Genomic DNA, 57,671 nt, shown 5'->3' with positions numbered 1-57,671 from the left:
ATTTATTCATTTAGTTATGCGATTTTGTTTTGTTCGTGAAGACGTAGGCCGTACAACCGTTCGCGGTTGTACGCCGATACACCGTGCTTCGCCGTCAGCGCCGAGGCCGAGCTGAAACCAGGGTCAATCGGCGTATAACGCGGAGCGTTATACGCCCTACGCCAGGATCGGCCGTCGTGCAGAGTCAGATGACGTGGGACTGGTGCAGCTCGGTCAGCGCTTCGCCGCGCAGGTAGGCCAGTTCCACCGCGCGGCGGTCGCGCGGGCGTTGCAGAGGCACGGGGAATTCGCGGCGCAGGCGGCTGGGGCTGCCGCCCAGCAGCAGGACGCGGTCGCTGAGGTAGAAGGCTTCGTCGAGGTCGTGGGTGACCAGCAGGATGCTGATGTCGTACTCCAGCGCCAGATCCTGGATCAGGTCCTGCAGGCGGATGCGGGTGAAGGCGTCCACCGCGCTGAAGGGTTCGTCCAGCAGCAGCACCTGCGGGCGGCCATAGAGGCCTCGGGCAATGGCCGCACGCTGGGCCATGCCGCCGGAGAGTTGCTTGGGCAGCAGGTCGCCCTTGCCCTCCAGCCCCACGTCGCGCAGCAGGTGAGCGATGCGGTGATCGTCGGCCAGCCAGCCGTCGGCGAAGCCGATGTTCTGCGCCACCGTCAGCCAGGGCAGCAGGCGCGGCTCCTGGAACACCACGCCGATGCCACCGCCGCCACGTCCGCTGTCGCCATCCGGGCCGAAGCCCAGCAGCGGGTTGCGCTCCAGTACACCGGAGAACTCATCGTCCAGCCCGGAGGCGATGCGTAGCAAGGTGCTCTTTCCGCAGCCGCTGGGGCCGAGCAGGCTGACCACCTCGCCCGGCGCAAGGCTGAGGCTGACGTCGTCCAGCACCTTCACACCGAAGAAGCTCTTGCGGATGTCCCGCAGTTCCAGCAAGGCACTCATCAGGCGTCTCCATTACCCAGGAAGGTGTCGCGCCAGGCCAGCGCGCGCTGTTCCAGCGCCTTGAGCAGGCTGTCGCTGAGCTTGCCGAGTACCGCCAGCACCAGGATGGCGGCGATGACGATGTCCGGCCGGGAGGTCTCCCGGCCGTCGCTGAGCAGGTAGCCCAGGCCGCGGGTGGCGGCAATCAGCTCGGCGGCGACGAGGAACATCCAGCTCAGGCTCAGCGCGCCGCGCAAGCCGGTGAACAGGCTCGGCAGCGCCGCCGGCAGGAGGATGCGCCGCACCAGGGCGAAGGGCGACAGGTGATAGAGCCGCCCCAGCTCCACCCACTTGCGGTCGACATTGCGCACGCCGGCCACCAGCGAGAGGTAGACGGGGAAGAACGCGCCGAGGGCGATCAGCACGATCTTCGGGGTTTCGTCGATGCCCAACCAGAGCAGCAGCAAGGGCACCCAGGCGAGGCTGGGGATGGCCCGCAACGCCTGGAAGGTCGGCTCCAGATAAGCCTCGGCACGCTGGCTGAGGCCGACCCAAGTGCCGGTCAGGATGGCCGCTGCCGCACCAATGGAGAAACCGGCGGCGACCCGCGCAAGGCTGGCCGCCACGTGTTTCCACAGCTCGCCCTGAGCCAATTGCCAGAGGGTCAGCGCGACGCTGCTGGGTGCCGGCATCTGGTGCTCGGCGAGCCAGCCGACGCGCACCGCCAGCTCCAGTGCCGCGCACAGCAGCAGCGGCAGCAGCCAGGCACGCCAACTCGGCCGTGGCCAGCGCAGCCTGGGCAAGCGGCGCTGACGGGCGAGGCGCAGGCTCTGGGTCGGCATGGATTACGGCTCCGCCTTGGCGACGGCGGGCTTGCCGATCACTTCGCCGGCCAGTTGCGGAGCGATCAGTTGATCCACCACGGCGGTGACGTCGGTCCCCGGACGCACCAGCTGTTCATCCAGCAGGATCGGTGCGGCGGCCTTCAGCGCGGCGATCTGCTCGGCGCCCGGCAGCGGGTGGCTGAAGTCGGTGCGCGAGAGCTGCAGCCTGGCCACTTCCAGCGGCAGCTTGGCTTCCTCGGCGAGCAGCTTGGCGGTCTCTTCCGGATGGGCGATGGCCCACTCTCTCGCCTCCTCGTAGGCGGCGATGACCTGCTTGATCAGCGCCGGCTGCTCCTGCTCGAACTTCTCGGTGACGCTGAGCACGCCGTAGCTGTTGAAGTCGAGGTTGCGGTACAGCAGGCGCGAACCGGCCTGCAGTTCGCTGGCGGCCATGTGCGGATCCAGGCCGGCCCAGGCATCCACCCTGCCCTGCTCCAGCGCGGTGCGGCCGTCCGGGTGCTGCAGGTGGACGATCTCCACGTCGTTCTTGTCCAGCCCGGCCTGCTGCAGGCTGCGCAGGAGGAACAGGTAGGGGTCGGTGCCCTTGGTGGCGGCGATCTTCTTGCCCTTCAGATCGGCGACGGACTTGAGCGGCGAATCCTTGGGCACCACCAACGCGGTCCATTCCGGGCGGCTGGCGATGTAGACGGTCTTCAACGGGCTGCCATTGGCGCGGCTGAGCACGGCGGCGAGCCCAGCGGTGGAGGCAAAGTCGGTGCTGCCGGCGTTGAGGTATTCCAGCGAGCGGTTGCTGCCCTGGCTGAATACCCAGCGCACCTCGGTGCCCTGCGGCTTGAGGGATTTCTCCAGCCAGCCGAAGTGCTTGAGCACCAGGCTGGTGGGCGCGTAGTAGGCGTAGTCCAGGCGCACCTCCTTGGGTGCGTCGGCGGCGTGGGCGGAACTGTTGCAGGCGCCGATCGGCAGGCTCGCGAGAAGAGCGACGGCCAGGCTGCGGCGCCAGGTGGAATGACCCATGGTCGTTCTCCTTGGCGTGGGCTGACGTCTTCTCCCCGTGTGGCGGGCGAGTCAGAGCTGGATAGAGAGCAGAACTGGAAGAAAAAAGCGCGGCGTGGTCCGCGCGTGAAAGCTGAAAAAAATGGGCCGGCGAACCGGCCCTATTACCCTGCTCGAGGTTTAAACACTGAGTGATTCCCCGGATGGGGAGCGGGGAATCACTTGTTCGGTTGCGGCGTCAGGCGCAGGTACGGCCTGACCGCGCGGTAGCCTTTGGGGAAGCGCTGCTTGATCTCGTCCTCGTCCTTGAGCGAGGGCACGATCACCACGTCGTCGCCGTCCTGCCAGTTACCCGGCGTGGCCACCTTGTGGTTGTCGGTCAGTTGCAGCGAGTCGATCACCCGCAGGATTTCATTGAAGTTGCGTCCGGTGCTCGCCGGGTAGGTGATGGTCAGGCGCACCTTTCTGTTCGGGTCGATGACGAACAGCGAACGCACGGTCAGGGTGTCGTTGGCATTCGGGTGGATCAGGTCATACAGCTCGGACACCTTGCGGTCGGCGTCGGCGATGATCGGGAAGTTGACCACGGTGTTCTGGGTCTCGTTGATGTCGTCGATCCACTTCACATGGGAGTCCACCGGGTCGACGGACAGCGCGATCGCTTTCACGCCCCTGGCGGCGAACTGCTCCTTGAGCTTGGCGGTCAGGCCCAGCTCGGTGGTGCACACCGGGGTGAAGTCGGCCGGGTGGGAGAACAGCACGCCCCAGCTGCCACCCAGCCACTCGTGGAAACGAATGCGGCCTTCGCTGGATTCCTGTTCGAAGTCGGGGGCGATGTCGCCAAGTCGCAAGCTCATGGGTCTCTCCTTGTTCATGTTGGAGCCAACTATGCACAAGGTCTTTTCGCATTAAAAAGAATATATTTTGATTTTCTTATAACAAAATTAATTACCCCAACTCAGTCCAAGCGGGCTTCGTCGCCGGCACCTCGGTAGAGTCAGGAGCGCTCGCCACCTCCCCATCAGCCTGTTTCGACGCTGACATGAAATACTGCCGTTCGTCGCAAGCGCCGTGGCGTGCAGGCTGGCCTGCATAAACTCCTAGGTAATTGATCCTTTTGTGCAGGAGGCGACTTCATGGTCGGCCAACGGTCCAACGATGCCCACGCGGCAACCCACTACCGCAGCGACCGGATCACCTCGGTCAACGGCCAGTATTTCTTCTCCACCCGGGAAGGAACTCTGGAAGGACCGTACTTCACCCGCTTCGATGCCGAACGCGAGGTAGGGAAGTACGTCGAGCGCATGAAGAAAGCCGCCGGCCTGTTCTTGCGTGCAGCGCGCTGATCCGGCGTAGCGGAAGAGGAATCACCAGGGGTTTGCCCTTGCATCCGCGCAGGCGCTTCGTTTAGCTGGAATTCGCTGTTCGCGAGCAAGCTCGCTCCTGCAGACCAACGTCGCCCGCCTCCAGATCAGTCGGCAGATGACTCCACGCGACTCTTCGCGCTGCCGGAATCCCTGCCCCACCCTCCCGAAATAAGAAAGCCCTCGGTGCATGCACCGAGGGCTTTTTCGTCGCTACAGGCCCGCTTGCGTGGAGCGGGCCGGAGGAGCGCGGTATCGACGGTGGCTCAGCGCACCGCTTCGAACAGCCCCGTGGCACCCATGCCACCGCCCACGCACATGGTGACGATGCCGTAGCGCAGGTTGCGGCGCTGCAGCTCGCGCACCAGGTGGCCGACCTGGCGCGAGCCGGTCATGCCGAAGGGGTGGCCGATGGAGATGGAGCCGCCGTTGACGTTGTACTTCTCGTTGTCGATGCCCAGGCGATCACGGGCATAGAGGCACTGGGAGGCGAAGGCTTCATTGAGCTCCCACAGGTCGATGTCGTCGATCTGCAGACCCTTGGCCTTGAGCAGCTTGGGTACCGAGAACACCGGGCCGATGCCCATTTCATCCGGCGAGCAACCGGCGACAGTGAAGCCACGGAAGAAAGCCCTGGGCTTGAGGCCCAGCTCCAGCGCCTTCTCCAGGCTCATCACCAGGGTCATGGAGGCACCGTCGGAGAGCTGCGAGGCGTTGCCGGCGGTGACCGAGCCGTCCTCGGCGAACACCGGCTTGAGGGAGTTCAGGCCTTCGAGCGTGGTGTCCGGGCGGTTGCAGTCATCGCGGTCGACCACGCCGTCGAGCACTTTCTTCTCGCCGGTGGCCTTGTCTTCCACGAGGTACTTCACGCTCATCGGCGCGATTTCGTCGTTGAACAGGCCTTCGGCCTGGGCGCGGGCGGTGCGCTGCTGGCTCTGCAGGGCGTACAGGTCCTGCGCCTCGCGGGTGACGTTGTAGCGGCGGGCGACGATCTCGGCGGTCTGGCCCATGGGGTAGTAGATGCCGGGGAAGTCCGACTCCAGGCGCGGGTTGACGAAGTTGTCGCGGTTCATCTTGCCCGCGGTCATGCTGATGGACTCGACGCCGCCGGCCACCAGGATATCGCTGCAGCCCGAGGCCACCTGGTTGGCGGCGATGGCGATGGCTTGCAGGCCCGAGGAGCAGTAGCGGTTCAGGGTCATGCCGGCGACGTGGATACCCAGGCGCGACAGCACCGCGGCGTTACGGCCGATGTTGTGGCCCTGGGCGCCTTCGTTGGAGCCGGCGCCAACCACGCAGTCGTCCACCAGCAGCGGATCGAGGTTGTTGCGCGCCAGCAGCGCGTCGATGCAATGGGCGACCATGTCGTCCGGACGGGTCATGTTGAATTTGCCCCGGAAGGACTTGGCCAGGCCGGTACGGACGCTGTCGACGATCACCACTTCGCGCATGGGAAACCTCGTTTCTGGTTGTTCGTTGGGGAGGATGTTGTGGTCCCGAGCATAGGCGGCAGTGAGGACGCACCGCGACAATCATTCACCAGCCGTATAGGCCTGCCCCCACCCTCGTTGGGCGGGCACGAACGAAACCGCCGCCCGGAGGCGGCGGTTTCACAGCACGGCGACAGCGGTCAGACGGTGTCGGTCTTGATCACGTGGTCGCCGAGCAGGCCGTTGAGCACCTGCTGGGTATCGCCCGCCGAGAGCACGCCATTGCCCGCGTGGCCGGCGTACTTGGCGGACAGGTCGACGTTGGCCAGGTCGATGGTCTGGGTCACCGGGCCGGTGCCAGTGGGCATGACGCCGATGCTGGTGGTGCCGGAGGTCACCGTGAAGTTCAGGTAGTGCGCCAAGGACGAAGCCGTGGCGGTCTCTCCCTGCAACAGGTCGGCCAGGTTCAGCGTGTCGCCTTCGGCGATGCTGAAGTCCTTGATCACATCGTGGCCGGTGTCGCCCGCCTTCCAGATGAACTCATCCGCGCCGGTACCGCCGAACATGATGTCGTCGCCGGGGCCGCCGATCAGCTTGTCGTTGCCGCCCTGGCCGAACATCAGGTCATTGCCGGCGCCCCCTTCGAGGATGTCATTGCCGCCACGGGGATCGCCGGCGACGTTGAGCTCCTGGGCATGGGCGGCGATGTAGTTGAGCAGTTGCCCGGTGGAGGGCGCCGTTCCGCCGTTGGTGGCGGTCAGATAATCCACCAGTCCCTGGAGGCCAGCACCGTTGTGCGTGCCCGCGGCATGGCCCTGCCAGCTCAGGTTGTCGGTGTTGATGGAGTCGCCGAAGATGATGTCGTTGCCGGCACCACCCACCAGGTGGTCATTCCCCACCGGCTGCGCAACTCCGCCCTTGTCCCCCACCAGCACATCGCTGCCATTGCCGCCCACGATATCGCCGCTCTTGTCGGCATCGGTCGGGTTCGGAATGGTGTGCTGGGTCGCCGAGGCGCCGCTATCGTCGGCGTTGCTACCCACCACCAGCAAGGTCGGGGTGTTCATCTCCAGGCCGAGATTCAGGTTGGCATGATCGCCATCGCCGTCAGTGACGCCAACGCCGAAGTTGAGCGCCAGATCGGGCGGCAGTACGGCACGGTCGGCGGAAACGGTCAGGACCCGGTAATCGCCACCGCTGCTGCCCAAAACCACCGTGCTGAAGCCGCTCTCGGCCAGTTGGGCAGCCGAGCCCGTGAGGAAATGCCCGTCGGTCAGCAGGTGCCAGGTCGTGCTAGCGCTCTCACCGGTCCCATTTGGCGGCACGAAGGTGCCGGTAGCCAGCACCGCCCCAGCCGAGCTCAGTACGCTCCAGGTGAGGGTGTCCTTGTCGGAAAGCTTCTGAACCTTGAAGCTCGCGGCGTAGACGGTATCGCTGAAGGCGATGTTGAGGCGCTCACCGGTATCGATCGTGTTGTTGCCGCCGACCCCCATGCCGTTGGTTGACGGGTTCACCTGGCCGTCGGGACTGGTGAAGGTTGCGTTGAGTCCGGCCGAAGTCAGGGTGAACGAGGGTTGCGGCCCGCTGGCAGAGATCGTGGTCAGGTCGTAACCCACCTCGGCAGTCGGCCGCGAGTTGACCACGTCGAAGCTGTAGCTGCCATTGGCATTGACCTGGAGCGTGAAGAACGGCTGGTTGTTCGCGTCCAGGGCAGTCAGCAGGGAGCCACCACCCGCCAGGCTGGTGACCACATAGTGCAGCCCGCTGGGCGCGGTGTTGCCGCTGAGGTCGAAGCTCCCGGGACCGTCGGCGCCGAAGTTGACGCCCAGGATGCCCTCCAGGTGGAAGCCCTTGGCATCGAAGACGTTCTGGGTGAGCGGCTGGTTCACCACCGGGCCGTCGTCCAGGAAGGTCAGCTTGCCGCCCAGATCGAGGCTGATGCTCTTCGCATCGAGATCGCCGTCGGTCACCGTGGCTGTCAGCGAGAGCGCCTTGCTGGCCAGGCTGACCGGGTCGTTCGGGTCACTGGTGTCGCCATGCCGGAGTGCCATCTGCTGGTCGAGCGTCAGGCTGCCCGTCGCCGCATCGAGGGTCACGACGAAGGCGGTCGCCCCGCTGGAATTGCCAACCCGGCCTTCCACCTGGGTGTCGCTGATCTTGACCAGGACGATGGCCGTACCATTGGTGATCGACAGGCCGCTGGGGGCGCCGTTGGTGACGGTCAGGCTGTAGCTCACGCTACCGCCGTCATTGCCGGTCGTGGCACTGAAGGCCGTGCTGAAGCTGGCCGTGGCGTTGGTCGCGAGCGCGGTTTCATCCACGGTCAGTTGGCCGTTGAAGCCAGCCGCCAGGCTGATGCTCGGACCGTCGTCGAGGAAGGTGATCTTGCTGCCCAGGTCGAGGCTGATGCTCTTCGCATCGAGATCGCCGTCGGTCACGGTGGCGGTCAGCGAGAGCACGCCATTACCCAGGTGCACCGCATCGTTCGGATCGCTGGCATTGCCATGCTTGAGCGCCATCTGCTGGTCGAGCGTCAGCTCGCCGGTCGCGGCATTGAGCGTCAGGGTGAAGGCAACCGGCCCACCGGTAGTGCCAACCCGGCCGTCGACCTGCGTGGCGCTGACCCTCACCAGCACGATGTCGGTGCCGTTGGTGGTCTGCACCCCGCTGAGATCGCCCGTGGTTGCCGTCAGGCTGTAGCTCACGCTGCCGCCGTCGGCGCCGGTCTGGGCGCTGAAGGCCGTGCTGAAATTCACCGTGGCATCGGTGCCAAAGTTGGTCTCATCCACGGTCAGTTGACCCGCGAAGCCGCCTGCCAGACTGATGCTCGGACCGTCGTCGAGGAAGGTGATCTTGCTGCCCAGGTCGAGGCTGATGCTCTTCGCATCGAGGTCACCGTCGGTCACGGTGCCGGTCAGCGAAATCACACCGCTATTCAGGTGCAGCGCATCGTTCGGATCGCTGGCATTGCCATGCTTGAGCGTCACCTGCTGGTCGAGCTTCAGCTCACCGGTCGCGGCATTGAGCGTCAGGGTGAAGGCAACCGGCCCACCGGCAGTGCCAACCCGGCCGTCGACCTGCGTGGCGCTGACCCGCACCAGCACGATGTCGGTGCCGTTGGTGGTCTGCACACCGCTGAGGTCGCCGGTGTTCGCCGTCAGGCTGTAGCTCACGCTGCCGCCGTCATTGCCGGTCGTGGCGTTGAAGGCCGTGCTGAAGTTGGCAGTATCGTCGGTAGCGAGGGTGGTTTCGTCCACGACCAGTTGGCCATTGAAGCCCGCCGCCAGGCTGATGCTCGGACCATCGTCGTAAATGACCAGTTTGCTGCCCAGGTCGACCTGGGCGCTGTCCGAGTCACCGTCACGGTCGGTGATGGTGGCGGTCAGGGTGATCTTGCCGGCGGCCAGGCTGAGCGTTTCGTCCGGGTTGGTCGGGTCCGGATGGTAGAGCGCCAGGCGCTGGTCCAGTTCCAGTGCTCCATTATCCTCCCGGACGACGAAGGCGATGGCATTGCTGCCCTCGACGCGACCGACCACGCTGCCAGCTTCGTTGAACAGGAAGATGCGGTGGCCCGTGGCACCGTCGCGCACGCCGCTGTCGGTACCGTCCACGGTGCTCACCGCGTAGGTGATCGTGCCCGCGCCATCGGCGCCGAAGTGGGGAGTGAACAGCTGGGATACCAGGCTGGCCTCGACGCGGGCGTTGTTGTCCAGGTTGGTCTCGTCCACGACCAGCCGGATGTCGGCCCGGCTGTCCACCACGATGCTCGGACCATCGTCATCGAAGGTCACCTTGCCGCCCAGGTCGAGGCTCGTGGTGGAAGTGGCCTTGTCGCCGTCGAAGTCGGTGATGCTCGCCGTGCCTTGCAGGCTCACCAGGTTGCTGCCCAGGGAGATCTGCTGGTCATTGCCCGGCTGCGGATGGTCGAGCTCGACGTACTGCGTCAGGGTCACCTTGCCGCTGCCGTCGACGCTCAGGCCGAATACGGTGTTGCTGGCATCCACCGCGCCTTGAGTGCTGGCAGTGCTGCCCACGACCTGGTTGCCGATCTGGTACAGGAAGATGGCCTGGCCGGCGCTGGACAGCCCCGAAGCACTGCCGCCGGGAACATCCAGGTGCATGGCGTAGCTCCAGCTCACTGCCGAGGCCGGGGCGTCGGCACCGGAACTTTGCTGGATGATGCTGAAGGCCCCGGAGAAGTCGACCGTATCGCTGTCGGAAGCGTTGCCGATGGTCAGGGCGTCATGGGTTTCCAATGCATCGATCTGGGCGTTGCTCAGACCAATGCTGATGCTCGGGCCATCGTCGTCGAAGGTGACCTTGCCACCCAGATCGAGGCTCTGCGTGGAGCTGGCCTTGTCGCCGTCGAAGTCGGTGATGCTCGCCGTGCCCTGCAGGCTCACCAGGTTGCTTCCCAGGGAGATCTGCTGGTCATTGCCCGGCTGCGGATGATCGAGTTCGGCGTACTGGGTCAGGATGACCTTGCCGCTGCCGTCGACGCTCAGACCAAATACGGTATTGCTGGTATCCACTGCATCCTGGGTGCTGGCAGTGCTACCCACGACCTGATTACCAATCTGGTACAGGAAGATGGTCTGGCCACCGCTGCTCAGGCCCGAGGCAGTCCCCGCATTCACATCCAGGTGTACGGCGTAGCTCCAGCTCACGGCCGAAGCCGGAGTGTCGGCACCGGCATTTTGCTGGATGACGGTGAAGGCCCCTGAGAAGTCGGCCGAATCGTGGTCGCTGTTGGCACCAATGGTCAGGGCGTCGTGGGTTTCCAGTGCATCGATCTGAGCATTGCTGAGACCAACGCTGATGCTCGGACCATCGTCGTCGAAGGTCACCTTGTCGCCGAGGTCGAGGCTCGCGGTGGAAGTCGCCTTGTCGCCGTCGAAGTCAGTGATGCTGGCCGTGCCTTGCAGGCTCACCAGCCCGCTGCCCAGGGAGATCTGCTGGTCACTGCCCGGCTGCGGATGGTCGAGTTCGGCATACTGCGTCAGGGTCACCTTGCCGCTGCCGTCGACGCTCAAGCCGAACACGGTATTGCTGGTATCCACCGCATCCTGAGTGCTGGCAGTGCTGCCCACGACCTGATTACCGATCTGGTACAGGAAGATGGTCTGGCCGCCACTGCTCAGGCCCGAGGAAGTCCCCGCACTGACATCCAGGTGTACGGCGTAGGTCCAGCTCACCGCCGAAGCCGGAGTGTCGGCACCGGCATTTTGCTGGGTAACGGTAAAGGCCCCGGAGAAGTCGCCCGTATCATGGTCGCTGTTGGCGCCTATGGTCAGGGCATCATGGGTTTCCAGCGCATCGATCTGGGCGTTGCTCAGGCCAACGCTGATGCTCGGACCATCGTCGTCGAAGGTGACCTTGCCACCCAGATCGAGGCTCTGCGTGGAGCTGGCCTTGTCGCCGTCGAAGTCGGTGATGCTCGCCGTGCCCTGCAGGCTCACCAGGTTGCTTCCCAGGGAGATCTGCTGGTCATTGCCCGGCTGCGGATGATCGAGTTCGGCGTACTGGGTCAGGGTGACCTTGCCGCTGCCGTCGACGCTCAGGCCGAATACCGTGTTGCTGGCATCCACACCGCCCAGGGTGCTGGCAGTGCTGCCCACCACCTGATTACCGATCTGGTACAGGAAGATGGCCTGGCCGCCGCTGGACAGCCCCGAAGCACTGCCGCCGGGAACGTCCAGGTGCACGGCATAGCTCCAGCTCACCGCCGAAGCCGGGGTGTCGGCACCCGCGTTCTGCTGGGTAACGGTGAAGGCACTGGAGAAGTCGACCGAATCGCTGTCGGAAGCGTTGCCGATGGTCAGGGCGTCATGGGTTTCCAATGCATCGATCTGAGCATTGCTGAGACCGGCGCTGATGCTCGGGCCGTCGTCGTCGAAGGTGACCTTGCCACCCAGATCGAGGCTCTGCGTGGAGCTGGCCTTGTCGCCGTCGAAATCGGTGATGCTCGCGGTGCCCTGCAGGCTCACCAGGCCGCTGCCCAGGGATATCTGCTGGTCACTGCCCGGTTGCGGATGGTCGAGCTCGGCGTACTGGGTCAGGGTCACCTTGCCGCTGCCGTCGACGCTCAGGCCGAATACCGTGTTGCTGGCATCCACCGCGTCCTGGCTGCTGGCGGTGCTGCCCACGACCTGGCCGCCGATCTGGTACAGGAAGATGGTCTGGCCACCACTGCTCAGGCCCGAGGCAGTCCCCGCATCCACATCCAGGTGCACGGCGTAGCTCCAGCTCACCGCCGACGCCGGGGTGTCGGCACCCGCACTCTGCTGGGTGACGGTGAAGGCACTGGAGAAGTCGACCGTATCGTGGTCGGAATTGGCACCGATGGTCAGGGCGTCATGGGTTTCCAGCGCATCGATCTGGGCGTTGCTCAGACCAACGCTGATGCTCGGACCATCGTCATCGAAGGTCACCTTGCCGCCGAGGTCGAGACTCGCGGTGGCGGTGGCCTTGTCGCCGTCGAAATCGGTGATGCTGGCGGTGCCCTGCAGGCTCACCAGGTTGCTGTCCAGGGATATCTGCTGGTCACTGCCCGGCTGCGGATGGTCGAGCTCGGCGTACTGGGTCAGGGTGACCTTGCCGCCGCCATCGACGCTCAGGCCGAACACGGTATTGCTGGCGTCCACACCGCCCAGGGTGCTGGCGGTGCTGCCCACGACCTGATTACCGATCTGGTACAGGTAGATGGCCTGGCCACCGCTGGTGAGACCCGAGGAGGTCCCCGCGTCCACATCCAGATGCACGGCGTAGCTCCAGCTCACCGCCGAGGCCGGAGTGTCGGCACCGGCAATTTGCTGGGTGATGACGAAAGCGCCGGAGAAGTCGACCGTATCGCTGTCGGACGCATCGCCAATGGTCAGGGCGTCGTGGGTTTCCAGGCTGCGTACCTGGGCATCGCCGAGGGTGATGCTGCTGCTCGGAGTGTCGTCGTCGAAAGTGACCTTGCCACCGAGGTCGAGGCTTGCGGTGGAAGTGGCCTTGTCACCGTCGAAGTCGGTGATGCTGGCCGTGCCTTGCAGGCTCACCAGGCCGCTGCCCAGGGAAATCTGCTGGTCATGGGCGGGCTGGGTATGGTCGAGTGCGGCGTACTGGGTCAGGGTCACCTTGCCGCTGCCGTCGACGCTCAGGCCGAATACGGTGTTGCTGGCGTCCACACCGCCCAGGGTGCTGGCAGTGCTGCCCACCACCTGGTTGCCGATCTGGTACAGGAAGATGGCCTGGCCGGCGCTGGACAGCCCCGAAGCGCTGCCGCCGGGAACATCCAGATGCACGCTGTAGCTCCAGCTCACCGCCGAAGCCGGGGTGTCGGCGCCGGTGCTCTGCTGGGTGATGCTGAAGGCGCCGGAGAAGTCGGTCGTGGAAGTGTCGGAGGCGTCGCCAATGGTCAGGTGGTCGTGGGTTTCCAGAGTGCCTACCTCGGCGCCACTGAGACTGACGCTGATGCTCGGGCCATCGTCGTCGAAGGTCACCTTGCCGCCCAAGTCGAGGCTTGCGGTGGAGGTGGCCTTGTCGCCGTCGAAGTCGGTGATGCTGGCGGTGCCTTGCAGGCTCACCAGATTGCTGCCCAGGGAGATCTGCTGGTCACTGCCCGGCTGCGGATGGTCGAGTTCGGCGTACTGGGTCAAGGTCACCTTGCCGCTGCCGTCTACGCTCAGACCGAACACGGTGTTGCTGGCATCCACCGCACCCTGGGTGCTGGCAGTGCTACCAATGACCTGATTACCGATCTGGTACAGGTAGATTGTCTGGCCGGCGCTGGTCAAACCGGAAGCCGTCCCCCCACCTACATCCAGGTGCACGCTGTAGCTCCAGCTCACCGCCGAAGCCGGGGTGTCGGCGCCGGAGCTCTGCTGGGTAATGCTGAAGGCACCGGAGAAATCGGCCGTGGAGCTGTCGGAGGCCTCGCCGATGGTCAGGGCGTCATGGGTTTCCAGGCTACCCACCTGGGCGCCACTCAGGCCCACGGCAATGCTCGGACCATCGTCGTCGAAGGTCACCTTGCCGCCCAGGTCGAGGCTTGCCGATGAGGTCGCCTTGTCGCCGTCGAAGTCGATGAGGGTAGCGGTGCCCTGCAGGCTCACCAGACCGCTCTCCAGGGAGACCTGCTGGTCATGACCCGGCTGGGCGTGGTCGAGTTCGGCGAACTGGGTCAGGGTGACCTTGCCGCTGCCGTCGACGCTCAGGCCGAACACAGTGTTGCCGGCGTTCACTGCACCCAGGGTGCTGGCCGTGCTGCCAATGACCTGGTTGCCCACCTGGTACAGGAAGATGGCCTGACCACCGCTGGACAACCCGGAAGCGCTGCCACCGGGAACGTCCAGGTGCACGCTGTAGCTCCAGCTCACCGCCGATGCCGGGGTGTCGGCACCGGTGCTCTGCTGGGTAATGCTGAAGGCGCCGGAGAAGTCCGTCGTGGCGCTGTCGGCGTTGGCACCGATGGTCAGGGCGTCATGGGTTTCCAGGCTGCCCACCTGCCCCTCGCCCAGGCCGATCGTGATGCTCGGACCGTCATCGGTAAAGCTGACACGGCCACCCAGATCCAGCGTGCTGGAAGAGGTCGCGGTATCGCCGTCGCGGTCGGTGACCACCAAGGTGCCCTGCAATTGCACCAGGCCCAGATCGAGCACGCTTTGCTGGCCGGCGAAGTTGGAGTCGCTGCCCGGTAGCGCATGGTCGATCGCGCTGAACTGGGTCAGGGTGACTACGCCGGTGCTGCCGTTCACCGACAGCGAGAAGATGGTGTTCTCCGCGGTGACGCCGGCCACGCTGGCGGCGGTGGAGCCAACGATGACGCCACCCATGTTGTGCAGGAAGATGGCTGCTCCGCCGCTGGTCAATCCGGAGTTGCTGCCATCGGCGCCGACCAGATGGAGGCTGTAGCTCAGCACGGTGCTGCCGGCGCCGTCGGCGCCGTAGTTGGCGTTGACCTGGAAGGCCGAGCTGAAGTCGACGCTGTTGCTATCGGAGGCAGCGCCCAGGGTAGCCGCGTCATGGGTCTGCAACGCACCGTCCACACCGCCGCTGGCGGAAAGCGCGGCACTCGGCAGGGAGTCGACGATGCCGACCGCCAGGTTGCTGGTGCTGGTGCCCCCGGTGCCGTCCGTGATGGTGTAGGGCACGTTGAGGGTCAGGCTGTCCTGGCCCGCACCCGGATGGTCCACCGGCTGCAGCAGGGTGAGTTCGAAGGTGCCGGTGTTGATGTTGGTCAGCGTCAGGGTGAACACCGGAGTGCCGTTGGCGCTGGCGGTGAGCGTGTGGCCGTCGGCGCTGACGGTGTAGGTCAGCGGCACGCCGCCGGACGTCAGGCTGGGCAGGCCGGCCGTGCCCCAGGTGAAGCTGCCGACGCCATGGGTGCCGAAATCGTAGTTCAGGCTACTGCCCAGGGTCGCGCCAGCAGGGCCGCCCAGGGCGTTTTCACCGATGCTGATGGCACCGGGGCCGGAACTGGCCGCCTCATCGAGCGGCGCGGCAACGCGTTCTTGCGGGAACCACGGTCCCGAGGTGAGCGGGCCGGTGGGGAAACCGATCTCCGGACCGACATGCCCACCAACCTCAGTCAAAAGTACGAAGGAGTGCCCGCCACCCGGTTTGCCATTGGCACCGCCAGCGGTACCGGCGCTCGGGCCGGCAGCGGTAGCTTCGGCCGCCTTGGTCGGGTCCACACCGGCGGCGATTGCCGCTTGCAGGGCCTTAACGTCAGTGACGTCCTGCTTGCTCGGTGTTGCGGGCTGCTGAGCGACGGCCTGCTGTTGGCCGTCCTGTGCGTGGTGAGCGGCAGACTGCAGCTGCGCGGTCATGGGGAGGGAGCTGTCGCGCCCGAGGGTGATTTCGCCGCCGCCGGCTATTTTCAGCACCACCGAGCCATGGGCACCGGTGACCAGCTGTTCACCGACGAACACCTTGTCTCCCTGGCTCAACGGACGACGCGATCCATCAGCGGCTACCGCAAACACTTCGCCGACCACTTTACTGACGACACCCATCAACGTAGCCATGAGTCCTTCCTCCGCTCAACTGCCAACACCGGTTCCACCGGCATGCAGCTATCCGAAACAGGCCAAGGCACGCTTGTGTATTCGGATGTTGCGAAGAAAGTTGCGAAGGTGGCGAAAAGGACTAGTAGCGCCTCAGCATCAAAAAGCCAGCGACATTTTTTTGTCACTCTGACGACGCTTTTTCCTGTCCTTCTGCTGTAGTCCCCGCCCTAACTGCTCCAAACCGTACCTGGCTTCTATTACAAGCACCGTCCTCGCCCATACCCGGGAAATACCGGGGCTTGCAGGCTTAAACAATGTGCTGCTTTTCAGAGGCGTCATAAGACTTTTTCCGAATAAGCCTTGTGAAAAATTCTTCTGAGCTGTCTGGAAAGTTGTTCTTAGCTGTGATGTTACAGGCATGAAACGCTTGATAAGAGAAAAAAGCCAATAAATTGGCGCACGAAGAGCATCACAGGTAAGAGAACGCTAGGAGCAAAGCCATGCGCAGTCGTAACGCGGCACTATGGAGCGGTGTATTTATGGCAGCGTCATGCGCCCATGGGCAGGCCATGACGCTGACTGAGGCCATACAAAGCACACTGCAATACCACCCGGAAATCAGCCAGAGCGTGAACAGCCGCCTGACCGCGGACGAGGAACTCAAGTTTGCCAGGGGCGGCTATCTGCCAACCGTCGACCTTCTGCTCGGCTACGGCCGGGAGAATACCGACAGCCCCTCCACCCGCGCCCAGGGCGATCACCATGACGAAACCCTGAACCGCGGCGAGTCCGAAATCCGTCTGCGGCAGATGCTGTTCGACGGCTTCGGCACCCCCAACGAGGTCAAGCGCAACGAGGCCAACGTCAACTCCAAGGCCTTCCGTATCCTCGGCACCTCGGAAAACGCCGCCCTGCGCACTGTGGAGGTCTACCTCGACGTGCTCAAGCGCCGCGAGATGGTGGCCCTGGCGAAGAACAACCTGCAGGCCCACGAACGCATTGGCGACCAGATCCGCCTGCGCAGCGAGCGCGGCGTCGGCAGCACCGCCGACAACGACCAGGCCATCGCCCGTCTGGCCCTGGCACAGAACAACCTCTACACCGAAGAAGTGAACCTGGCCGACGCCGAAGCCAGCTTCTATAGCGCCACCGGACGGATGCCGGACCAGCTGGAGTCCCCCTCCACCGTCAAGGCGGAGGTACCCCCGGACCTGCTGGAAGCACGGCAAAACATGCTCAGCGACAACCCGCTGCTCAAATCCGCCCAGGCCGACGTGAACGCCGCCGAAGCCCAGTACGAGGCCGCCAAGGCGCCCTTCTATCCGCGCTTTGACGCCGAACTGGCCAAGAGCGCCAACAACAACATCGACGGTGAGGAAGGCCACTACAACCAGTGGCAAGCCCAGGTCGTGATGCGCTACAACCTGTTCAACGGCATGCGCGACAAGGCCCACCTGAATGCCACCTCCCACGAAATCAACGAGGCCCAGGATGTCCGCAACAACGCCCTGCGCCTGATCAACGAGAACCTCTCGCTGGCCTGGGACGCGATGGAGAACGCCAAGAAGCAGACCCAGCCGGCCCGCGAATACGCCGACTACACCCGCAAGGTGCGCGAGGCGTATCAGCAACAGTTCACCCTCGGCCAGCGCACCCTGCTCGACCTGCTGGACAGCGAGAACGAACTGTTCACCGCCAACCGCCGCTACACCGAGGTCCGCTACACCGAGGAGTTCTCGATGTACCGCGTGCTCGCCAGCATGGGCTACCTGCTCAAGTCCCAGCACGTGGTGGCGCCACACGAGTCTGTGGCCATCTCGGATGTGAAGAACGAGGCACGCCTGCCTGATCTGAAATAAGAAAGTCGCACACGGCCGTCCTCCGTACCCCGTGCCATCCGGCCACGGGGTGGCGGTCGTAAGGCGATACGACAGTGGGCACGGAACCGTCGTACGGCGACATGCCGGGCCCCCGCGGGGAGTGGCCGGCGATGACCCGGCCCGGGAGGAAGTAGCGTGACCATGATCATCCAGGAACGCGGCAGCCCCGCGCCCGGCGACCCACGCCTGAGCCATGACGACCCCCTGCTCGACGGCCTGTTGATCCTCTGCCGCCTGCACGGCTGCACGGTCAGCCGCAATACCCTCTCGGCCGGCCTGCCCCTGCCCGACCAGCGCCTGTCCGCCAGCCTGCTGCCCCGCGCGGCGGCCCGCGCCGGGCTGCAGGGACGCCTGCTGCGCCGCGAGCTGAAGAGCATCTCCAACCTCAACCTACCGGTGCTGCTGCTGCTCAACGACGGCCGCAGCGCGGTGCTCCGCCAATGGCGCGACGACGGCCAGGCGCTGATCCTGCCCTGCGAGACCGAAGGCGGCGAGCAGTCCGTCAGCGTCGACGAACTGGCCGCCCAATACAGCGGCCAGGCCCTGTTCGCCCGCCCGCGCCACGAACTGGAAGCCGCGCGCAAACCGCTGGTGCCCCGGGTGGAGGCCTGGTTCCGCGACACCCTCAGCCTGTCGCGCTGGCTGTATACCGACGCACTGGTGGCCAGCCTGCTGATCAACCTGCTGGGCATGCTGGTGCCGCTGTTCGTCATGCAGACCTACGACCGCGTGGTGCCCAACCAGGCGCTCTCGACGCTCTGGGTACTGGCCGCCGGCCTGCTGCTGGGGACGATGTTCGAACTGCTGCTGCGGGTGCTGCGCTCCAACCTGCTGGACATGGCCGGCAAGAAGACCGACGTGGTGCTCTCGGCGACCCTGTTCGAACGCATCACCGGCATGTCGATGGTCGCCAAGCCGGAAACCATCGGCGGCTTCGCCCAGAGCATCCACGACTTCCAGGGCCTGCGCGAATTCCTCACCGCCCTGACCCTGACCAGCCTGATCGACCTGCCCTTCTCCCTCCTGATGATCCTGGTCATCGGCCTGCTCGGCGGCTGGCTCATCGCGATTCCGCTGCTGGCCTTCCCGATCACCATCGTCTTCGCCCTGATCATCCAGAGCCGCCTGCGCGACACGGTGCAGAAGAGCCTGGCCCTGGGCGCCGAGCGCCAGGCCCTGCTGATCGAAACCCTCGGCGGCCTGGAAACCCTCAAGGCCTGCGGCGCCGAGAGCGAGCGCCAGTACCGCTGGGAAAGCACCCACGGCGCCCTCGCCCGCCTGGACAACCACGCCCGCTTCCTCTCCGCGCTGGCCACCAACGGCACCCTGTTCCTGCAGCAGTTCGCCGGCATGGCGATGATCTGCGCCGGGGTCTACAGCATCCTCGACGGCAACCTCAGCGTCGGTGCGCTGGTCGCCAGCTACATGCTCAACAGCCGCGTGCTCGCCCCGCTCGGGCAGATCGCCGGGCTGATCACCCGTTACCAGCAGGCGCGCCTGACCATGACCAGCACCGACGCGCTGATGGCCCTGCCGCAGGAGCGCCAGCCGCGCCAACGCCCGCTGGAACGCACACAACTGCATGGTGCCCTGGAAGTCCGCCAGCTCAACTTCAGCTACATGGGCCAGAACACCCCGGCGTTGAACCACGTCGGCCTGCGCCTGGCTCCGGGCGAGAAGGTCGGGATCATCGGCAAGAGCGGCTCCGGCAAGAGCACCTTCGGCCGGCTGCTGATGGGCTTCTACCAACCCGACGAAGGGCAGATCCTGCTCGACGGCCTGGACCTACGGCAGATCGACGTCGCCGACCTGCGCCAGCAAATCGGCTATGTGGCCCATGACCTGCCGCTGCTGGCCGGCAGTCTGCGTGACAACCTGACCCTCGGCGCGCGCTACATCAGCGACGCGCGGATGCTGGAAGTGGCCGACCTGACCGGCGTCAGCGAACTGGCCCGGCAACACCCACTGGGCTTCGACCGCCCGGTGGGCGAGCGCGGCCAACTGCTCTCCGGCGGCCAGCGCCAGGCCGTGCTGATGGCCCGCGCGATGCTGCTCGACCCACCGATCCTGCTGCTCGACGAACCCACCAGCGCCATGGACAACAGCAGCGAGGAAATCCTCCGCAAGCGCCTGCACGAGGCCTGCCGCGACAAGACCCTGCTGCTGGTCACCCACCGCACCTCGATGCTCAGCCTGGTCGACCGCCTGCTGGTCTTCGACAGCGGCCGCATCGTCGCTGACGGCCCGAAAGACGCGGTCATCGAAGCATTGCGCAAGGGCCACGTCGGCCCGGCAGCGGGGTAATCGCCATGCAGTTCTCCCAATCGATCCGCGACTACCTGGGTGGCAACGGTGCCCGCGACACCGAGTTCATGCCGGAGGTCCAGGGCACCCTGCTGGAAGACTCGCCCAACGCCACCCGCATCACCCTCTGGGCGGCGTTCGCCCTGCTGGTGGTAGCCATCGTCTGGGCCTACTTCGCCGATATCGAGGAAGTAACCAAGGGCGAAGGCAAGGCCATCCCCTCCTCCAAGGTGCAGACCATCCAGAACCTGGAAGGCGGCATCGTCTCGGAGATCTTCGTCCGCGAAGGCCAGGTGGTGAACAAAGGCCAGTCGTTGCTGCGTCTGGACGACACCCGTTTCGCCTCCAACAAGGGCGAGACCGAGGCCGACCGCAATTCCCTGGAAGCCCGCGTTGAGCGGCTGAGCGCGGAAGCCGAAGGCCGCGAACCGGTGTTCACCGATGCACTGAAGAAAGATGCGCCGCAGGTGGTGGAAGACCAGATGGCCCTCTACCAGACCCGCCAGCAGCGGCAGAACAGCGAGCAGAACATCCTCCAGGAACAGCTGCGGCAGAAGACCCAGGAGCTCCAGGAGTTCCGCGCCAAGGTGCAGCAATACCGCTCAAGCCTCGGCCTGGTGCAGCAGGAGATCAACATGTCCGAGCCGCTGGTGAAGAGCGGCGCCGTCTCCCCGGTGGAACTGCTGCGCCTGCGCCGCAGCGCCGTGGAAATCGGCGGCGACCTCAACGCCACCAGCCTGGCGATTCCCCGCGCCGAAGCGGCGGTGAACGAAATCCAGCGCAAGATCGAGGAGTCGAAACTCGGCTTTCGCAGCGACGCACTGAAAGAGCTCAACGAGGTACGCACCGACTTCAACAAACTCACCGCCACCAGCCGCGCCATCGACGACAAGGTCAACCGCACCCTGGTGGTCTCGCCCATGCGCGGCATCGTCAAGCAGCTCAAGGTCAACACCATCGGCGGCGTGGTGCAGCCGGGCAGCGACATGGTGGAAATCGTCCCGCTGGAGGACAACCTGCTGGTGGAGGCGCGGGTGCGCCCGCAGGACATCGCCTTCCTCCACCCGGGCCAGCAGGCGACCGTGAAGTTCACCGCCTACGACTACACCATCTACGGCGGGCTCAAGGCCAAGCTGGAACTGATCAGCGCCGACACCATCACCGACGACAAGGGCAACAGCTTCTATCTGATCCAGGTACGCACCGACAAGAACCACCTGGGCACCGACGCCAAGCCGCTGCTGATCATCCCCGGCATGGTGGCGACGGTGGACATCATCACCGGCGAGAAGAGCGTGCTGGATTACATCCTCAAGCCGGTGTTGAAGGCGCGGTGGGAGGCGTTGCGGGAGCGGTGAGTTCTGGGACGTTCAATGCTCGGGCCTTCCCCTCACCCCAACCCTCTCCCTGGGGGAGAGGGGGCAGTACGTGCCGACTGGAAAGGTGACGCTCCCTGCACCCATGGAGCCAGGCGAACTCAGTAGAAGCGCTTGACTCAGGGCGGTCCCCTCTCCCCTTGGGAGACGACTGCATGGATGCAGGAGGTAGGGCGACGCAGGATGCCCAAGCCGAGGGTTAGGGTGAGGGGCTCTTAACTCTACCGCCTCACTCCGCATCCCCCCGCCAATGCGCCCCCGGCCCCTCCTCCGCCAACCTGTCCCCCGGATTACGCAACGGGCACGCCTCCATCGACAAGCAACCACACCCAATGCAGCCATCCAGCTGATCGCGCAACAACAGCAGCTTCTCGATCCGCTCGTTCAGGTCATCCCGCCAGCGCGCCGACAAGCGCGCCCAGTCCGCCGCCGTCGGGTTGTGCCCGGTGGGCAGCGAACCCAGTGCCTCGGCGATCTCGCCCAGGGGGATGCCAACTCTTTGCGCGACCTTGATCACCGCCACCCGCCGCAGCGTATCGCGTGAATAACGGCGCTGGTTGCCGGCACTGCGCGTGCTGGCGATCAGCCCCTTGGCTTCATAAAAGTGCAGCGCGGAAACGGCCACGCCAGCGCGCTTGGCCAGCTCACCAACGCTCAGGTCGCGGTGCATCGAACAAGGAGAAGATTTCTTCATGGGCTATTGACCTCAACTTAAGTTGAGGTTTTACCCTCGCCTGGCATTCGGTTCAAGACAGGAGCCAAGAACCATGACCCAGCCCAGCCCGACCAACGCCCAGGCCTGCGTCGACAATCCGCACTTCGTCCTGCAGATCGAGATCGGCGTGACGCCGCAGCAGCGCGCGCACATCGCCGCGAAACTGGGTGATTACCTGGAGCACCTCCAGCAACTGTTCCACCTGCGCCCCGGCTACCTCGCCAGCGAACTGCACACCGAAGACGAACCGCAACGCCTGGTCGGCCGCCTGCACTGGCGCCGCCGGGAGGACTGGGAAGCCGCCTGGGATTGCCGCAGCACCGCCAGCGACCTGTTCGCCGACAGCCTGCTCAAGCTCGGTGCGCGAAGCATTCGTTTCGGCAGTGGTGACACCGGACTTTGAGCGCCACGTAGGGCGTACAACCGTTCGCGGTTGTACGCCGATACACCGCGCTCCATCGCCATCGCCGAGGCCTGCCCCGGAGTGCGCGGAGACCAAAGCCAATCGGCGTATAACGCGGAGCGTTATACGCCCTACGCCTGCACGATTCGCTCCGAAGAGCCGCTTATGCCTCGTCCGGCAGGCTCATATGCAGCAATGGGAACGGCCGTCCTTCACCGTCGGTGGGCGAACGCCCGGTCTGGACGAAACCGTAGTGCAGGTAGAACCCCACCGCCTGCGGATTCTGCTCGTTGACGTCGACGCTCAGGGAGTCGCGGGACTCACGCGCGAAGTCGAGCAGCCGGGAACCAATTCCATGCCCCCGCAACTCGGGATCGATGAAGAGCATTTCCACATGGTTCTCGTTGAGCCCGATGAACCCCAGCGGATGATCGTCGTTATCCACCGCCACCCAGACCTCGACGGCGGGCAGGTACAGGTCGCGGACCTGAGGCAGCAGATCGTCGATGTCGGACGCCTGGAGGAAGTGGTGGGTAGCGCGTACGGCGCGCAACCAGATGTCGAGCAGACGCAGATTGTCCGCGGCGATGCGTTGGCGAATGAGCATGAAATCGTCCTGATTCAGCTGATCAATAGGCAATGGCACGCCAGCCAAGGGCGGCCGTTGGAGCGTCGGCAGCGTGAATGACCGCTTCGCGAATCAACGCCTGGGCGGTACACGGCAGAGGCAGCCGGGAAGGAAGGGAAGTCGATCCTAGCCAGCCACGCCCGGCGGGTAAAGCCCTCACTCGCGGTACCAGCGCCAGGCGTCGTCCACGCACTCCAGGCGAGCCTCCAGCTCCAGCCGGGCAAGGAAGGCGTCGTCGTGGGACACCACCAGCAACGCGCCCCGATACTGCCGCAGCAGCGCCTCCAGTGCCTCGCGGGACGGCAGGTCGAGATGGTTGTCCGGCTCGTCCAGCAACAGCAGCTGCGCCGGCTGCTCCGCGTAGATCTCGCAAGCCAGCGCCGCCTTCAACCGCTCGCCGCCGCTGAGCAACCCAGTGGGCTGATCGACCCGCGCCGCCGACAGGCCCAGCTGCGCCAGCCGGGTACGCAGCACGGACTGATCCACCGCCCGATTGCGCGCCTGCAGCAACTCCAGCACCGAGCACTCCGGGACGAGCGCTCCCAGATGCTGATCCAGGTAGGCGCTGTGAACCTTCACCTCGCACAGGCCCGAAGCCGGGCTCAGCTCGCCTGCGATGACCTTGAGCAAGGTCGACTTGCCGCTGCCATTGCGACCGGTCACCGCCACTCGGCGCGGCCCTGCCAGTTGCAGATCGAGCGGCGCGGCATTGCCATAGGGCAGGCGCACACCGTCCAGCAACAGCACGCCGCGTTGCTCCGGCAGCTCGCAGTCCGGCGCGGTGAGCGTCACCTCAAGCTCCTCGCGCAATTGGCCGAAAGCCTCCCGCACCTCGCGCGCCAGCTGCTCGCGACGATCGCCGTGCTGGGTGCTCAAGCGAGCGATGCTGGTCTGGCTGCGCTCCTTCTGCCGGTCGACGAGGATCTTTGCCTGGTTGGCTTCGCGGGCGTCCTTCCGCCCTTTCGCCTGACGATGTTCCTGGCGCTCGCGCTGCTCCTGCATGGCCCGCTGCTGACGGTCGCGCTCCAGCTTGCGGCGCTGCAATTCGCGCTGCGCATTGTCCTGCTCCTGCTGGCGGAGGTCCTGGTAGGCACCGTAGCCGCCGGCGTAGCTGCGCAGCCCGGCGCAGGACAGTTCGGCGATCCGCTGCATATCGTCCAGCAGCAGGCGGTCGTGGCTGATCAGGACCAGCCCGCCGCGCCAGCGCTGCAATTGCTCGCGCAGCCCTTCGCGTCCGGCGCGGTCGAGATGGTTGCTCGGCTCGTCAAGGATCAGCCAGTCCGCCGCGCAGAGCCAGGCGCCGAGCAGCGCCACCCGAGTGCATTCGCCCCCACTCAGCTGTGCGGTCGGCGTGTCGGGCGTCAGGTGCCCGAGCCCGCTGGCAGCCAGTTCAGCGTCCAGGCGCGCATGAATATCCCACTGGCCGTCGAGGCGCTCGAAGTCGGCGGGATCGACGCTTCCCGCCTCGACTCGCGCCAGCGCATCCAGCAACGGCTGCACGCCAGCGAGGTCTGCCACGCTGCGGAACGCCTGCGGCTCGATGCGCTGCGGCAGGTAATGCGCCGGCCCGGAACGCAGGCAGCGCCCGGCGCTGGGCAGCAACTGACCGGCCATGATCCGCGCCAGCACGGACTTGCCCACGCCATTTCGCCCGACCAGCGCGGTCCGACGGTCATCGAAGGTTTCGTTGAGATCGCTCAACAGCGGCTCGCCGCTGGGCAATTGGAAAGAGACGCCTTGCAGCGCCAGGGTGAAGGGGCTCGTCATATGCCATCCAGATTGATGCCGGAAATCCCCCAGGCGAAACCTGGGACGGAAACGGGCCGTGAAACCACGGCGGCATCAGTTGCGCATCGGACGAACACCTCGCGAAGGGGAATGAGGGGCGCAGTATAACGCGCGTGCCGTCGCCCCTACGAGAGAGTTCGTGCTCGGGTCAGCCCTCACCCTAACCCACTCCCAGGGGGAGAGGAGACTGTTCGGTGCAGGATGAAGCGCTGGCGTCAGCCGGCACGAGCGGCTACCTCTCCCTATGGGAGAGGGCTGGGGTGAGGGGAATGCATTGGCACGGACTTGCCTGCAGCAGGCAGTTACTCCTAATAAAAGCGGATCAGCGGCGCGGCCCGTGGTTCCGCTGGAAGGTCTCCTCCCCCATCGCGGCTATCTGCCCCTCGATCAGCGCCTCGAACGGCCGCAGCAGCTGTGCGTGGGACTGCGGCGCATCCAGCGCGTCGAGGGCATGCACTACCGCCTCGATGGTCGACAACGCGCCCTCGGCCGGCGCCTTGCGCAGACGGTAGCGCGATGTCAGCCCGTCCGGCAGCACCACGCGGGGCAGCGAAGCCAGGCCGGGGTTGAGGTGCAGCAGCTTGCGCGCCTTGCGCCAGGTACCGTCGGGGACGACCAGCAGGCGCGGCTTATCCACAGGGCGCGCGGCCACATCGGTCAAGGCAACGGCGGATTCGCCCGGGAACAGCAGCCATGCATCCCAGGCAGACAGGTCAAGATCACTGAAATCTTCGCCGACCAGGAGCTGCGCATTGGCCAGGCCGAGCACCGCCAATCGCGCAGTGTTCAGCGCATGGCCGACCTCGCTCGGGTGCTGCAGCAGAAGCACGCGGGTGCGGTTGTCCAGGTGCGGGATCAACGCGCACAGGCAGTGCGTCAGCGGGCGCTCGCAGCGCGGGCAGCGGGCGCGGCTCATGGCGTGTTCGGCTGCGTACGCAGCAGATCGCGGAAGTTCTGGATCAGCGGTTCGCGGGTGCGCCCACGGCGCAGGATCAGGGAGAACGGCGCCTGGTAGCCGAAAGTGGTCGGAAGCAACGCACGCAGACGGCCCTGATCCACCCAGGGATGGGCGTAATGCTCGGGCAGGTAGCCGATGTAGCCGCCGGAGAGAATAAGGATCAGCTGCGCCTCCATACTCTCCACGGTGCCGGCGCTGTGCTTGAAGCCGTGCCGCGCCAGCTCCGCCTGGCTCCAGTAGCCGCGGCCGACCATACGCTGCTGGGTGATCAGCTCGGCGGGGATGCGCCGGCCATCGAACAGCGGGTGACGGTCGCTGCAGTACAGCCAGTGCTGTTCTCTATAGAGAGGCTGGTAGACCAGACCGTTCATCCGGCTGAAGAAGGAGCCGATGGCCAGGTCCAGGCGGTTGTCCAGCACCGCCAGCTGCAATTCGTAGGGGCTCTGTACCTGCAGGTGCAGGTGCACCGCCGGGTGCAGGCTGCTGAAGGCACCGATCACTTCGGCCAGCGGCAGCGCCGGGTCGCTCACGGTGGAGTCCAGCACGCCGAGGTTGAGGGTCCCGCGCAGCTCGCCCTTCAAGGTGGCGGCGTAGCGCTCGAAGCCCTCCAGCTCGCCGAGGATGCGCAGGGTCTCCTGGTAGAACAGCTCGCCCTTGCTGGTCAGCCCGAAACCACCGCGGCCCCGATGACAGAGCACGATGCCCAGGTGGTTCTCCAGCTGGCTCATGTAGGTGCTGATCGCTGAGGTCGACAGGTTCAGCTCCTGCTGGGCGGCGGCGAAGCCCTGGCTGCGCACCACGCAGGCAAAGATTCGCAGCAACTTGATGTCGGGCAGTGCACTGGCGCTCATGACGACTCCGTAAAACGGCGGCAAAGCCGCTCTAGTTCAGTACTTTCTGTACCAGCGAAACGGATGATAGTAAGCCACCTATCTATTCAAGAACCACAGGCCACGCGCCCGGCGGGCCGGACCCTGCGGCAAGGTGGCGCAGTCTAGCGACGAAGGAAAGTTTAGAAAACTCTGAACTGATTATTTGTAGCCAGCGATTTTTCTCACTACCCAACCTGATGAGAATCCGACCTCAGTATCAACAAGCCTGTTTCCACGAAGACAGCGATCAGCCTGAGGCCCTCCCCATGGACAAGAAACTTCACCAGCCCCTGGGCGGTAACGAAATGCCGCGTTTCGGCGGCATCGCCACCATGATGCGCCTGCCGCATATCCAGTCCCCCGAAGAGCTCAACAAGCTGGACGCCGCCTTCGTCGGCGTGCCCCTGGACATCGGCACTTCCCTGCGCTCCGGCACCCGTTTCGGGCCGCGCGAAATCCGCGCCGAGTCGGTGATGATCCGTCCGTACAACATGGCCACCGGCGCCGCGCCGTTCGATTCGCTGAACATCGCCGACATCGGTGACGTGGCGATCAACACCTTCAACCTGCTGGAAGCCGTACGCATCATCGAGGAAGCCTACGACGGTATCCTCGACCGCGGCATCATCCCGCTGACCCTGGGTGGCGACCACACCATCACCCTGCCGATCCTGCGTGCCATCCACAAGAAGCACGGCAAGGTCGGCCTGGTGCACATCGACGCCCACGCCGATGTGAACGATCACATGTTCGGCGAGAAGATCGCCCACGGCACCACCTTCCGCCGTGCGGTGGAAGAAGGCCTGCTGGACTGCGACCGCGTGGTGCAGATTGGCCTGCGTGCGCAGGGCTACACCGCCGAAGACTTCAACTGGAGCCGCAAACAGGGCTTCCGCGTGGTGCAGGCCGAAGAGTGCTGGCACAAGTCGCTGGCCCCGCTGATGGCCGAAGTACGCGAGAAAGTCGGCGGCGGCCCGGTTTACCTGTCCTTCGACATCGACGGTATCGACCCGGCCTGGGCACCCGGTACCGGCACCCCGGAAATCGGCGGCCTGACCACCATCCAGGCGATGGAAATCGTGCGTGGCTGCCAGGGCCTGGACATCATCGGCTGCGACCTGGTGGAAGTCTCCCCGCCCTACGACACCACCGGCAACACCTCGCTGCTCGGCGCCAACCTGCTGTACGAAATGCTCTGCATCCTCCCGGGCGTAGAGCGCCGCTGAGCGCACGAGCACACACATGAATAACGATGCCTGCGTAGCGCAGGTGCTGGAGGCTGCCCGCGATCTAGTGGCAGCCTTTGCGCGCACCGACACCGAAGCCTACTTCGCCGCCTTCAGCGAAGACGCCAGCTTCATCTTCCACACCTGGCCGCAGCCGCTGCTCTCGCGCGCGGCGTACCGCGAGGTGTGGGAAGGCTGGCTGCGTGACGATGGCTTCGAAGTCCTCGAATGCCAGTCCAGCAATACCTTTGTCAGCCTGCAAGGCGAAGACGTGGCCGTGTTCTGCCACGACGTCGCCACGCGGCTGCGCATCCAGGGAGTGGAAAGCCTGAACCACGAACGGGAGACCATCGTCTTCCGCCGTGATCCGAAACAAGGCCGTTGGCTGGCCACGCACGAGCACCTGTCACCGTCTCCGACGCCATAAAGACAGGGCATCCCGGGAGGAAGTCATGGATAACAAGAACAACGCGCACGCCATCACAACGATCGAGACATTCGGGGTCGAACAGATCCCGGATCACGAACGTAACGCTACGCCCACCGATCTGTTCCGCATGATCTTCGGTGGTTCCAACACCTTTGCCACCGCCGTGCTCGGCAGCTTCCCGGTTCTCTTCGGGCTGTCGTTCCAGGCCGGCGTCTGGGCCATCGTCCTCGGCGTGCTGGTCGGCTCGCTGATCCTTGCGCCCATGGGCCTGTTCGGCCCGCTCAACGGCACCAACAACGCGGTCTCCTCGGGCGCCCACTTCGGCGTGCACGGGCGGATCGTCGGTTCGTTCCTGTCGCTGCTCACCGCGATCGCGTTCTTCTCCCTCTCCGTCTGGAGCTCGGGCGATGCGCTGATCGGCGGCGCCAAGCGCCTGTTCGCCCTGCCGGAAACCGACCTGACCCTGGGCCTGGCCTACGGCCTGTTCGCCGTGCTGGTGCTGATCGTCTGCATCTACGGCTTCCGCTTCATGCTGCTGGTCAACAAGATCGCCGTATGGGCCGCGAGCCTGCTGTTCCTGCTCGGCGTGTTCGCCTTCGCAGGCCCGTTCGATGCCAGCTACGCCGGCACCGTGCAGATGGGCGGCGAAGGTTTCTGGGCCGCCTTCATCGGCTCCGCCCTGCTGGCCATGAGCAACCCGGTGTCCTTCGGCGCCTTCCTCGGTGACTGGGCGCGTTACATCCCGCGCGAGGCCTCGCAGAAGCGCATCATGCTGGCGGTGATCGGCTCCCAGGTGGCGACCCTGATCCCCTTCATGTTCGGCCTGACCACCGCCACCATCGTCGCGGTCAGCGCGCCGGACTACATCGCCCAGAACAACTACGTCGGCGGCCTGCTGGCGGTATCGCCGAGCTGGTTCTTCCTGCCGGTGTGCCTGATCGCAGTGATCGGCGGCATGTCCACCGGCACCACCTCGCTGTACGGCACGGGCCTGGACATGTCCAGCGTGTTCCCGCGCCTGCTCAACCGCGTACAGGCCACCCTGCTGATCGGCGTGCTGTCCATCGCCTTCATCTTCATCGGCCGCTTCGCCGCCAACCTGGTGCAGAGCGTGTCCACCTTCGCCGTGCTGATCATCACCTGCACCAGCCCCTGGATGGTGATCATGATCCTCGGCCTGGTCATCCGTCGTGGCTTCTACCACGCCGACGACCTGCAGGTGTTCACCCGTGGCCAGCAAGGCGGTGCCTACTGGTTCCACAACGGCTGGAACTGGCGCGGCATGGGCGCCTGGATTCCGAGCGCGGCGCTGGGCCTGTGCTTCGTCAACCTGCCGGGCCAGTTCGTCGGTCCGCTGGGTAACCTGGCTGGCGGTATCGACATCAGCCTGCCGGTCACCCTCGGCGTCGCTGCCCTGCTCTACATCGCCCTGCTCAGAACCTTCCCGGAACCCGCTGGCGTGTATGGCCCCCAAGGCCCGCGCTGGGTCGGCAGCCATGATCGTCCCGTACTGGGCATCAGCGAACCGACCGCCTGATCGACCGCCTGCCCGAGGCGGAGCAATACCCCAAAAGCCCCATCGGACCGACCTCCGTCGGTCCGATGAATCACCGCACGCCACAAGCGCGCGGCAACAATGACAATGCAAGTGTGAGGAGCCGTTCATGGCCTTGGATATATTCGTCGTTCTGATCTATGCCGCCGGCATGTTGGTCCTGGGCTGGTACGGCATGCGCCGTGCCAAGACCCATGAAGATTTCCTGGTGGCAGGTCGTAACCTCGGCCCGTCCTTCTACATGGGTACCATGGCTGCCACCGTGCTGGGTGGCGCGTCCACCGTGGGCACCGTGCGCCTGGGCTATGTCCACGGCATTTCCGGCTTCTGGCTGTGCGCAGCCCTGGGCGCCGGCATCATTGCGCTGAACCTGTTCCTGGCCAAGCCGCTGCTGAAGCTGCGCATCTTCACCGTGACCCAGGTGCTGGAGCGTCGCTACAACCCGATGGCCCGCCAGGCTTCCGCGGCGATCATGTTCGCCTACGCGCTGATGATCGGCGTGGTGTCCACCCTGGCCATCGGCACCGTGATGCAGGTGCTGTTCGGTCTGCCGTTCTGGGTCTCCGTCCTGCTGGGCGGCGGCGTGGTCGTGGTGTACTCCACCATCGGCGGCATGTGGTCGCTGACCCTGACCGACATCGTGCAGTTCATCATCAAGACCGTCGGCCTGATGTTCGTGCTGCTGCCGATCTGCCTGTACCGCGTGGGCGGCTGGGATGAGCTGGTAGCCAAGCTTCCGGCCAGCGCCTTCAGCTTCCACACCATCGGCTACGACACCATCATCACCTACTTCCTGATCTACTTCTTCGGCATCCTGATCGGCCAGGACATCTGGCAGCGCGTGTTCACCGCCCGCAACGAGAACGTAGCCAAGTACGCCGGCACCACCGCCGGTGTCTACTGCGTGATCTACGGCCTGGTTGGCGCCCTGATCGGCATGTGCGCCAAGGTGCTGCTGCCTGACCTGGACAACGTCAACAACGCCTTCGCCGCCATCGTCCAGTCCGCCCTGCCGGACGGCATCCGTGGCCTGGTGATCGCCGCTGCCCTGGCTGCCATGATGTCCACCGCCAGTGCCGGCCTGCTGGCCGCCTCCACCACCATCACCGAGGACCTGCTGCCCAAGCTGCGTGGCGGCAAGGAATCCAGCCTCGGCACCAGCCGTCTGTTCACCGCTCTGACCGGCCTGCTGGTACTGGCCATCGCCCTGGTGGTGAACGACGTGATCAGCGCCCTGACCCTGGCCTACAACCTGCTGGTAGGCGGCATGCTGATCCCGCTGATCGGTGCCATCTACTGGAAGCGCGCCACCACCGCCGGCGCCATCACCAGCATGGCCCTGGGCTTCATCACCGCGCTGGTGTTCATGCTCAAGGATGGTTTCGACGCCAACACCCCGATCTACTACAGTCTGGCCGTCGGCCTGGTCAGCTTCATCGTCGTCAGCCTGCTGTCGCCTCGCCCGGCGGCGGTCGCAGACGCAGCCTGATCAAGACTTGCGCTAGGCAAGAGGGCGCGGCGAGATGATCTCCGCGCCCTTTTGCATGATGAGCACTTTGCATGATCACCATGACCTCACCCACGAACTCTAAGGAACTGCCATGACCACCTGCGGCGAATTCCTCGTCAAGCAACTCGAAGCCTGGGGCGTCGACACCGTCTTCGGCATCCCCGGCGTACACACCGTCGAGCTGTACCGTGGCCTACCCCACAGCGACATCCGCCACATCACCCCGCGCCACGAACAGGGTGCCGGCTTCATGGCCGACGGCTACGCCCGCGTCACCGGCAAGCCGGGCGTGTGCTTCATCATCACCGGCCCGGGCATGACCAACATCCTCACCGCCATGGGCCAGGCGTACGCCGACTCCATCCCCATGCTGGTGATCTCCAGCGTCAACGAGCGCTCGCGCCTGGCCCACGGCAACGGCTACCTGCACGAGCTGCCGAACCAGCGCGCCATGGTTGCCGGCGTCAGCGCCTTCAGCCATACCCTTATGAGCGTCGATGAACTGCCGGCGGTGCTGGCCCGCGCCTTCGCTGTGTTCGACAGCGAACGTCCGCGCCCGGTACACATCGAGCTGCCGCTGGACATCATCACCGCCCCGGCCGACCACATGCAGGTGCGCCCGCGCGTACAGCTGGCCCGCCCTGCCCCGGCGCGCTCGCCGCTGCACGAGGCCGCCGCCAAGCTGGCCAAGGCGAAGAACCCGCTTCTGCTGCTCGGCGGCGGCTGCGTCGAAGCCCAGGCCGAAGCCCGCGCCCTGGCCATCGCCCTGGACGCGCCGACCGCACAGACCATCAACGCCAAGGGCCTGCTGCAGCCCGAGCACCCGCTGCTGATCGGCAGCAACCAGTCGCTGATTCCTGTTCGCGAGCTGGCCGAGCAGGCTGATGTGGTCCTGGCCATCGGCACCGAGTTGGGCGAGACCGACTACGACGTGGTGTTCGACGGCAACTTCAAGATCGGCGGCGAGCTGATCCGCATCGACATCGACCCGCAGCAGCTGATGCGCAACTACACCCCGAGCATCGCCATCCACAGCGACGCCCGCACCGCCATGCGCGCCCTGCTCGAACTGCTGCCGGCCCGTGAAGCCGACGCAGGCAGCCCCGGCGCCCAGCGCGCGGCCAAGGTGCGTGCGCAACTGGCCGAAGACTTCAGCGGCTGGGCGCACTACCGCGAGCTGTTCGGCAAGATCCTCGAAGTCCTGCCCGATGCCCGTTTCGTCGGCGACTCCACCCAGACCGTCTACAGCGGCAACCACCTGGTGGAACTGGACGGCGGCCGCCGCTGGTTCAACGCCTCCACCGGCTACGGCACCCTGGGCTACGGCCTGCCGGCGGCCATCGGCGCCAAGCTCGGCGAACCGGGCCGCCCGGTCATCAGCCTGATGGGCGACGGCGGCCTGCAGTTCACCATGACCGAACTGGCCAGCGCCGTGGAAGCCAAGGTGGGCATCATCGTCCTGCTGTGGAACAACTACGGCTACGGCGAGATCAAGCGCTACATGGAACGCCGCGACATCACCCCGCTGGGCGTGGACATCTACACCCCGGACTTCCTCGCCATCGCCAAGGGCTTCGGCTGCGCCGCCGAGCGCGCCCGCGACCACGCGCACCTGCAGGAACTACTGCGCAACGCCCCGAGCGACCGCCCACTGATCGTGGAAGTGATGGAAGCGGCGCCCTTCGCGCCGTAACCCCCTGTAGGAGCGAGCTTGCTCGCGAACCGCCCAGCTCGGGATTGTTCGCGAGCAAGCTCGCTCCTACCAAGAGCACCAAGCACTCCGAGCTTGGCCTTGGTGCCAATGAATGACACGGTGTATCGGCGTACAACCGCCAACGGTTGTACGCCCTACGCTCAGCTCGACAAGGCGCACACCATGAAAATCGTCACCCGCGACCGCTGGTTCGAAGTCCGCCACTGCTAAGACGGCGTCAGCCTGATCCACGAGCCCTACGTCCGCCCCTTCTACCGTTGCAACATGTGGCACATTCAGGGCCGCGACCGCGACGTGCTGGTGGATAGCGGCTCCGGCCTGGTCAGCCTGCGCGAACAACTGCCCTGGCTCACCGACCGCCCGCTGCTGGCAGTCGCCAGCCACACCCATTTCGACCATATCGCCGGCCACCACGAGTTCGACGAGCGCCTGGTGCACCCGGCGGAAGCCGACATCCTCGCCAGCCCCGACGGCGAACGTACCCTGGCCACCGCCTTCGTCGGCGACGAGATGTTCGACGCCCATCCCGACTGCCCGCTGTGCTACGCCGAATACCGGGTCAAGTCCGCGCCGGCCACCCGCACCATCGATGAAGGCGATGTGCTCGACCTGGGCGATCGCACGCTGCAGGTGCTGCATACCCCCGGTCATTCGCCGGGCGGCATCAGCCTGTGGGAAGAGAAGACGCAGACGCTGTTCTCCGGCGACATCATCTACGACGGCCCGCTGATCGAGGATGCCTACCACTCCAACCTCGACGACTATGCGAAAAGCCTCGCGCGCCTGCGCGAGTTGCCGGTGCGCACCGTGCACGGCGGGCACTTCCCGAGTTTCTCCGGGGAGCGCCTGAAGTCGATGATCGACGACTGGTTCAAGGCCCACGAATGACGGGCAAGAAAAAACCCGCCATGAGGCGGGTTTTTCTTTTCAGGTAGGGCCAGGCGCAATCAGTAGCGCCGGCGCTGCTCCATCAGGCGACGCTGCTCGTCGCTGCGGATGGGGATGGGTTGCAAACGTGGAGGCTCGATCAGTCCGAGCGTGACAGCCAGTTTCCACGCGATGCCTTGCAGCCAGACTTTCATGGGATGCCTCCTCATTCCAATTCGGGTCGGGCGGCCCGTTACCACCATGGGCCGCCCTGGGAAAGAATAGCTCGGCGTCCCACTCTCCGCCCGCGCTACTCATTCCTTGATACAAAGCCTATCGGTTACGGGCGGTCCGGCGCCTGACCTGAATCAACAGCGCGACACATCGGCCGCTCATCGACGCAGCTTGCTGCGTATCCACTGCTCGCTGCTGACCAGGGTGATGCCGGCCAGCACCAGCACCGCACCACCGACGAAGTTCAGGCTCAACGGCTCGCCCAGGATCAGCACGCCGAAGGCGATGCCGAACATCGGCGTCATGAAGGAAAACACCGACAGATTTGACGCCAGGTAACGGCGCAGCAGCCAGAACCAGCAGAAGTAGCTGAAGAACGACACTACGATGCCCTGGAACAGCACACTGCCCACGCTCATAGCGGTGAAACTGACCTCGTGGGTCTTGCCCAGCGCCAGCGCGGTAAGCGGCAGCAGCAAGGCGGCGGCGAACATCTGGTAGAACAGCGTCAGGCTCGGCGGCGCCTCGGACAGGCGCGTGGTACGCACCGCCACCGTGGTCATGCCCCAGGACAGCCCGGCGAGCACGCCCAGGGCGTCGCCCAGCAGCATGCGGCTGTCCATCCCGGCGAGATCGAAACCGCCACCGAAGCACAGCAGGATGCCCCCGAAGCACACCGCGATGCCCAGCCACTGCAAGCGCCGCAGACGCTCGCTGGGCAGCAGGAAATGCAGGGCCAGCGCGGAGAAGATTGGCGCCGTGTAGAGGAACACCGCCATGTGCGAGGCGGAGGTGTAGACCAGCCCCTGGGCGATGAAGAAGAACTCCGCGGCGCACAGCACCCCGGCCAGCAGGCCGCCCTTGAGGGTGCCCTGGCGCAGGCCTTCCCAGCCGCCGCGCCAGCACATCAGCAACGCCAGCAGCACGGCGGCGATCGCGTTGCGCCCGAAGGCCTGCATGATCGGAGCGATGTCCGGCGCCGCCAGCTTCACCGCAACCTGCTGGATGCCCCAAATCACGCACAGGCCGGTCATCGTCTGGATGGCGAACGCATCGGCGTTCTTGCGTTCGGGAATCATGGGCGCCTCCGGTTGGCGGCGCGGTCGGCAGTCGGACTGTGCATGGCAAGGCTCGTCAGTGAGAAAGGAACGTCCTGGAATAATCGGCGAAAATTAAAGTCCGCCGATTATTCCAGTTCCAGGCAGCTCACTGCCAACGGAAACCCGCTGTCCAGCCAGCCGCGAACGACATCACTTGCCCGACTTCACCTGACTCCAGGTACGGGTGCGGATGCGCTCAAGCTTCTGCGGCAGCGGCTCCACCGAATACAGGCGGGCCTGCACCTCGGCGGTCGGGTAGACGTTGGGGTTGTCGCGCAGCTCCGCCGAGATCAGCTGGTCCGCTTCCTGGTTGGGGTTGGCGTAGGCCACGTAGTCGGAGATCGGCGCCACCACTTCCGGGCGCAGCAGGTAGTTGAGGAAGGCATGGGCCTGCTCGACGTTCTTCGAGTCCTTCGGAATCGCCAGCACGTCGAACCAGGCCGCCGCGCCTTCCTTGGGAATGCGGTACTCGATCCTGATGCCGTTCTTGGCTTCCTTGGCGCGGTTGGCCGCCTGCATCGCGCCGCCGGACCAGGCCAGCGCCACGCAGACATCGCCGTTGGCGAGGTCGGTGACGAACTTCGAGGAGCTGAAGTAGGTGATGTTCGGGCGCAGCTGCATCAGCAGCGCCTCGGCCTTCTTGTAGTCCTCGGGATTGCGGCTGTTGGGCGACAGGCCCAGGTAGTGCAGGACCTGCGGGATCACCTCGGTGGGCGAGTCGAGGAAGGCCACGCCGCAGGACTTCAGCTTGGCCAGGTTCTCCGGCTTGAATACCAGGTCCCAGGAGTCCACCGGCGCGTTGTCGCCGAGCACGGCCCTGACCTTGTCGACGTTGTAGGCGATGCCATTGGTGCCCCACATGTAGGGCATCACGTACTGGTTACCCGGGTCCTTGCTCTCCAGCACTTTGAGCAGCGCGGGGTTGAGGTTCTTCCAGTTCGGCAGCTTGCTCTTGTCCAGCGGCTGGAACACGCCGGCCTTCAGGTAGTTGGGCAAAAAGCCGTCGCTGGGCACCACCACGTCATAGCCCGAATGACCGGAGAGCAGCTTGGCCTCCAGCACTTCGTTGCTGTCGTAGACGTCGTACTGCGGCTTGATGCCGGTGTCGGCCTGGAAGCCCTTCAGGGTGTCCGGGCCGATGTAGTCGAACCAGTTGTAGATGCGTACTTCGGGCCCGGCGCTGGCGGCGCAGGCAGTGGCGAGGGCGGAGGCGGCGAACAGGCCGCGCAGCGCGTTATTCTTGTTCATGTCCTTCCCCTGGTGATGCGCCCGCGCAAAGGTTCGCGAGCCCAAATGCAATCGGGCGGACTCTCGTCCGCCCGATTGTGTCTGTCAACGTGCGCGGGCCTCGAAGCCTTGCAGCACGTTCACCGCGTTGACGCCGATGGCCTCGACCGCGTAACCGCCTTCCATGATGAACAGGGTCGGGATGCCCAGGGCGGCGATGCGCTCGCCCATGCGCAGGTAGTCCGGGCTGTCCAGCTTGAACTGGGAGATCGGGTCATCCTTGTAGGTATCCACACCCAGCGAGACCACCACCGCGTCCGGCGCATAGGCGGCGATCTTGCGGCAGGCGTCTTCCAGCGCGGCGGACCAGCCGTCCCAGCCAGTGCCGTGGGCCAGCGGGTAGTTGTGGTTGTAGCCTTCACCGGCACCTTCGCCGTGCTCGTCGGCGTGGCCGAGGAAGTACGGGTACTCCACCAGCGGATCGCCGTGGATCGAGGCGAACAGCACGTCGTTGCGGCGGTAGAAGATGTCCTGGGTGCCGTTGCCGTGGTGGTAGTCCACGTCGAGGATGGCCACGCGCTTGGCGCCCTGGTCGAGGAAGGCCTGGCTGACGATGGCGGCGTTGTTCAGGAAGCAGTAGCCGCCCATGAAGTCGCTGCCGGCATGGTGACCCGGCGGACGGCACAGGCCGAAGGCCATGTTGGCGCCCTGGCGCATGTGGTCCTGGGCGGTCAGCGCGACCTGGGCCGAGCTGTAGATGGCCTGCCAGGTGCCGGCAGTGATCGGCGCCTCGGTATCGAAGCTGTAGTGACCCAGCTCGCCCATCAGCGCGGTGGGGATCGGGCCGTCACGGCGCAGGCGGCGGCCCGGGAAGGTGGTGGAAACCAGGTCGCCGGTGTGGCCTTCGGCCGCCCAGCGGGCCCATGCGCCCTTGAGGAATTCGACGTAGCGGGTGTTGTGGGTACGCAGGATCGGCTCGAGGCCGAAGTCCTTCGGCGCGATGACCTCGCCGAGGTTCTGCGACTTCACGCGGGCCAGCACGGTGTCCGCGCGGCTGGGCATTTCGAAGCAGGGCTGGAGTTTGCCGTCGACCAGTTCGGACTGGCCGAAGTGCAGGCGGTGATCGTCGCTGTAGACCGTGAGCATGGGAGTAGACCTCGCAGGATTCTTGTTCTCGGTTGGCAGGATTCTGCCCAGCCTGGGCACCGCGCAGAACAGCGTGAGCGGCCAAAAGGGGATCGATATGGCCAGAATTTGTGACCCTTAACTAACCGTATCCACCGCCAGTTCACCACGAAACCCTCCCCCGGGGCACCCCGCCTCGCTATGCTTCAGGGAATTGCCACGGCGGGAACCGGCCTACCCCCGGTACCACGCCATGACCAACGGACGGGGGGAAGATGCGTAAAACCATCGCACGGGCATGCTGTCATGCCCTGTTGGCACTGATGTTGTCGCTGGCCGGCGCCACCGCCGCGCTGGCGGGCGAAGCGAGCACGGCGCCGCCGGCCTCCGCCTTCGAGCTGCCGGACCTCCCCGACGACGCGAGCCTGGACCAGTTGAGCGAGCGTCTGGAGCTGATTCGCCAGCGCGTTTCCGCCGACAGCGACGACAGCCTGCTGGCGGCCCTGCGCCAGGCCGCGCTGCAGGTCCAGCTGCACGCGGAGCAAAGCGCGACCGCCCTGGGCACCCGCCTCGCCCGCACCGAGGACCAGCTCAAGGTGCTCGGTCCGGAAGTCACCGGCGAAGCGGACAACCTCACCCGCCAGCGCAACGATCTGCAGGTGGAGCAGAAACAGCTGGCCAATCAGGTACAGCGCATCAACCAGGTGGACAACGCCGCCCAGGACCTCGCCGCGCAGATCGTCAACCTGCGCCGCAGCCAGCTCAACTCGCAGATTGCCACACGCTCTCCGCCGCCCTTCAGTCCGCGTTTCTGGTCCAACCTTATCCGCCCTACCGACGACGACCTGGCGCGCCTGGACGCCGTCCACCGCCAGGTTGCCGGCAGCCTCGCCCAGGCCTGGCAGCCTGGGAACCGCGCGCCCTTCATCGTCTGCCTGATCACCGCCGTGCTGCTCTGGGTGCCAGGACGGCGCCTGCTGGAACGGTTGCTGACCAAGGCGATGATCCGCTGGATTCCCGTCGGCCGCCTGCGGCGCAGCGCCCTGGCCCTGTCGGTGAGCCTGGCGACCATCCTCACCCTGGGCGGCGGCGCCGCGCTGATCCGCGAAGGCCTGGACTGGCACGAACAGCTCGACGGCAACATGTCCAACCTGGCGGACCAGCTGCTCTCCCTGGTGGTCTTCTGCACCTTCACCGCCGGTCTCGGCCGTGGCCTGCTGGCCGTGCAGCGCCCGACCTGGCGCCTGCCCGACCTGCCCGATCCGGTGGCCAATGCCCTGTCGCCCTTCCCCTGGCTGATGGCCTGGCTGCTCCTGCTGCTCGGCACCCAGGAGCGCCTGAACAGCGCCAGCGGCGCCAGTCTCGCCCTGACCGCCGCGGTCAACGGCATCACCGCGCTGGCCACGGCAGTGCTGTTCGCCGCCGCACTGTATGGCTACCGTCGCAGTAGCCGCGAAACGGACTACGAAAGCTCTCCGCTCACCGGCGTGATGGTGACGGCGATCCTGCTCACGGTGCTGCTGATCCTGCTCGCCCTGTTCAGCGGTTACCTCTCGCTGGCCTATTTCCTCGCCGGCAAGCTGCTCTGGGCCAGCGTGATCTGCGCCAGCGGCTATCTGCTGACCGCGCTGTTCGGCGACCTCTGCGAAGCCCTGCTGTCGCCCAGGCACCCGATCGGCGAACGCCTGGCGCAGAACCTCGGGGTCAACCCGCAGCATCAGGCGCAATTCACCACCCTGCTGACCGGTTCGGGCCGCACCCTGCTGGTGCTGTCGACCCTGCTGGTGGCCTTCTCCACCACCGGCACCAGTCCGGGCGAACTGCTGCAGGGCCTGGTGCAACTGGTGAAAAGCGGCCAGTCGCTGGGCCGCCTGAACATCGTCCCACAGGACATCCTGCTGGCCCTGGCGACGCTCGCCGGTGGCCTGTTCGGCCTGCGCCTGCTCAAGCGCTGGCTGGCCGACGAACTGCTGCCGGAAACCAGCATGGACGTGGGCATGCGCGCCTCGCTGGTGACCCTGGTCGGCTACCTCGGCATGGTCATCCTGGTGCTGCTGGTGCTCTCGGCCCTGCGCATCAATCTCACCAGCCTGACCTGGGTGGTCAGCGCCCTGTCGGTGGGCATCGGTTTCGGCCTGCAGGCCATCGTGCAGAACTTCATCTCCGGCCTGATCCTGCTCACCGAGCGCCCGGTGAAGGTTGGCGACTGGGTCAGTCTGACCGGCGGGGTGGAAGGCGATATCCGGCGGATAAACGTGCGCGCCACGGAGATCCAGATGTCCGACCAGTCCACGGTGATCGTCCCCAACTCGCAGTTCATCTCGCAGAACGTGCGCAACGTGACCATGAGCAACGCGCTGGGGGTGGTCAGCATCAGCCTGACGCTGCCGCTGGATACCGACGTGCTGAAGGTCCGCGAGGTGCTGCTGGCGGCCTTTGCCGAGCATGAATCGATCACCGCCACGCCGGCCACCTCGGTGACCTTCAAGGAGCTCGACGCCAGCGGGCTGACCCTGGGGGTATCTGGCTACGTGAACAGCCCACGTTCAGTCACGACCACGCGCAGTGACCTGCTGTTCACCATCCTCGGGCGCCTGCGCGAGCTGGGCATCCCGCTGTCCTCGCCGCAGAGTCTGATATTGCGGCAGCCACTGCCGGCCCCGGAGCCGCCGCAGAAGAGCGATGAATAAGCCGCGACCAGAGCACGGCGGTCATGCCTGTGCAAGGTCTTACAGGGAGCCGGGCTCAGCCAGCTCCGCCGCGCACAAATCGTTCATCCACCCGTCATCACTTCGTTACAAACGCTGGCGAAACTCCCTGGCTTTCAACCTGGGGAGGTAAACCAATGTTCAACAACAAAGTGTACAAAGCCGCATCCATCGCCCTGCTCGTCGCCGGCCTGGGTGCCTGCGCCATGCAGCCGCCGGTTGCCAGCAAGGAAGTCACCCCGAACAACGATGACTGGTACCTCGTGCGCACCGACGAAACCCTCTACCTGTTCGACGACGCCACCGTCTACCGCGACTACCTGGTGACCGGCAAGACCACCTACACCAAGGAAGTGGGCGAGAAGGACAAGTTCGGCCAGAACGTGGTCCTGGTCGTACGCGCCGAAGACAAGGACAAGGACGCGAAGAAGATCGCCTCCTATCAGTTCTACAAGCAGAGCCTGCCGCCGGCAGCCGGCTTCTACGGCGAAATCCGCAAGGATGGCGTGATCTACGTGGCCCAGCGCTACGGCGACATGGTCGACATGAACGGCCTGGGCGAGCCGATCTTCCGACACACCGAGATCGCCAGCGGCCCCAACGGCGAGCGCGTGGTCTACCTGATGCAAAAGGAAGAATCCAAGCCGGTCGCCCTGATCAGCAAGTTCCAGAAGATCTACGGAATCACCCCGGCCAAGGGCTGATCCGACAGTCGCATCCGGTCCGACCGAGGGCCGGATGCGGGCTTTGCAGGGACCTAGACTCTGCCCATGGGCATCCGTGATGGAGGCAACCATGAGTGTCGAGCTGGATCACCTGCTGGTACCCGCCGCCAACAAGCTGGCCGCGGCGCAGCAACTCGCGGAACTACTGGACGTACCCTGGGCGCGTGAAGGCGTCGGCCCCTTCGTGCCGGTGTTCGTCAATTCAGGACTGACCCTGGACTTCGACCAGTGGGAAGAGCCCTTCCCCCGCCTGCACTTCTGCTTCCGGGTCAGCGAAGCGGATTTCGACGCGATCCTCGCGCGCCTGCGCGACGCCGGCATTGCCTGGCGCAGCCGAGTACACGGACCGGTGGATCATCAGGTCGACACGGATAACGGCGGACGCATCCTCTACTGGAACGAGCCGGACGGCCACCAGTGGGAAATCCTCACCGTCAGTTATGCCCGCCAGGACGGCACGGCGTGAAACGCTAGCTGGAAGGCTCCAGCTGCACGGCGATCTTCTCCGGCACCTCGATATTCCAGTCGCCGAACTGGTACCAATCCTCGCCGAGCATTTCGGCCGGGTGCATGGTGCGGTCCGCGCCGTTGCCGCAGGCCAGGTTGGTGGCCGGACAATAGCGGTCGCAGCCCCAGCAGATGCGTTCGGGGTGCGGCGGATTGAGGGGGAATTTCTTGGCCATGGTCAGGCCCTCAGGGTTTCCTTGTGGGACTCCTGAAGGCTATGCCTGCGGCGAGCCGGCACCATGACCTGCGGCAATACCACAGGGATTTTCAGGCGCGGAAGTGGCTAGGCGGCTGGCCGCTCCAGCGCTGGAAGGCATGGCGCAGGCTGGCGGTTTCGCTGAAGCCAAGCTCCTCGGCGATGCGGTAGATCGGCATGTCGCCGTCCTGCAGCAGTTCCTTGGCGCGGGCGAAGCGCAGTTCGTCGAGCAGTTGCTGGTAGCTGGTCTGCTGTTGTTGCAGGTGGCGGCGCAGGCTGCGTGACGAGCAGTTGAGGCGGCGCGCCAGTTCTTCCAGGCCCGGCGGTTCCTGCAGGCGTTCGCCGAGGATCGCGCGGACCTTGTCCAGCCAGGCGCGGCGGGCGGCCAGGTCGATGTTCTGGCGGCGGCACTGCTCCAGCATCTCGCGGTGGGTCACGGCGTCGGCCAGCGGTAGGCGCATGTCCAGCCAGGAGGCGGGGAAGCCGATGGCGCTGCGTTTGCACCCGAAGCCCAGTTGGCAGCCGAACAGGGTGGCGTAGGCGGCGCGGCGGTCCTCCGGGCCTTCATAGTCGAACTCGGCACGCACCAGCGGCAGTGGCTGGCCAAGCAGGTCGGCGCAGGCCACCTTCAGCGAACCCAGGCACAGCTCGGTGTTGAACGGCCGCATCGACTCCGTCTCGCCGTAACCGGTGGCGACCAGCCAGGCCATGTCGCCTTCCACTTCCAGCGCCAGGTGGAAATAGGTACCCAGCAGCACCGGGTAGCTCAGGCCGATGCGCAGCGCTTCGCCCAGGGTCGGCGCGGAAAGCAGCGCGTAGCCCAGCAGGCCGTAGGCGGTGATCCGCGTGCGCACACCCAGGCGCAGGCCCAGCGCGGCTTCGCCGGCGAGGTTCTGCACGTTGGCGAACACCTGCTGTTCCTGCCAGGGGCTGACCAGCCGGCGCAGGTCGAGCAGGTCGTCGCCGGTGATGCCGCTGCCTTCGAGGATCGACTCGCGGCTGTGCCCCTCCGACTCCATCAGCGCGACGGTCAGCGAGGTCATGTGCAGGGAGTTGAGCCAGGTGGAGCGGGAGAAGGTCAGCGGTGTCATGTCATGCCCAGGGTAGACGCGATGGCCCGCCCGTCGGTGTTACCGAGGCGGGTGCAGCGCAAGGGCAGGCAAGTTACGTGCCGGCCACTCGACATGGCCGGATCGATCCCCACACGACAGGGGCTTCGACGCAAAGCGGGGCGCTTGGCGCCCCGCTGGAAGGTTACCTTTACGGACACCGGGACGGCGCGTGTGCACCGTCCTGGCACGCAGAACCTGTTTACGATCTCGCGAGCTAGAGCAGAACAAGGCGCAATTGGGGTCGGGAGCGGAGTTTACACGCAGTAAATGAGCATCCCGAGACCTATTTCAACGCAGTTATGCCGACGCGCAGCAGATCGTAAATAGGTTCTCAACCGCGGGAGAGGAACCGCATACCTTCTTCCAGGCCGCTCAGGGTCAGCGGGAACATCTGCTCCTTCACCAGTTCGCGCACGAGGCCCGTGGAAGCGGTGTAGTTCCAGGTGTCCTTGGGGTACGGGTTGATCCAGATGAGCTTCTTGTACTTCTCCATGAAGCGCTGCATCCAGACGTAGCCGGCTTCCTCGTTCCAGTGCTCGACGCTGCCGCCGGCCTGGGTTATCTCGTAGGGCGCCATGGCGGCGTCGCCGACGAACACCACCTTGTAGTCCGGCCCGTACTTGTGCAGCAGGTCGAAGGTGGCGGTGCGCTCGCTGCCGCGACGCAGGTTGTTCTTCCACACAGACTCGTAGATGAAGTTGTGGAAGTAGAAGTATTCGAGATGCTTGAACTCGGTCTTGCAGGCCGAGAACAGTTCCTCGCAGACCTTCACGTGGGCGTCCATTGAGCCGCCGATATCCAGCAGCAACAGGAGCTTCACGGTGTTGCGCCGCTCCGGGCGCATCTGGATGTTGAGCAGCCCGGCATCCTTGGCGGTGTGGTCGATGGTGCCGTCGATATCCAGCTCTTCCGCCGCGCCCTCGCGGGCAAACTTGCGCAGTCGGCGCAGGGCGATCTTGATGTTGCGGGTGCCCAGCTCGACCTGGTCGTCGAGGTTCTTGTACTCGCGCTGGTCCCAGACCTTGGCCGCCTTGCCCTGGCGCTTGCCGGCGTCGCCGACGCGGATGCCCTCGGGGTTGAAGCCGCCGGAGCCGAACGGGCTGGTGCCGCCGGTGCCGATCCACTTGTTGCCGCCGGCGTGGCGTTCCTTTTGCTCTTCGAGACGCTTCTTGAACTCCTCGATGAGCTTGTCCAGGCCACCCAGGGACTGGATCTGCGCGCGCTCCTCGTCGGTCAGCAGGCGCTCGAATTCCTTGCGCAGCCACTCTTCGGGGATCAGCGCCTTGAGGTGGTCGTCGAGCTTTTCCAGGCCCTTGAAGTAGGCGCCGAAGGCCCGGTCGAACTTATCGAAATGGCGTTCGTCCTTCACCATGATGGTGCGGGCGAGGTAATAGAACTCGTCCATGTCGGCGAACACGACGCGGTGCTTGAGCGCATCGATCAGGTCGAGCAGCTCGCGCACCGACACCGGCACCTTGGCCGCGCGCATTTCGTTGAACAGGTTGAGCAGCATGGCTGCACCCTCTCATGAAGCAGGTGTCTTCGTAGGAGCGAGCTTGCTCGCGAAGCTCTTCGACCCGGTTCGCGAGCAAGCTCGCTCCTACAAAAGCGGTGATGTATCAGCGACTGGCGCGACGGCTCATGAAGGCAAGGCGTTCAAGGAGTTGAACGTCCTGCTCGTTCTTCACCAGCGCGCCGGCCAGCGGCGGGATGGCCTTGGTCGGGTCGCGCTCGCGCAGCACGGCCTCGCCGATGTTGTCGGCCATCAGCAGCTTCAGCCAGTCCACCAGTTCGGAGGTGGAAGGCTTCTTCTTCAGGCCCGGTACCTTGCGCACGTCGAAGAAGATGTCCAGTGCCTCGCTGACCAGCGTGCCGCTGATCTTCGGGTAGTGCACGTCGACGATCTTCTGCAGGGTCTCGCGGTCGGGGAAGGCGATGTAGTGGAAGAAGCAGCGGCGCAGGAAGGCGTCCGGCAGCTCCTTCTCGTTGTTCGAAGTGATGATGATGATCGGGCGCTGCTTCGCCTTGATGGTCTCGTTGGTCTCGTAAACGAAGAACTCCATCTTGTCGAGTTCCTGCAGCAGGTCGTTGGGGAACTCGATGTCGGCCTTGTCGATCTCGTCGATCAGCAGGATCACGCGCTCTTCGGCCTCGAAGGCCTCCCAGAGCTTGCCCTTCTTGATGTAGTTGCGCACGTCGTGGACCTTGTCCACGCCCAGCTGCGAGTCGCGCAGGCGGCTGACCGCGTCGTACTCGTACAGGCCCTGGTGGGCCTTGGTGGTGGACTTGATGTGCCAGGTGATCAGCTTGGCGCCGAAGGACTCCGCCAGCTGCTCGGCCAGCATGGTCTTGCCGGTGCCCGGCTCACCCTTCACCAGCAGCGGACGCTGCAGGGTGATGGCGGCGTTGACCGCGAGCTTGAGGTCGTCGGTGGCGACGTAGGACTGAGTGCCTTCGAACTTCATCGGGAAATCCTCGAACGGTAGCGGCCGGGGTCTGACCCGGGCGGAGAGGTGCGTTAGGGAGACTGCGACTATAACGCGCATGGCGCTCGACTGTGAACGCAGGACGGGCATTCAGTCACTGAATGCCCGGTCACCGCGCGGCCGACCATTTCTCACTAGCCCCGCCTCCCGGACACTCATTGAGGCCCGTCCCAGGTGCTGTGGCGACCGATCTTTCCGCCGGTTCTGCGTCTGGACTCGGAGACGGGCGGGGAATAGGCTTTCGGGTCTACTCAAGAGCGACAAGGACTCTCTCCCCATGAGCCGCATTTACGCAGACAACGCGCAGTCCATCGGCAACACGCCGCTGGTCCAGATCAATCGCATCGCACCGCGCGGAGTCACCATCCTGGCCAAGATCGAAGGGCGCAATCCCGGCTATTCGGTGAAGTGCCGGATTGGCGCCAACATGATCTGGGATGCCGAGTCGAGCGGCCGCCTCAAGTCGGGCATGACCATCGTCGAGCCGACCTCCGGTAACACCGGTATCGGCCTGGCCTTCGTCGCCGCCGCCCGTGGCTACAAGCTGGTGCTGACCATGCCCTCCTCCATGAGCCTGGAACGCCGCAAGGTGCTCAAGGCCCTGGGTGCCGAACTGGTGCTGACCGAGCCGGCCAAGGGCATGAAGGGGGCCATCGCCAAGGCCGAGGAAATCGTCGCCGGCGACCCGGCCAGGTACTTCATGCCGGCGCAGTTTGACAACCCGGCCAACCCCGCGATCCACGAGAAGACCACCGGCCCGGAAATCTGGAACGACACCGATGGCGCGGTGGATGTGCTGGTGGCCGGCGTCGGCACCGGCGGCACCATCACCGGCGTGTCGCGCTTCATCAAGAACACCAAGGGCAAGCCGATCCTCTCGGTGGCCGTGGAGCCGGTCAGCTCGCCGGTGATCAGCCAGACCCTGGCCGGTGAGGAAGTCAAACCCAGCCCGCACAAGATCCAGGGCATCGGCGCCGGCTTCGTGCCGAAGAACCTCGACCTGTCGCTGGTGGACCGCGTCGCGACCATCGCCGACGACGACGCCAAGGCCATGGCCCTGCGCCTGATGCAGGAAGAAGGCATCCTCTGCGGCATCTCCAGCGGCGCCGCCATGGCTGCCGCGGTGAAGCTGGCCGAAGAGCCGAACATGCAGGGCAAGACCATCGTGGTCATCCTGCCGGATTCGGGCGAGCGCTACCTGTCGAGCATGCTGTTCGACGGTCTGTTCGACGAGCAGGACCTGGTCCAGTAAGACCCCTCCGCCCCGCCCCGGGGCGGTTTCCCACCGCTCGTTCCGACGCGGTGCGACCCGAGTCACGCGTGGCTGTCTGCGGACCCGCAAGCAGCCACCGCCTCTCGCCATGTTCCGGCAAAACGGTTAATTCTTGCGCAGCCCGTCACAGCTTGCCGGCCGCCTGAGCGGACGGCGCCGGGCATCCCGCACCGCCGTCAGGAACACAAGAATGAAAATTTCCTCCCCGTTGCTCTCCACCCTCGCGCTTTCCCTCACCGTGTCCGCAGGCGCCACCCAGGCCGACACCGTGAAGATCTACAACTGGTCCGAATACATCGCCCCGGAAACCGTGCCGAACTTCACGAAAGAGACTGGCATCCAGGCGACCTATGACGTCTACGACAGCAACGAGACCCTCGACGGCAAGCTGATGACCGGCAAGTCCGGCTACGACGTCGTCTTCCCCTCCAACCACTTCATGGCCAAGCAGATCCAGGCCGGCGCACTGAAGAAGCTGGACAAGAGCCAACTGCCGAACTGGAAGAACCTCAACCCGGTGCTGATGAAGGCGCTGGAAGTGAACGACCCGGGCAACGAGCACGGTTTCCCCTACCTGTGGGGCACCACCGGCATCGGCTACAACCCGGCGAAGATCAAGGAAGCGCTGGGCGACAACGCGCCGGTCGATTCCTGGGACATCTTCTTCAAGCCCGAGTACATGGAGAAGCTGGCCAAGTGCGGCGTAGCAGTGCTGGACAACGGTCCGGAGCTGCTGCCGATCACCCTGAACTACCTGGGCCTGCCGCACCACAGCCAGAAGCAGGAGGACTACAAGCAGGCCGAGGCCGCGCTGATCAAAGTGCGTCCGTACATCCGCTACTTCCACTCCTCCAAGTACGTCAGCGACCTGGCCAACGGCGAAATCTGCATGGTGGTGGGCTTCTCCGGCGACATCCTGCAGGCCGCCACCCGCGCCAAGGAAGCCAAGAACGGCGTGGAAATCCAGTACTCCACTCCGAAGGAAGGCTCGCCGCTGTGGTTCGACATGGTCGCCATGCCGGCCGACGCTCCCGACGAGAAGGCCGGCTACGCCTTCATGAACTACCTGCTGCGTCCGGAAGTGATGGCTGGCGTCAGCAACTCGGTGCACTACGCCAACGGCAACCTGGCCGCCGATCCGCTGGTGGACGCGGCGATCAAGGCCGACCCGGCGATCTACCCGCCGCAGGACAAGATGGCCAAGCTGTTCGCCCTGGAGTCCATGCCGCAGAAGATCGACCGTCTGCGCACCCGCATCTGGAACACCATCAAGACCGGCAAGTAAGCCTCAACCTTGCCCCTGCAACGCGCGGCCCCTGCCGCGCGTTGTCGTTTCTGTCGCGGGAGTCGCGCTTTGCCGCGCGACTCCCGCAGGGCTCGCCTGGCGGCCTCTCGCCCGCTATAGTCAGTCCACGCAGCGCTTCGCTGTCTCACTGATACAGGTTTCCGTCAATGTCCCGATACCCGTTGCCCACTCCGGCAATCATCGCTGCAGCCTCCCCGGCCCGCGGCGCGGGTATGGGTGCGGCCTGCCCTCCCCCTCCTGTCGTCGCCATCGCGTCGCCTCCGCCTCCCGGCGCGGCCTATCCGCCGCCCGGCGTGAGCAGCTGACGCCCACGCATTACGCGTACTCCAACACCCGGTTTCCCGCGCTCAGCTGACGCGGCGTCCGGTTTGTGGCTGGCCGCCAGAAGGCCGGCCGTGATCTGCCTGACGACAGGTAAATGGCATGACCTCATTCAATCGTTCGTCCCTGGCCGCCCTGGCCAGTACCTCGCTCTTCGTGCTGCTGTGGAGCAGCGCCGCCATCATCAGCAAGTGGGGCCTGGCCCACGCCTCGCCCATGGCCTTCCTCATCGCCCGCTTCGGTACCGCGTTGGTGGCCTTGCTGATCCTCTCGCCTCTGATCGGCCTGCGCTGGCCGCGTGAACGTCGGCAGGTACGCCAGGCGGTGCTGACCGGCCTGGTGATGCTCGGCGTCTATCCGATCTTCTATCTGCTGGCGCTGGACCAGCACGTCACGCCCGGGGTCATCGCCACCGTGCTCGGCGTGCAGCCGATGCTCACCAGCTTCCTGCTGGAACGTCGGCATTCGGCCACCCGCCTGGGCGGCCTGGCGCTGGGGCTGGCCGGGTTGGTGATGGTGGTGTACCAGAGCATAGGGCTGTCCGGCCTCACCTTCGCCGGGCTGGCCTGCTGCCTGCTGGCGTTGCTGTCGATTACCGGCGGTTCGATCCTGCAGAAGAACATCCGCGAGAACCCGCTGGGCACCCTGCCCTTGCAGTACATCGCAGGCCTGACCCTGTGCCTGGCCGTAGCGCCGTTCCAGCCGCTGAATGTGGAATGGAATGCCGCGTTCCTGCTCAGTGCGCTGTGGATGGGGCTGATGGTCTCGGTGCTGGCCACCGTGCTGCTCTATCGGCTGATCGCGGCCGGTGATCTGGTCAACGTCACCAGCCTGTTCTACCTGGTGCCGGCGGTCACGGCGCTGATGGATTACCTGGTGTTCGGCAATCGCCTGTCCAGCCTCGGCCTGCTGGGCATGGGATTGATCGTGGCGGGGTTGATGCTGGTGTTTCGCAAGCCGGCTCCGGCGCGGGCTTCGAAGGCTGCGCAGGTCGTGGATAGCTGATCGACCTCTGTAACTCGGCTCCCTCACCCCAGCCCTCTCCCAAGGGGAGAGGGGGCCGTACGGAGTGAAGGGAAAACTCGGAGTTCACCGGATGCAGAGGACAGTCCCCTCTCCCTCAGGGAGAGGGTTAGGGTGAGGGAATGCCCAAGGCACGGACGCTCAAATAGGCATCCTAACCAGGCAACGAGCATCCCTCCTGTATCCCCTCAATCCGCCGTTTCCACCGCCACCTTCGGCAACGGCGCCGGCCTCAGCACCAGCCACAGCGCCACGGCGATCAGCAAACCGCCCTGCAAGTGCGCCCAGGACAACGACTCGTCCAGCAACATCGCGCCCCAGAGCACACCGAACAGCGGGATGAGGAAGGTCACCGTCATGGTCTTCAGCGGGCCGATGCTGGCGAGCAGACGGAAATACAGGACATAGGCGAAGGAGGTGCAGAGGAAGCCCAACCCGGCCAGCGCCAGCGCCACCTTCGGCTCAAGCAGCGGCGCCAGCGGCATGTCCAGACTTGTGCCGAGGAAGAACGGCAGCAGGCACAGCGTTGCGCCGGTCTGGCTGCCCAGGGCGGACACGCCGAAGTCCAGGCCACCCTGGTCGTTAATCCAGCGCTTGGTGATGAACCCGGCGAAGCCGTAGCAGGTGGTCGCCACCAGGCAGGCAGCGGCGCCCCACAGCACGGCGGCGTCCAGCGGCACCGGGCCGGCGCCGGTCAGCACCGCCACGCCCGCAAGGCCGAGCAGCACGCCCAGCGCCTTGGAGCCGGTCAGCGACTCACCGAAGAACAGCGAACCGATCAACACGCCCATCAACGGCGTGGTGGCGTTGAAGATCGCCGAATAGCCCGCCGGCAATACCCGCGCCGCCAGGCTGTACATCAACACCGGGATGCCCGAGCTGATCACCCCGATCAGCAGGATGCGCCCAAACTTGCCCCGGAAGTCCCAACGCGTACGCAGCGCCAGCAGGATCACCACCAGCCCTACGGCGGAGAGGAAGACGCGGAAGAATGCGGTCGGCATCACCCCGATGGCGGGCACCAGCTGGCGCATGAACAGGAAGCTGGCGCCCCAGATGGCGGCCAGCCCGAGCAGGTTCAAGAGTGCGGCGGGACTCATCGCGGGCGGCTCCTTGGTGTGGGAGCCACCAGACTACGCCGCTGGCGGCTCGCGTCCATCCACAGCTGACTTTCAAACTCCATGTTCAGCTCCGGCGCAGGCGCGCCATGCTCAGCGCATCGGCGAAGACGCCGTCGCGGAAGGCATAGTCTCGCAATTCGCCCTCCGCCTCGAAGCCGAACTTGCGGTACAGCGCGATGGCCGGCTGGTTGTCGGTGTAGACCATCAGCTCCACACGACGCAGGTTCATCCAGTTGTCAGCGACTTCCAGCAGTTCCGCCAGCAGCCGTGTCCCGAGTCCGCGTCCCTGCCAGGCGACCGCCACGCCCATGCCGATGGCGCCACAATGGCTGCGACGCACGCGCGGGGACTGTTCCAGGTTGGCGCTGCCGACCACTTCGTCCTGATGCAGCGCCACCAGGGTCACTTGGCGCTCGCTGTCCTGGGTCAGCCGTTTGCGCCACAGCTCCGGCGCCTGATAGGGCATCTGCAGCACCTGACGGGCCACGGCGGGGTCGTTGTAGAGGGCGGTCAAGCCGTTGATGTGCTGCTCCGTGCAGCGTTCGATGCGGATGGCGTCCATTGCGGCAGCTCCTTGCCAAGGCGTTTACCAGAGGCTCTTAATCGACAGAACCGGGTAGCCAGCATACGCAACTTCCCCCGGCGCGAGCTGTACGAATTCGCCCTTTCGCTCCCCGTTGCGCGTGGCTAAGCTCGCTCCACCACGACTCTGCAGAGGCGCTCCCATGGCTCAGCACTGGCCGGCGACCGAGATCGCGACCCTGATCCTCGAAGGCTTCGACGATTACCGCGCACGCTTCCACCAGATCACCGACGGGGCGCCAGGGCGCTTCGAGCAGGCGCTCTGGCAGGAGGCGCAACGGGCCTCGGCGGAGCGCATCAACCTGTACGAGGAAAAGGTCGCCGAAACCGTGGAGCGTCTGACCCGCGCCATGGCCCATATCGACCTGGTGGACGTGGAGCGCTGGCCCATCGCCAAGAGCGCCTACATCAGCCTGATCGACCCGCGCCTGGACGACGAGCTGGCGGAAACCTGGTTCAACTCGATCTTCTGCGGCCTGTTCAGCCACGACAACATCAGCGACGGCACCATGTTCGTGCACACCACCCGGCCGTCCCTGCGCGCCCACGCCCGCGACCCGCACACCCGCCTGTACCGCCCCGGCGGCCACCTGCGCCATAGCCTGGAGCAGATATTCGACGACTACCGCTTCGCCGTGGATTACGACGACCGCGAGCGCGACCTGGAGCGCATGGAGCACTTGCTCCACGCCAACCTGCCGGACTGGGTATGCAAGGACCCGACCCTCACCATCGAGCTGATCGGCTCAGTGTTCTACCGCAACAAGGGCGCCTACCTGGTGGGCCGGCTGTTCACTCCGGAAGAACAGTGGCCGCTGGTGTTCCCACTGGTGCACCACGAGGGACGCGGCATCCAGTTCGACACGGTGATCACCGACGAGGCGGAAGTCTCGATCATCTTCTCCTTCACCCGCTCCTACTTCATGGTCGACGCGCCGGTGCCGGCGGAGATGGTCGCCTTCCTCAAGCGCCTGCTGCCGGGCAAACACATCGCCGAGCTGTACACCTCCATCGGCTTCTACAAGCAGGGCAAGAGCGAGTTCTACCGTGCGCTGATCAACCACCTGGCGACCACCGACGACCTCTTCGTCATGGCGCCGGGTGTGCGCGGCATGGTGATGAGCGTGTTCACCCTGCCCGGCTTCAACGTGGTGTTCAAGATCATCAAGGACAACTTCAACCCGGCCAAGACCGTGGACCACGCCACGGTGATCCAGAAGTACCAGCTGGTGAAGAACCACGACCGCGTCGGCCGTCTGGCCGACACCCAGCAGTTCGCCGATTTCCGTTTCCCGGTACGCAAGTTCGACCCGGACTGCCTCGCCGAACTGCTGGACGTGGCGCCCTCCACCGTAATGCTGGAAGGCGATGTTGTGCTGATCCGCCACTGCTGGACCGAGCGCCGCATGACCCCGCTGAACCTCTACCTGGAGCACGCTACCGAGGCCCAGGTTCACGAGGCCCTGTACGACTACGGCCTGGCGATCAAGCAGCTGGCGGCGGCGAACATCTTCCCCGGCGACATGCTGCTGAAGAACTTCGGCGTCACCCGCCACGGCCGCGTGGTGTTCTATGACTACGACGAGATCAGCTACCTGACCGAGGTGAACTTCCGTCACATCCCGCCGCCGCGCTACGAGGAGGACGAGATGTCCTCCGAGCCCTGGTACTCGGTGGGGCCGATGGATGTGTTCCCGGAGGAATTCCCGCGTTTCCTGTTCGTCGACGTGAAGCAGCGCCGGCTGTTCGCCAAGCTGCACGGCAACCTGTTCGACGCCGATTACTGGAAGGGTTTGCAGGAACAGATCCTCGCCGGCAAGGTGATCGACGTGTTCCCTTACCGCCGGCACGAATCGCCGGAAGAAGCGCTGGCACGTTAGCCGCGCCAACTCACGCCCCAACAAAGAGCAAAAGCTTCGAGGATAAGATCCGCTCCTACGAAGAGCAGGCACCGCGGTTTCCGGCGACTGTAGGAGCGGACTCCGTCCGCGATTCGCCACAGAGCGGAACCTATCGCGGACGAAGTCCGCTCCTACGGAAAGCCATCAGCTCCAATGCCGGCGCGAGGCGTGGCGGTTGTCGCCCAGGCCGACCAGCGCCACCACCGATGCCATCAGCACCTCGGCAATCCACGCCAGCAGCAGACCACCGGCCAGGCCCCAGGCGATGGCCTCGGGCTCCAGCACCACCTGGTAGCGGTAGTTCGCATAGGTTTCCTGCAGCAGCTCGGCATTCGGCGCCGTGACCATGTGCCAGGCGCGCTGTGCCCAACCACCCTGCAGGGCTTTCCATTCGTTCTCGAACAGCTGGGTGCGGCGCAGCAGGTGCTCGATATTGTCGGCGTCGCGCTGGAATATGGGATCGGCGCTACCGCGATAATGCGCCACCAGCGCATTCAGGTCGCCCTTGAAGAACTGCCCGGAGGTGTCCTTGAAGCCTTGCAGCGCTTGGGCGGCCTCGATGCGATGGGCGTCGATGCGCTGGCCGTAGTCCTTGATGAAGCCCGGCACCTGTACCGCCACCATCAGGCCCAGTGCGAACAGCACCATGCGAATGTAGCTGCGCAACATGTTCTCCCCCTTCGTTCTTGTCGTATTGGAATCGTCCCGAAAGCGCCGTCGATTCTCCTCGAAGGCGCCCGCCGGGTCCGGGCCTGCGTCGCACGGATGCGCGCGGGCCGCGTCAGATGCGCCCCTGGTCGACGATTTCGCCGCGCCACCAGAGCATCCACTCGCCGCCCTGCATCAGGGTCCAGTTCTCGTTATCAGTCAGCGGCTCGGTGGCGATCACCGTCACCACGTCGTCGGGTGTGGTTTCGGACTGGAAGTCCACGGTCAGGTCGGCATCCTTCAGGCGCGCCGGGCCGAACGGCGCGCGGCGGGTAATCCAGGCCAGCTTGCTGCTGCAGAAGGTGAACAGCCAGTCGCCGTCGCTGAGCAGGCAGTTGAACACGCCCTGCTCGCGATAGGCCGCGCAGGCGCGGACCAGCGTGGGCAGCAGCACTTCCACCGGTACCGGCTCGGGGAAGGCGCGGCGCACACGGTTGAGCAGGTCGCAGAAGGCCGCCTCGCTGTCGGTGTCGCCCACCGGGCGATACAGCCCCGGCTCGGGATGGAAATCGGCGAGCTGGCCGTTGTGGGCGAAGGTCCAGTAGCGCCCGCCCATCTCGCGCACGAAGGGGTGGGTATTGGACAGGCAGACCTTACCGACGTTGGCCTGGCGGATGTGGCCGATTACCGTTTCGCTCTTGATCGGGTAGCGCTGTACCAGGCGCGCCACTTCCGAGTCGATGCTCGCCGATGGATCCTGGAACAGGCGCACTCCACGCCCCTCGTAGAACGCGATGCCCCAGCCGTCACGGTGCGGGCCGGTGCCGCCGCCACGCTGCATCAGCCCGGTAAAGCTGAACACGATGTCCGTCGGGACGTTGGCGCTCATGCCGAGCAACTCGCACATGAATCAGTACTCCTCCAACAGTGCCTCGCGCAGCTGATGAAGCTCGCGTTCCAGGCGATTGTGCATCCTGCGCCGCCCCAGCGGCAGGAAACGCGTGAACAGGCGCAGCACTATGGCCGGCAGATCGTTCAACTCACGCGGAATCAGGTGCAGGTGAAAATGCGCTACGTGCTGGTTGGCCGCGGGGCCGTCGTTGACCAGCAGGTTGATGCCGAGCCGGCCATAACCGGCCCGGCGCAATGCGCGCTGCATGCGATCGGCCAGGGGCATCAACCCCGCCTGCGCCTCTTCCGGGAGCTGGTGCAGGTACTGCGCGTGCTCCCTCGTCACCACCAGCAGGTGCGCGGGCCGGACTGGGTAGATATCCAGCAGCACGATGAATTGGTCGTCTTCGTAGAGCATATGGGCCGGCACGCGACCGGCCGCGATGGCGCAGAACACGCAGTCCATGGGAACTCCTCGAAAGGCCGTTCAGCTCATGCTGGACGCGTGTCGATCAGGACGCAAGGCGCGATTCTACAGACGCGGTTCGATGCGCATGCGGCGGTCGCCGCGCTCGTCGGTGCGGGTATCCACGTCGGGCATCAGCTCCGGCTGCATCAGTTTGCGCAGGGTGGGCTCGTCTTCGGGCTCCGGCGTCTTGCGACGTTTCTTCATCGCCCGCTCGATGGGCCAGCGGATCAGCACGAACAGCAGGTACACACCGAACGCCGCCAGCAGCACCAGCGCCAGGTCCGAGACCGCGCGCCAGGCGTTGTTACCGACCTTGAACACCACGTCCAGCGCGGTGATGGCGATGGCCGGGGCGTACATATTGTTCGCCGGGTCCACCGGGGTCGGGGTGAACAGCAGGACGATGACAATCACCCGCAGCGGTTCGCGCAGCCAGCGCCACATCCAGCCGGTCATCAGGAACCAGACCAGAGTCAGGCCGAGGCCAGCGCCGAGATAGGCGCCCCAGGCGAGCAGGTAATCGTGTTCGTTCATGCGCGTACGTGCGATAGGGGCAGAGGGGGGCTTATGATAGCCGCTTTTCCCCATGGGTGCGCAGCCGGGCGTCATCCATGCCGTCGCCCAGGAGCCGCCATGTCCGACCGCCAGCCCCCTATCGCCCGCCGCGAAGCCGCCGCCGATCCCTATGCCTGGCTGGAAAACCGCGACGCCGAGGACGTCCTCGACTACCTGAAAGCGGAAAATGCCTACCTTGAGGATCAGCTTCTTCCTCAGAAGAAATTGCGCGAAACGCTGTTCCAGGAGATCAAGGGGCGCATCCGCGAAACCGACCTCTCGCTGCCCACGCCCTGGGGCCCCTGGCTGTACTACCAGCGCACCACCGCCGGCGACGAATACCCACGCCATTACCGCTGCCCGCGCCCGGCCGACGGCTCGCTGACGGTCGATGAAACCGCCGAGCAGCTACTGCTCGATCCCAACGCCCTGGCCGGTGACGGTTTCCTGTCGATCGGCGCCTTCAGCATCAGCCCGGACCACGCCAAGCTGGCCTACAGCCTGGATACCAGCGGCGATGAGATCTACAACCTGTACGTGAAGGAATTGGCCGACGGCAGCGTCACCGCCCTGCCCTTCGAGGACTGCGACGGCAGCCTGACCTGGGCCAACGACAACCGTACCCTGTTCTTCGGCGAACTGGACGACACCCACCGCCCGCACAAGCTGTACCGCCACTGCCTGGGCGAGAGCGGCGCCGAACTGGTCTTCGAGGAGCGCGACGGGCGCTTCTTCCTGAACTGCTACCGCGCCAGCTCTGAGCGCCAGCTGATCCTGCTGCTGGGCAGCAAGACCACCAGCGAAGCCTGGGTGCTGGACGCCAACACCCCGGACGGCGAGTTCGTCTGCCTGGCGCCGCGCCAGGATGACCACGAGTACTACCCCGACCACGGCCGCCTGAACGGCGAATGGGCCTGGCTGATCCGCAGCAACCAGGACGGCATCAACTACGCCCTGTACCACGCCAGCGAGGCACAGCCGACCCGCGAGCACTGGCAGACGCTGATCGCGCACCGCGACGAGGTGATGCTCGAAGGCCTCACCCTGAACGCCAGCGCCCTGACCCTGAGCCTGCGCGAAGGCGGCCTGCCGATCGTCGAGGTCCAGCCGCACGGTCAACCGGCACACCGCGTGCACCTGCCGGACGCCGCCTACAACCTCTACGTGCAGGACAGCCTGGAATTCGACAGCCCGGTGATCCGCCTGCGCTACGAGGCACTCAACCGCCCGGCGCAGGTTCGCCAGCTAGACCTCGCCAGCGGCGAACAGAAGGTGCTCAAGGAAACCCCGGTGGAAGGCCCGTTCGATGCCGACGCCTACGAGAGCCGCCGCCTATGGGCCGCCGCCCATGACGGCGTGCAGGTGCCGATCAGCCTGGTCGGCCGCCGCGAAGTGCTGGAAGGCATCGCCCGTGGCGAGCCGGCGCCGCTCTACCTCTACGGCTACGGCGCCTATGGCGAAAGCCTCGACCCCTGGTTCTCCCACGCCCGCCTGAGCCTACTGGAGCGCGGCTTTGTCTTCGCCATTGCCCATGTGCGCGGTGGCGGCGAACTGGGCGAAGCCTGGTACCGCGCCGGCAAGCTTGCACACAAGCAGAACACCTTCAGCGACTTCATCGCCTGTGCCGAACACTTGCTGGCCCGGGGCTACAGCAGCCCGGCGCAACTGGCCATCAGCGGCGGCAGCGCCGGCGGCCTGCTGATCGGCGCGGTGCTCAACCAGCGCCCGCAGCTGTTCGCCGCCGCCATCGCCGAGGTGCCCTTCGTCGACGTGCTCAACAGCATGCTCAACCCCGACCTGCCGCTGACCGTCACCGAGTACGACGAATGGGGCAACCCGGAGGAACCGGAGGTCTACGCCCGTATCCGCGCCTATGCGCCCTACGAGAACGTCAGCGCCCAGGACTATCCGGCGCTGCTGGCGGTGGCCGGCTACAACGACAGCCGCGTGCAGTACTGGGAAGCCGCCAAGTGGGTGGCCAAGCTGCGGGTCAACAAGACCGACGACAACCTGCTGCTGCTCAAGACCGACCTGGGCGCCGGCCATGGCGGCATGAGCGGCCGCTACCAGGGCCTGAAGGACGTGGCGCTGGAGTATGCCTTCCTGTTCAAGGTGCTGGGCATCGAAGGCAACCGCTGATGCTCTACACCTGCCCCTGCTGCGGCTACTTCAGTTTCGGCGACCCGCCGGGCTCGTACGAAGTCTGTGAAATCTGCTTCTGGGAAGACGATCAGTTGCAACTGTGTTTCCCCGACGCGCGCGGCGGCGCCAACTCGGTGAGCCTGATCGAGGCGCAGGTCAACTTCGTGCAATGGGGCGCCTGTGAACGGCGCTTCCGCGCCCAGGTGCGCCCGGCGACCATCGATGACGTGAAGGATGATCGCTGGTTCCC

45 protein-coding genes (1 of these 45 cut by a window edge) are annotated in these 57,671 nt (G+C 65.4%); 20 read left to right on the top strand and 25 right to left on the bottom strand.

Going from position 1 to position 57,671, the window contains the following annotated elements:
- Positions 1-184: 184 nt before the first annotated feature.
- The 4 genes from ACNFBT_RS03105 to ACNFBT_RS03090 form a co-directional block, all read right to left on the bottom strand.
- The gene (locus ACNFBT_RS03105) at positions 185-937 is read right to left on the bottom strand and encodes an ABC transporter ATP-binding protein (protein ID WP_416746346.1); all 753 of its coding nucleotides are present in this window, start codon (positions 935-937) and stop codon (positions 185-187) included.
- Entirely contained in the window at positions 937-1,758 is an 822-nt protein-coding gene (locus ACNFBT_RS03100; RefSeq protein WP_416746344.1) for an ABC transporter permease, read from the bottom strand. The genes ACNFBT_RS03105 and ACNFBT_RS03100 overlap by 1 nt, the downstream gene beginning before the upstream one ends.
- Positions 1,759-1,761: 3 nt before the next feature.
- Positions 1,762-2,775 (bottom strand): aliphatic sulfonate ABC transporter substrate-binding protein, encoded by a 1,014-nt coding sequence (locus tag ACNFBT_RS03095; protein ID WP_416746342.1) that lies wholly within the window; start codon positions 2,773-2,775, stop codon positions 1,762-1,764.
- A gap of 197 nt (positions 2,776-2,972) precedes the next feature.
- Entirely contained in the window at positions 2,973-3,611 is a 639-nt protein-coding gene (locus ACNFBT_RS03090; RefSeq protein WP_416746340.1) for a peroxiredoxin, read from the bottom strand.
- A 279-nt stretch (positions 3,612-3,890) separates the two neighbouring features.
- Here ACNFBT_RS03090 and ACNFBT_RS03085 point away from each other — a divergent pair, with 279 nt between their 5' ends.
- Complete coding sequence (locus ACNFBT_RS03085) at positions 3,891-4,100, top strand: DUF6316 family protein (RefSeq protein ID WP_416746338.1); 210 nt, start codon at positions 3,891-3,893, stop codon at positions 4,098-4,100.
- 284 nt (positions 4,101-4,384) lie between these two features.
- Here ACNFBT_RS03085 and ACNFBT_RS03080 read toward each other — a convergent pair whose 3' ends face one another.
- Both ACNFBT_RS03080 and ACNFBT_RS03075 read right to left on the bottom strand, forming a co-directional pair.
- Positions 4,385-5,569, bottom strand: a complete 1,185-nt coding sequence (locus tag ACNFBT_RS03080) for a thiolase family protein (RefSeq protein WP_416746336.1) — start codon at positions 5,567-5,569, stop codon at positions 4,385-4,387.
- A 179-nt stretch (positions 5,570-5,748) separates the two neighbouring features.
- Positions 5,749-15,561 (bottom strand): retention module-containing protein, encoded by a 9,813-nt coding sequence (locus ACNFBT_RS03075; RefSeq protein WP_416746334.1) that lies wholly within the window; start codon positions 15,559-15,561, stop codon positions 5,749-5,751.
- A gap of 551 nt (positions 15,562-16,112) precedes the next feature.
- On the opposite strand from ACNFBT_RS03075, the gene ACNFBT_RS03070 reads away from it, so the two are divergent.
- The 3 genes from ACNFBT_RS03070 (at position 16,113) to ACNFBT_RS03060 (ending at position 21,085) form a co-directional block, all read left to right on the top strand.
- Complete coding sequence (locus ACNFBT_RS03070) at positions 16,113-17,402, top strand: TolC family outer membrane protein (protein ID WP_416746332.1); 1,290 nt, start codon at positions 16,113-16,115, stop codon at positions 17,400-17,402.
- A 162-nt stretch (positions 17,403-17,564) separates the two neighbouring features.
- A complete protein-coding gene (locus tag ACNFBT_RS03065) occupies positions 17,565-19,727 on the top strand; it encodes a type I secretion system permease/ATPase (RefSeq protein ID WP_416747190.1) in 2,163 nt (720 codons plus the stop codon).
- A gap of 5 nt (positions 19,728-19,732) precedes the next feature.
- A complete protein-coding gene (locus tag ACNFBT_RS03060) occupies positions 19,733-21,085 on the top strand; it encodes an HlyD family type I secretion periplasmic adaptor subunit (protein WP_416746330.1) in 1,353 nt (450 codons plus the stop codon).
- Between the two features lie 247 nt (positions 21,086-21,332).
- Here ACNFBT_RS03060 and soxR read toward each other — a convergent pair whose 3' ends face one another.
- Positions 21,333-21,773, bottom strand: coding sequence for a redox-sensitive transcriptional activator SoxR (gene soxR, locus ACNFBT_RS03055; RefSeq protein WP_416747188.1), 441 nt, complete (start codon positions 21,771-21,773; stop codon positions 21,333-21,335).
- Between the two features lie 97 nt (positions 21,774-21,870).
- Between soxR and ACNFBT_RS03050 the strand changes: the two genes are divergently transcribed.
- Positions 21,871-22,221 carry an antibiotic biosynthesis monooxygenase gene (locus ACNFBT_RS03050; protein ID WP_416746328.1) on the top strand — a complete coding sequence of 117 codons (351 nt, stop codon included), beginning with the start codon at positions 21,871-21,873 and terminating at the stop codon, positions 22,219-22,221.
- 163 nt (positions 22,222-22,384) lie between these two features.
- Here ACNFBT_RS03050 and ACNFBT_RS03045 read toward each other — a convergent pair whose 3' ends face one another.
- The 4 genes from ACNFBT_RS03045 to ACNFBT_RS03030 form a co-directional block, all read right to left on the bottom strand.
- Positions 22,385-22,828, bottom strand: coding sequence for an acetyltransferase (locus ACNFBT_RS03045; protein WP_416746326.1), 444 nt, complete (start codon positions 22,826-22,828; stop codon positions 22,385-22,387).
- Between the two features lie 177 nt (positions 22,829-23,005).
- Positions 23,006-24,616 carry an ABC-F family ATP-binding cassette domain-containing protein gene (locus ACNFBT_RS03040; protein ID WP_416746324.1) on the bottom strand — a complete coding sequence of 537 codons (1,611 nt, stop codon included), beginning with the start codon at positions 24,614-24,616 and terminating at the stop codon, positions 23,006-23,008.
- Between the two features lie 343 nt (positions 24,617-24,959).
- Positions 24,960-25,553, bottom strand: coding sequence for a tRNA-uridine aminocarboxypropyltransferase (locus ACNFBT_RS03035; protein ID WP_416746322.1), 594 nt, complete (start codon positions 25,551-25,553; stop codon positions 24,960-24,962).
- Positions 25,550-26,446, bottom strand: a complete 897-nt coding sequence (locus ACNFBT_RS03030) for a LysR family transcriptional regulator (RefSeq protein ID WP_416746320.1) — start codon at positions 26,444-26,446, stop codon at positions 25,550-25,552. The genes ACNFBT_RS03035 and ACNFBT_RS03030 overlap by 4 nt, the downstream gene beginning before the upstream one ends.
- Positions 26,447-26,733: 287 nt before the next feature.
- Between ACNFBT_RS03030 and speB the strand changes: the two genes are divergently transcribed.
- The 6 genes from speB to ACNFBT_RS03000 all read left to right on the top strand — a co-directional run bounded on the left by speB (position 26,734) and on the right by ACNFBT_RS03000 (position 33,790).
- A complete protein-coding gene (gene speB, locus ACNFBT_RS03025) occupies positions 26,734-27,693 on the top strand; it encodes an agmatinase (RefSeq protein ID WP_416746318.1) in 960 nt (319 codons plus the stop codon).
- Positions 27,694-27,709: 16 nt separating this feature from the next.
- Complete coding sequence (locus ACNFBT_RS03020; protein ID WP_416746316.1) at positions 27,710-28,120, top strand: YybH family protein; 411 nt, start codon at positions 27,710-27,712, stop codon at positions 28,118-28,120.
- Positions 28,121-28,145: 25 nt separating this feature from the next.
- Positions 28,146-29,660: a purine-cytosine permease family protein gene (locus ACNFBT_RS03015; RefSeq protein WP_416746314.1), complete on the top strand. Its 1,515-nt coding sequence runs from the start codon at positions 28,146-28,148 to the stop codon at positions 29,658-29,660.
- A gap of 127 nt (positions 29,661-29,787) precedes the next feature.
- Positions 29,788-31,167, top strand: coding sequence for a sodium:solute symporter (locus tag ACNFBT_RS03010; RefSeq protein ID WP_416746312.1), 1,380 nt, complete (start codon positions 29,788-29,790; stop codon positions 31,165-31,167).
- A 112-nt stretch (positions 31,168-31,279) separates the two neighbouring features.
- Positions 31,280-32,881: a 5-guanidino-2-oxopentanoate decarboxylase gene (locus tag ACNFBT_RS03005; RefSeq protein WP_416746310.1), complete on the top strand. Its 1,602-nt coding sequence runs from the start codon at positions 31,280-31,282 to the stop codon at positions 32,879-32,881.
- A 243-nt stretch (positions 32,882-33,124) separates the two neighbouring features.
- Positions 33,125-33,790: an MBL fold metallo-hydrolase gene (locus ACNFBT_RS03000; protein ID WP_416747186.1), complete on the top strand. Its 666-nt coding sequence runs from the start codon at positions 33,125-33,127 to the stop codon at positions 33,788-33,790.
- Between the two features lie 59 nt (positions 33,791-33,849).
- Here ACNFBT_RS03000 and ACNFBT_RS02995 read toward each other — a convergent pair whose 3' ends face one another.
- From ACNFBT_RS02995 to ACNFBT_RS02980, 4 genes are all read right to left on the bottom strand, one after another.
- Positions 33,850-33,984 carry a PA1414 family protein gene (locus tag ACNFBT_RS02995; RefSeq protein ID WP_275608141.1) on the bottom strand — a complete coding sequence of 45 codons (135 nt, stop codon included), beginning with the start codon at positions 33,982-33,984 and terminating at the stop codon, positions 33,850-33,852.
- A gap of 177 nt (positions 33,985-34,161) precedes the next feature.
- Entirely contained in the window at positions 34,162-35,082 is a 921-nt protein-coding gene (locus ACNFBT_RS02990; RefSeq protein WP_416746308.1) for a DMT family transporter, read from the bottom strand.
- 171 nt (positions 35,083-35,253) lie between these two features.
- Positions 35,254-36,351, bottom strand: coding sequence for an extracellular solute-binding protein (locus ACNFBT_RS02985; RefSeq protein WP_416746306.1), 1,098 nt, complete (start codon positions 36,349-36,351; stop codon positions 35,254-35,256).
- A gap of 84 nt (positions 36,352-36,435) precedes the next feature.
- Positions 36,436-37,476, bottom strand: a complete 1,041-nt coding sequence (locus ACNFBT_RS02980) for a histone deacetylase family protein (protein ID WP_416746304.1) — start codon at positions 37,474-37,476, stop codon at positions 36,436-36,438.
- Positions 37,477-37,730: 254 nt separating this feature from the next.
- Between ACNFBT_RS02980 and ACNFBT_RS02975 the strand changes: the two genes are divergently transcribed.
- The 3 genes from ACNFBT_RS02975 to ACNFBT_RS02965 all read left to right on the top strand — a co-directional run bounded on the left by ACNFBT_RS02975 (position 37,731) and on the right by ACNFBT_RS02965 (position 41,354).
- The gene (locus tag ACNFBT_RS02975; protein WP_416746302.1) at positions 37,731-40,145 is read left to right on the top strand and encodes a DUF3772 domain-containing protein; all 2,415 of its coding nucleotides are present in this window, start codon (positions 37,731-37,733) and stop codon (positions 40,143-40,145) included.
- A gap of 155 nt (positions 40,146-40,300) precedes the next feature.
- Positions 40,301-40,867: a hypothetical protein gene (locus tag ACNFBT_RS02970; RefSeq protein WP_416746300.1), complete on the top strand. Its 567-nt coding sequence runs from the start codon at positions 40,301-40,303 to the stop codon at positions 40,865-40,867.
- A gap of 91 nt (positions 40,868-40,958) precedes the next feature.
- The gene (locus tag ACNFBT_RS02965; protein ID WP_416746299.1) at positions 40,959-41,354 is read left to right on the top strand and encodes a VOC family protein; all 396 of its coding nucleotides are present in this window, start codon (positions 40,959-40,961) and stop codon (positions 41,352-41,354) included.
- A 4-nt stretch (positions 41,355-41,358) separates the two neighbouring features.
- Here ACNFBT_RS02965 and ACNFBT_RS02960 read toward each other — a convergent pair whose 3' ends face one another.
- The 4 genes from ACNFBT_RS02960 to ACNFBT_RS02945 form a co-directional block, all read right to left on the bottom strand.
- Positions 41,359-41,571 (bottom strand): DUF3079 domain-containing protein, encoded by a 213-nt coding sequence (locus tag ACNFBT_RS02960; protein WP_416746297.1) that lies wholly within the window; start codon positions 41,569-41,571, stop codon positions 41,359-41,361.
- A gap of 91 nt (positions 41,572-41,662) precedes the next feature.
- Positions 41,663-42,682, bottom strand: a complete 1,020-nt coding sequence (locus ACNFBT_RS02955; protein WP_416746295.1) for an AraC family transcriptional regulator ligand-binding domain-containing protein — start codon at positions 42,680-42,682, stop codon at positions 41,663-41,665.
- Between the two features lie 352 nt (positions 42,683-43,034).
- Positions 43,035-44,216 (bottom strand): vWA domain-containing protein, encoded by a 1,182-nt coding sequence (locus ACNFBT_RS02950; RefSeq protein WP_416746293.1) that lies wholly within the window; start codon positions 44,214-44,216, stop codon positions 43,035-43,037.
- A 106-nt stretch (positions 44,217-44,322) separates the two neighbouring features.
- Positions 44,323-45,168 (bottom strand): AAA family ATPase, encoded by an 846-nt coding sequence (locus tag ACNFBT_RS02945; protein WP_015476360.1) that lies wholly within the window; start codon positions 45,166-45,168, stop codon positions 44,323-44,325.
- A gap of 298 nt (positions 45,169-45,466) precedes the next feature.
- On the opposite strand from ACNFBT_RS02945, the gene cysK reads away from it, so the two are divergent.
- The 3 genes from cysK (at position 45,467) to ACNFBT_RS02930 (ending at position 49,094) form a co-directional block, all read left to right on the top strand.
- Entirely contained in the window at positions 45,467-46,441 is a 975-nt protein-coding gene (gene cysK, locus ACNFBT_RS02940) for a cysteine synthase A (protein ID WP_416746290.1), read from the top strand.
- A 211-nt stretch (positions 46,442-46,652) separates the two neighbouring features.
- Positions 46,653-47,747, top strand: a complete 1,095-nt coding sequence (locus ACNFBT_RS02935; RefSeq protein WP_416746288.1) for a polyamine ABC transporter substrate-binding protein — start codon at positions 46,653-46,655, stop codon at positions 47,745-47,747.
- A gap of 444 nt (positions 47,748-48,191) precedes the next feature.
- On the top strand, positions 48,192-49,094 hold the full coding sequence (locus ACNFBT_RS02930; RefSeq protein ID WP_416746286.1) for a DMT family transporter: 903 nt from the start codon (positions 48,192-48,194) through the stop codon (positions 49,092-49,094).
- A gap of 206 nt (positions 49,095-49,300) precedes the next feature.
- Here the strand turns inward: ACNFBT_RS02930 and ACNFBT_RS02925 are convergent, their stop codons facing one another.
- The gene (locus ACNFBT_RS02925; protein ID WP_416746284.1) at positions 49,301-50,212 is read right to left on the bottom strand and encodes a DMT family transporter; all 912 of its coding nucleotides are present in this window, start codon (positions 50,210-50,212) and stop codon (positions 49,301-49,303) included.
- Between the two features lie 85 nt (positions 50,213-50,297).
- Positions 50,298-50,795, bottom strand: a complete 498-nt coding sequence (locus ACNFBT_RS02920; protein WP_416746283.1) for a GNAT family N-acetyltransferase — start codon at positions 50,793-50,795, stop codon at positions 50,298-50,300.
- Between the two features lie 163 nt (positions 50,796-50,958).
- Here ACNFBT_RS02920 and aceK point away from each other — a divergent pair, with 163 nt between their 5' ends.
- A complete protein-coding gene (aceK, locus tag ACNFBT_RS02915) occupies positions 50,959-52,695 on the top strand; it encodes a bifunctional isocitrate dehydrogenase kinase/phosphatase (RefSeq protein ID WP_416746281.1) in 1,737 nt (578 codons plus the stop codon).
- A gap of 165 nt (positions 52,696-52,860) precedes the next feature.
- Here the strand turns inward: aceK and ACNFBT_RS02910 are convergent, their stop codons facing one another.
- From ACNFBT_RS02910 to ACNFBT_RS02895, 4 genes are all read right to left on the bottom strand, one after another.
- Positions 52,861-53,385, bottom strand: coding sequence for a DUF2937 family protein (locus ACNFBT_RS02910; RefSeq protein WP_416746279.1), 525 nt, complete (start codon positions 53,383-53,385; stop codon positions 52,861-52,863).
- Between the two features lie 112 nt (positions 53,386-53,497).
- On the bottom strand, positions 53,498-54,271 hold the full coding sequence (locus tag ACNFBT_RS02905; protein ID WP_416746277.1) for a class II glutamine amidotransferase: 774 nt from the start codon (positions 54,269-54,271) through the stop codon (positions 53,498-53,500).
- A 3-nt stretch (positions 54,272-54,274) separates the two neighbouring features.
- A complete protein-coding gene (locus ACNFBT_RS02900; protein ID WP_416746275.1) occupies positions 54,275-54,721 on the bottom strand; it encodes an HIT family protein in 447 nt (148 codons plus the stop codon).
- Positions 54,722-54,787: 66 nt separating this feature from the next.
- Positions 54,788-55,258, bottom strand: a complete 471-nt coding sequence (locus ACNFBT_RS02895; RefSeq protein ID WP_416746273.1) for an MFS transporter — start codon at positions 55,256-55,258, stop codon at positions 54,788-54,790.
- 99 nt (positions 55,259-55,357) lie between these two features.
- Here ACNFBT_RS02895 and ACNFBT_RS02890 point away from each other — a divergent pair, with 99 nt between their 5' ends.
- Entirely contained in the window at positions 55,358-57,418 is a 2,061-nt protein-coding gene (locus ACNFBT_RS02890; protein ID WP_416746272.1) for a S9 family peptidase, read from the top strand.
- A protein-coding gene (locus tag ACNFBT_RS02885) for a CPCC family cysteine-rich protein (protein WP_416746270.1) crosses the window boundary here: on the top strand, positions 57,418-57,671 show its 5' portion. It continues 88 nt past the right edge of the window; 254 of the gene's 342 nt are visible here — the first part of the coding sequence; the start codon lies at positions 57,418-57,420; its stop codon lies off the right edge, out of view. Before ACNFBT_RS02890 ends, ACNFBT_RS02885 begins: the two co-directional genes overlap by 1 nt.

Origin of the sequence: Pseudomonas sp. NY15181 (assembly GCF_048068055.1) — a bacterium.
In the GTDB taxonomy this organism is placed as follows: domain Bacteria; phylum Pseudomonadota; class Gammaproteobacteria; order Pseudomonadales; family Pseudomonadaceae; genus Pseudomonas.
This window is presented reverse-complemented; position numbering and strand designations above follow the sequence as displayed.

Excerpts from the sequence above, each read along its gene's own strand:
- ACNFBT_RS03105 (WP_416746346.1), bottom strand. The coding sequence starts at position 937 with ATGAGTGCCTTGCTGGAACTGCGGGACATCCGCAAGAGCTTCTTCGGT.
- ACNFBT_RS03100 (WP_416746344.1), bottom strand. The coding sequence starts at position 1,758 with ATGCCGACCCAGAGCCTGCGCCTCGCCCGTCAGCGCCGCTTGCCCAGG.
- ACNFBT_RS03095 (WP_416746342.1), bottom strand. The coding sequence starts at position 2,775 with ATGGGTCATTCCACCTGGCGCCGCAGCCTGGCCGTCGCTCTTCTCGCG.
- ACNFBT_RS03090 (WP_416746340.1), bottom strand. The coding sequence starts at position 3,611 with ATGAGCTTGCGACTTGGCGACATCGCCCCCGACTTCGAACAGGAATCC.
- ACNFBT_RS03085 (WP_416746338.1), top strand. The coding sequence starts at position 3,891 with ATGGTCGGCCAACGGTCCAACGATGCCCACGCGGCAACCCACTACCGC.
- ACNFBT_RS03080 (WP_416746336.1), bottom strand. The coding sequence starts at position 5,569 with ATGCGCGAAGTGGTGATCGTCGACAGCGTCCGTACCGGCCTGGCCAAG.
- ACNFBT_RS03075 (WP_416746334.1), bottom strand. The coding sequence starts at position 15,561 with ATGGCTACGTTGATGGGTGTCGTCAGTAAAGTGGTCGGCGAAGTGTTT.
- ACNFBT_RS03070 (WP_416746332.1), top strand. The coding sequence starts at position 16,113 with ATGACGCTGACTGAGGCCATACAAAGCACACTGCAATACCACCCGGAA.
- ACNFBT_RS03065 (WP_416747190.1), top strand. The coding sequence starts at position 17,565 with ATGATCATCCAGGAACGCGGCAGCCCCGCGCCCGGCGACCCACGCCTG.
- ACNFBT_RS03060 (WP_416746330.1), top strand. The coding sequence starts at position 19,733 with ATGCAGTTCTCCCAATCGATCCGCGACTACCTGGGTGGCAACGGTGCC.
- soxR (WP_416747188.1), bottom strand. The coding sequence starts at position 21,773 with ATGCACCGCGACCTGAGCGTTGGTGAGCTGGCCAAGCGCGCTGGCGTG.
- ACNFBT_RS03050 (WP_416746328.1), top strand. The coding sequence starts at position 21,871 with ATGACCCAGCCCAGCCCGACCAACGCCCAGGCCTGCGTCGACAATCCG.
- ACNFBT_RS03045 (WP_416746326.1), bottom strand. The coding sequence starts at position 22,828 with ATGCTCATTCGCCAACGCATCGCCGCGGACAATCTGCGTCTGCTCGAC.
- ACNFBT_RS03040 (WP_416746324.1), bottom strand. The coding sequence starts at position 24,616 with ATGACGAGCCCCTTCACCCTGGCGCTGCAAGGCGTCTCTTTCCAATTG.
- ACNFBT_RS03035 (WP_416746322.1), bottom strand. The coding sequence starts at position 25,553 with ATGAGCCGCGCCCGCTGCCCGCGCTGCGAGCGCCCGCTGACGCACTGC.
- ACNFBT_RS03030 (WP_416746320.1), bottom strand. The coding sequence starts at position 26,446 with ATGAGCGCCAGTGCACTGCCCGACATCAAGTTGCTGCGAATCTTTGCC.
- speB (WP_416746318.1), top strand. The coding sequence starts at position 26,734 with ATGGACAAGAAACTTCACCAGCCCCTGGGCGGTAACGAAATGCCGCGT.
- ACNFBT_RS03020 (WP_416746316.1), top strand. The coding sequence starts at position 27,710 with ATGAATAACGATGCCTGCGTAGCGCAGGTGCTGGAGGCTGCCCGCGAT.
- ACNFBT_RS03015 (WP_416746314.1), top strand. The coding sequence starts at position 28,146 with ATGGATAACAAGAACAACGCGCACGCCATCACAACGATCGAGACATTC.
- ACNFBT_RS03010 (WP_416746312.1), top strand. The coding sequence starts at position 29,788 with ATGGCCTTGGATATATTCGTCGTTCTGATCTATGCCGCCGGCATGTTG.
- ACNFBT_RS03005 (WP_416746310.1), top strand. The coding sequence starts at position 31,280 with ATGACCACCTGCGGCGAATTCCTCGTCAAGCAACTCGAAGCCTGGGGC.
- ACNFBT_RS02995 (WP_275608141.1), bottom strand. The coding sequence starts at position 33,984 with ATGAAAGTCTGGCTGCAAGGCATCGCGTGGAAACTGGCTGTCACGCTC.
- ACNFBT_RS02990 (WP_416746308.1), bottom strand. The coding sequence starts at position 35,082 with ATGATTCCCGAACGCAAGAACGCCGATGCGTTCGCCATCCAGACGATG.
- ACNFBT_RS02985 (WP_416746306.1), bottom strand. The coding sequence starts at position 36,351 with ATGAACAAGAATAACGCGCTGCGCGGCCTGTTCGCCGCCTCCGCCCTC.
- ACNFBT_RS02980 (WP_416746304.1), bottom strand. The coding sequence starts at position 37,476 with ATGCTCACGGTCTACAGCGACGATCACCGCCTGCACTTCGGCCAGTCC.
- ACNFBT_RS02975 (WP_416746302.1), top strand. The coding sequence starts at position 37,731 with ATGCGTAAAACCATCGCACGGGCATGCTGTCATGCCCTGTTGGCACTG.
- ACNFBT_RS02970 (WP_416746300.1), top strand. The coding sequence starts at position 40,301 with ATGTTCAACAACAAAGTGTACAAAGCCGCATCCATCGCCCTGCTCGTC.
- ACNFBT_RS02965 (WP_416746299.1), top strand. The coding sequence starts at position 40,959 with ATGAGTGTCGAGCTGGATCACCTGCTGGTACCCGCCGCCAACAAGCTG.
- ACNFBT_RS02960 (WP_416746297.1), bottom strand. The coding sequence starts at position 41,571 with ATGGCCAAGAAATTCCCCCTCAATCCGCCGCACCCCGAACGCATCTGC.
- ACNFBT_RS02955 (WP_416746295.1), bottom strand. The coding sequence starts at position 42,682 with ATGACACCGCTGACCTTCTCCCGCTCCACCTGGCTCAACTCCCTGCAC.
- ACNFBT_RS02950 (WP_416746293.1), bottom strand. The coding sequence starts at position 44,216 with ATGCTGCTCAACCTGTTCAACGAAATGCGCGCGGCCAAGGTGCCGGTG.
- ACNFBT_RS02945 (WP_015476360.1), bottom strand. The coding sequence starts at position 45,168 with ATGAAGTTCGAAGGCACTCAGTCCTACGTCGCCACCGACGACCTCAAG.
- cysK (WP_416746290.1), top strand. The coding sequence starts at position 45,467 with ATGAGCCGCATTTACGCAGACAACGCGCAGTCCATCGGCAACACGCCG.
- ACNFBT_RS02935 (WP_416746288.1), top strand. The coding sequence starts at position 46,653 with ATGAAAATTTCCTCCCCGTTGCTCTCCACCCTCGCGCTTTCCCTCACC.
- ACNFBT_RS02930 (WP_416746286.1), top strand. The coding sequence starts at position 48,192 with ATGACCTCATTCAATCGTTCGTCCCTGGCCGCCCTGGCCAGTACCTCG.
- ACNFBT_RS02925 (WP_416746284.1), bottom strand. The coding sequence starts at position 50,212 with ATGAGTCCCGCCGCACTCTTGAACCTGCTCGGGCTGGCCGCCATCTGG.
- ACNFBT_RS02920 (WP_416746283.1), bottom strand. The coding sequence starts at position 50,795 with ATGGACGCCATCCGCATCGAACGCTGCACGGAGCAGCACATCAACGGC.
- aceK (WP_416746281.1), top strand. The coding sequence starts at position 50,959 with ATGGCTCAGCACTGGCCGGCGACCGAGATCGCGACCCTGATCCTCGAA.
- ACNFBT_RS02910 (WP_416746279.1), bottom strand. The coding sequence starts at position 53,385 with ATGTTGCGCAGCTACATTCGCATGGTGCTGTTCGCACTGGGCCTGATG.
- ACNFBT_RS02905 (WP_416746277.1), bottom strand. The coding sequence starts at position 54,271 with ATGTGCGAGTTGCTCGGCATGAGCGCCAACGTCCCGACGGACATCGTG.
- ACNFBT_RS02900 (WP_416746275.1), bottom strand. The coding sequence starts at position 54,721 with ATGGACTGCGTGTTCTGCGCCATCGCGGCCGGTCGCGTGCCGGCCCAT.
- ACNFBT_RS02895 (WP_416746273.1), bottom strand. The coding sequence starts at position 55,258 with ATGAACGAACACGATTACCTGCTCGCCTGGGGCGCCTATCTCGGCGCT.
- ACNFBT_RS02890 (WP_416746272.1), top strand. The coding sequence starts at position 55,358 with ATGTCCGACCGCCAGCCCCCTATCGCCCGCCGCGAAGCCGCCGCCGAT.